At 42.7% G+C, this 57,671-nt stretch carries 50 protein-coding genes, 10 tRNA genes, 1 rRNA gene, 1 pseudogene and 1 riboswitch (1 of these 63 running past the window's edge); of the genes and pseudogenes, 56 read left to right on the top strand and 6 right to left on the bottom strand.

From position 1 onward, the window contains the following. From rrf to C1E58_RS00100, 18 genes and pseudogenes are all read left to right on the top strand, one after another. Positions 1-109, top strand: a 5S ribosomal RNA gene (rrf, locus tag C1E58_RS00005); the annotation flags it as partial. Between the two features lie 5 nt (positions 110-114). Then, positions 115-187, top strand: a tRNA-Asn gene (locus C1E58_RS00010). Positions 188-210: 23 nt separating this feature from the next. After that, a tRNA-Glu gene (locus tag C1E58_RS00015) sits at positions 211-282 on the top strand. 7 nt (positions 283-289) lie between these two features. Then, a tRNA-Ser gene (locus C1E58_RS00020) sits at positions 290-379 on the top strand. A gap of 9 nt (positions 380-388) precedes the next feature. Next, positions 389-462: transfer RNA gene (locus tag C1E58_RS00025), tRNA-Met, on the top strand. A gap of 9 nt (positions 463-471) precedes the next feature. Further along, positions 472-544: transfer RNA gene (locus C1E58_RS00030), tRNA-Phe, on the top strand. Between the two features lie 15 nt (positions 545-559). After that, a tRNA-Tyr gene (locus tag C1E58_RS00035) sits at positions 560-640 on the top strand. 7 nt (positions 641-647) lie between these two features. Beyond that, positions 648-718, top strand: a tRNA-Trp gene (locus C1E58_RS00040). 8 nt (positions 719-726) lie between these two features. Next, a tRNA-His gene (locus C1E58_RS00045) sits at positions 727-799 on the top strand. Positions 800-810: 11 nt separating this feature from the next. After that, positions 811-882 (top strand) — tRNA-Gln (locus C1E58_RS00050). A gap of 11 nt (positions 883-893) precedes the next feature. Next, positions 894-977: transfer RNA gene (locus C1E58_RS00055), tRNA-Leu, on the top strand. 241 nt (positions 978-1,218) lie between these two features. Continuing rightward, a pseudogene (tnpA, locus tag C1E58_RS00065) lies at positions 1,219-1,578 on the top strand (IS200/IS605 family transposase); the annotation flags it as partial. Between the two features lie 330 nt (positions 1,579-1,908). Continuing rightward, the gene (locus C1E58_RS00070) at positions 1,909-2,352 is read left to right on the top strand and encodes a zinc-dependent MarR family transcriptional regulator (RefSeq protein WP_105208947.1); all 444 of its coding nucleotides are present in this window, start codon (positions 1,909-1,911) and stop codon (positions 2,350-2,352) included. After that, on the top strand, positions 2,353-3,057 hold the full coding sequence (locus C1E58_RS00075; protein ID WP_105208948.1) for a metal ABC transporter ATP-binding protein: 705 nt from the start codon (positions 2,353-2,355) through the stop codon (positions 3,055-3,057). Then, positions 3,050-3,862, top strand: coding sequence for a metal ABC transporter permease (locus tag C1E58_RS00080; protein ID WP_105208949.1), 813 nt, complete (start codon positions 3,050-3,052; stop codon positions 3,860-3,862). The genes C1E58_RS00075 and C1E58_RS00080 overlap by 8 nt, the downstream gene beginning before the upstream one ends. 8 nt (positions 3,863-3,870) lie before the next feature. Further along, positions 3,871-5,385, top strand: a complete 1,515-nt coding sequence (locus C1E58_RS00085) for a zinc ABC transporter substrate-binding protein AdcA (protein ID WP_105208950.1) — start codon at positions 3,871-3,873, stop codon at positions 5,383-5,385. A 97-nt stretch (positions 5,386-5,482) separates the two neighbouring features. Next, the gene (locus C1E58_RS00090) at positions 5,483-5,953 is read left to right on the top strand and encodes a CopY/TcrY family copper transport repressor (RefSeq protein ID WP_161951237.1); all 471 of its coding nucleotides are present in this window, start codon (positions 5,483-5,485) and stop codon (positions 5,951-5,953) included. Between the two features lie 233 nt (positions 5,954-6,186). Continuing rightward, positions 6,187-6,396 (top strand): heavy-metal-associated domain-containing protein, encoded by a 210-nt coding sequence (locus C1E58_RS00100; RefSeq protein ID WP_105208952.1) that lies wholly within the window; start codon positions 6,187-6,189, stop codon positions 6,394-6,396. Positions 6,397-6,423: 27 nt separating this feature from the next. Here C1E58_RS00100 and C1E58_RS00105 read toward each other — a convergent pair whose 3' ends face one another. Continuing rightward, positions 6,424-6,801: an HIT family protein gene (locus tag C1E58_RS00105; RefSeq protein WP_105208953.1), complete on the bottom strand. Its 378-nt coding sequence runs from the start codon at positions 6,799-6,801 to the stop codon at positions 6,424-6,426. 56 nt (positions 6,802-6,857) lie between these two features. Continuing rightward, entirely contained in the window at positions 6,858-8,114 is a 1,257-nt protein-coding gene (gene tyrS, locus C1E58_RS00110) for a tyrosine--tRNA ligase (protein WP_105114495.1), read from the bottom strand. Positions 8,115-8,270: 156 nt separating this feature from the next. Between tyrS and pbp1b the strand changes: the two genes are divergently transcribed. From pbp1b to C1E58_RS00130, 4 genes are all read left to right on the top strand, one after another. Then, positions 8,271-10,631, top strand: a complete 2,361-nt coding sequence (gene pbp1b, locus C1E58_RS00115) for a penicillin-binding protein PBP1B (protein WP_105208954.1) — start codon at positions 8,271-8,273, stop codon at positions 10,629-10,631. A 692-nt stretch (positions 10,632-11,323) separates the two neighbouring features. Beyond that, positions 11,324-14,896 carry a DNA-directed RNA polymerase subunit beta gene (gene rpoB / locus C1E58_RS00120; protein WP_105208955.1) on the top strand — a complete coding sequence of 1,191 codons (3,573 nt, stop codon included), beginning with the start codon at positions 11,324-11,326 and terminating at the stop codon, positions 14,894-14,896. A 176-nt stretch (positions 14,897-15,072) separates the two neighbouring features. Continuing rightward, positions 15,073-18,720 carry a DNA-directed RNA polymerase subunit beta' gene (gene rpoC, locus C1E58_RS00125; RefSeq protein ID WP_105208956.1) on the top strand — a complete coding sequence of 1,216 codons (3,648 nt, stop codon included), beginning with the start codon at positions 15,073-15,075 and terminating at the stop codon, positions 18,718-18,720. 153 nt (positions 18,721-18,873) lie between these two features. Beyond that, positions 18,874-19,251, top strand: coding sequence for a DUF1033 family protein (locus C1E58_RS00130; protein ID WP_105208957.1), 378 nt, complete (start codon positions 18,874-18,876; stop codon positions 19,249-19,251). Positions 19,252-19,269: 18 nt separating this feature from the next. Here C1E58_RS00130 and C1E58_RS00135 read toward each other — a convergent pair whose 3' ends face one another. Next, positions 19,270-20,220, bottom strand: a complete 951-nt coding sequence (locus C1E58_RS00135) for a S66 family peptidase (RefSeq protein WP_105208958.1) — start codon at positions 20,218-20,220, stop codon at positions 19,270-19,272. Positions 20,221-20,305: 85 nt separating this feature from the next. On the opposite strand from C1E58_RS00135, the gene comGA reads away from it, so the two are divergent. The 22 genes from comGA to C1E58_RS00245 all read left to right on the top strand — a co-directional run bounded on the left by comGA (position 20,306) and on the right by C1E58_RS00245 (position 44,103). Next, positions 20,306-21,256: a competence type IV pilus ATPase ComGA gene (gene comGA / locus C1E58_RS00140; protein WP_105208959.1), complete on the top strand. Its 951-nt coding sequence runs from the start codon at positions 20,306-20,308 to the stop codon at positions 21,254-21,256. Further along, a complete protein-coding gene (gene comGB, locus C1E58_RS00145) occupies positions 21,168-22,205 on the top strand; it encodes a competence type IV pilus assembly protein ComGB (RefSeq protein WP_269088928.1) in 1,038 nt (345 codons plus the stop codon). The genes comGA and comGB overlap by 89 nt, the downstream gene beginning before the upstream one ends. A gap of 1 nt (position 22,206) precedes the next feature. Continuing rightward, complete coding sequence (comGC, locus tag C1E58_RS00150; protein ID WP_105114502.1) at positions 22,207-22,488, top strand: competence type IV pilus major pilin ComGC; 282 nt, start codon at positions 22,207-22,209, stop codon at positions 22,486-22,488. Then, positions 22,469-22,876 (top strand): competence type IV pilus minor pilin ComGD, encoded by a 408-nt coding sequence (gene comGD / locus C1E58_RS00155; protein ID WP_105208961.1) that lies wholly within the window; start codon positions 22,469-22,471, stop codon positions 22,874-22,876. The genes comGC and comGD overlap by 20 nt, the downstream gene beginning before the upstream one ends. Continuing rightward, positions 22,848-23,141 (top strand): competence type IV pilus minor pilin ComGE, encoded by a 294-nt coding sequence (comGE, locus tag C1E58_RS00160; protein WP_105208962.1) that lies wholly within the window; start codon positions 22,848-22,850, stop codon positions 23,139-23,141. Before comGD ends, comGE begins: the two co-directional genes overlap by 29 nt. Then, on the top strand, positions 23,128-23,562 hold the full coding sequence (gene comGF, locus C1E58_RS00165) for a competence type IV pilus minor pilin ComGF (RefSeq protein ID WP_105208963.1): 435 nt from the start codon (positions 23,128-23,130) through the stop codon (positions 23,560-23,562). Before comGE ends, comGF begins: the two co-directional genes overlap by 14 nt. Next, positions 23,540-24,010: a competence type IV pilus minor pilin ComGG gene (gene comGG / locus C1E58_RS00170; RefSeq protein WP_105208964.1), complete on the top strand. Its 471-nt coding sequence runs from the start codon at positions 23,540-23,542 to the stop codon at positions 24,008-24,010. The genes comGF and comGG overlap by 23 nt, the downstream gene beginning before the upstream one ends. Positions 24,011-24,250: 240 nt before the next feature. Further along, positions 24,251-26,332 carry an autolysin AtlA gene (gene atlA, locus C1E58_RS00175; RefSeq protein WP_105208965.1) on the top strand — a complete coding sequence of 694 codons (2,082 nt, stop codon included), beginning with the start codon at positions 24,251-24,253 and terminating at the stop codon, positions 26,330-26,332. Positions 26,333-26,589: 257 nt separating this feature from the next. After that, positions 26,590-27,393: an ABC transporter permease gene (locus tag C1E58_RS00180; protein WP_105114508.1), complete on the top strand. Its 804-nt coding sequence runs from the start codon at positions 26,590-26,592 to the stop codon at positions 27,391-27,393. After that, positions 27,393-28,631, top strand: a complete 1,239-nt coding sequence (locus tag C1E58_RS00185; RefSeq protein ID WP_105208966.1) for an ABC transporter ATP-binding protein — start codon at positions 27,393-27,395, stop codon at positions 28,629-28,631. Before C1E58_RS00180 ends, C1E58_RS00185 begins: the two co-directional genes overlap by 1 nt. A gap of 14 nt (positions 28,632-28,645) precedes the next feature. Beyond that, positions 28,646-30,052, top strand: a complete 1,407-nt coding sequence (locus C1E58_RS00190) for a glycosyltransferase family 2 protein (RefSeq protein WP_419579950.1) — start codon at positions 28,646-28,648, stop codon at positions 30,050-30,052. After that, entirely contained in the window at positions 30,049-31,791 is a 1,743-nt protein-coding gene (locus C1E58_RS00195) for a rhamnan synthesis F family protein (RefSeq protein ID WP_105208968.1), read from the top strand. The genes C1E58_RS00190 and C1E58_RS00195 overlap by 4 nt, the downstream gene beginning before the upstream one ends. 201 nt (positions 31,792-31,992) lie before the next feature. Beyond that, the gene (locus C1E58_RS00200) at positions 31,993-33,609 is read left to right on the top strand and encodes a hypothetical protein (RefSeq protein ID WP_153055800.1); all 1,617 of its coding nucleotides are present in this window, start codon (positions 31,993-31,995) and stop codon (positions 33,607-33,609) included. Positions 33,610-33,718: 109 nt separating this feature from the next. After that, positions 33,719-35,347 (top strand): LTA synthase family protein, encoded by a 1,629-nt coding sequence (locus tag C1E58_RS00205; RefSeq protein ID WP_105208970.1) that lies wholly within the window; start codon positions 33,719-33,721, stop codon positions 35,345-35,347. 73 nt (positions 35,348-35,420) lie between these two features. Further along, positions 35,421-36,725, top strand: a complete 1,305-nt coding sequence (locus C1E58_RS00210; RefSeq protein WP_105208971.1) for a hypothetical protein — start codon at positions 35,421-35,423, stop codon at positions 36,723-36,725. A gap of 235 nt (positions 36,726-36,960) precedes the next feature. Further along, complete coding sequence (locus C1E58_RS00215) at positions 36,961-37,911, top strand: Rpn family recombination-promoting nuclease/putative transposase (RefSeq protein WP_153055801.1); 951 nt, start codon at positions 36,961-36,963, stop codon at positions 37,909-37,911. Next, a complete protein-coding gene (locus C1E58_RS00220; RefSeq protein WP_105208973.1) occupies positions 37,908-38,138 on the top strand; it encodes a hypothetical protein in 231 nt (76 codons plus the stop codon). The genes C1E58_RS00215 and C1E58_RS00220 overlap by 4 nt, the downstream gene beginning before the upstream one ends. A 304-nt stretch (positions 38,139-38,442) precedes the next feature. After that, positions 38,443-39,663 (top strand): hypothetical protein, encoded by a 1,221-nt coding sequence (locus C1E58_RS00225; protein ID WP_105208974.1) that lies wholly within the window; start codon positions 38,443-38,445, stop codon positions 39,661-39,663. 121 nt (positions 39,664-39,784) lie between these two features. After that, positions 39,785-40,738: a class I SAM-dependent methyltransferase gene (locus C1E58_RS00230; RefSeq protein ID WP_105208975.1), complete on the top strand. Its 954-nt coding sequence runs from the start codon at positions 39,785-39,787 to the stop codon at positions 40,736-40,738. A 49-nt stretch (positions 40,739-40,787) separates the two neighbouring features. Next, entirely contained in the window at positions 40,788-41,975 is a 1,188-nt protein-coding gene (locus tag C1E58_RS00235; RefSeq protein ID WP_105208976.1) for an acetate kinase, read from the top strand. 131 nt (positions 41,976-42,106) lie between these two features. Continuing rightward, a riboswitch (THF riboswitch) is annotated at positions 42,107-42,196 on the top strand. Positions 42,197-42,239: 43 nt separating this feature from the next. Next, positions 42,240-42,791, top strand: a complete 552-nt coding sequence (locus C1E58_RS00240) for a folate family ECF transporter S component (RefSeq protein ID WP_105208977.1) — start codon at positions 42,240-42,242, stop codon at positions 42,789-42,791. A gap of 55 nt (positions 42,792-42,846) precedes the next feature. Continuing rightward, complete coding sequence (locus C1E58_RS00245) at positions 42,847-44,103, top strand: bifunctional folylpolyglutamate synthase/dihydrofolate synthase (protein WP_105208978.1); 1,257 nt, start codon at positions 42,847-42,849, stop codon at positions 44,101-44,103. Positions 44,104-44,147: 44 nt separating this feature from the next. Here the strand turns inward: C1E58_RS00245 and pepA are convergent, their stop codons facing one another. Continuing rightward, the gene (gene pepA, locus C1E58_RS00250; RefSeq protein ID WP_105208979.1) at positions 44,148-45,209 is read right to left on the bottom strand and encodes a glutamyl aminopeptidase; all 1,062 of its coding nucleotides are present in this window, start codon (positions 45,207-45,209) and stop codon (positions 44,148-44,150) included. A 212-nt stretch (positions 45,210-45,421) separates the two neighbouring features. On the opposite strand from pepA, the gene C1E58_RS00255 reads away from it, so the two are divergent. From C1E58_RS00255 to C1E58_RS00275, 5 genes are all read left to right on the top strand, one after another. After that, on the top strand, positions 45,422-45,706 hold the full coding sequence (locus C1E58_RS00255; RefSeq protein WP_105208980.1) for a DUF4651 domain-containing protein: 285 nt from the start codon (positions 45,422-45,424) through the stop codon (positions 45,704-45,706). After that, positions 45,703-46,023: a thioredoxin family protein gene (locus C1E58_RS00260; RefSeq protein ID WP_024388908.1), complete on the top strand. Its 321-nt coding sequence runs from the start codon at positions 45,703-45,705 to the stop codon at positions 46,021-46,023. Before C1E58_RS00255 ends, C1E58_RS00260 begins: the two co-directional genes overlap by 4 nt. Before the next feature lie 44 nt (positions 46,024-46,067). Then, on the top strand, positions 46,068-47,024 hold the full coding sequence (locus tag C1E58_RS00265; RefSeq protein WP_105208981.1) for a DUF1002 domain-containing protein: 957 nt from the start codon (positions 46,068-46,070) through the stop codon (positions 47,022-47,024). Positions 47,025-47,042: 18 nt separating this feature from the next. Next, positions 47,043-47,666 (top strand): YtpR family tRNA-binding protein, encoded by a 624-nt coding sequence (gene ytpR, locus C1E58_RS00270; protein ID WP_105208982.1) that lies wholly within the window; start codon positions 47,043-47,045, stop codon positions 47,664-47,666. 110 nt (positions 47,667-47,776) lie between these two features. Continuing rightward, positions 47,777-48,172, top strand: a complete 396-nt coding sequence (locus tag C1E58_RS00275) for a single-stranded DNA-binding protein (protein ID WP_099811371.1) — start codon at positions 47,777-47,779, stop codon at positions 48,170-48,172. 113 nt (positions 48,173-48,285) lie between these two features. Here the strand turns inward: C1E58_RS00275 and C1E58_RS00280 are convergent, their stop codons facing one another. Next, positions 48,286-48,531, bottom strand: coding sequence for a hypothetical protein (locus tag C1E58_RS00280; protein WP_104929599.1), 246 nt, complete (start codon positions 48,529-48,531; stop codon positions 48,286-48,288). A 197-nt stretch (positions 48,532-48,728) separates the two neighbouring features. Between C1E58_RS00280 and groES the strand changes: the two genes are divergently transcribed. From groES to fusA, 5 genes are all read left to right on the top strand, one after another. Beyond that, on the top strand, positions 48,729-49,010 hold the full coding sequence (groES, locus tag C1E58_RS00285; RefSeq protein WP_014637330.1) for a co-chaperone GroES: 282 nt from the start codon (positions 48,729-48,731) through the stop codon (positions 49,008-49,010). Between the two features lie 10 nt (positions 49,011-49,020). Continuing rightward, complete coding sequence (gene groL, locus C1E58_RS00290; RefSeq protein WP_024393522.1) at positions 49,021-50,643, top strand: chaperonin GroEL; 1,623 nt, start codon at positions 49,021-49,023, stop codon at positions 50,641-50,643. Positions 50,644-50,874: 231 nt separating this feature from the next. Beyond that, positions 50,875-51,288, top strand: a complete 414-nt coding sequence (gene rpsL, locus C1E58_RS00295; RefSeq protein ID WP_002940030.1) for a 30S ribosomal protein S12 — start codon at positions 50,875-50,877, stop codon at positions 51,286-51,288. Positions 51,289-51,304: 16 nt separating this feature from the next. After that, entirely contained in the window at positions 51,305-51,775 is a 471-nt protein-coding gene (gene rpsG, locus C1E58_RS00300; RefSeq protein WP_002940031.1) for a 30S ribosomal protein S7, read from the top strand. A 318-nt stretch (positions 51,776-52,093) separates the two neighbouring features. Next, positions 52,094-54,175, top strand: coding sequence for an elongation factor G (fusA, locus tag C1E58_RS00305; protein ID WP_105143417.1), 2,082 nt, complete (start codon positions 52,094-52,096; stop codon positions 54,173-54,175). Between the two features lie 188 nt (positions 54,176-54,363). On the opposite strand, the gene C1E58_RS00310 is transcribed toward fusA, so the two are convergent. After that, entirely contained in the window at positions 54,364-55,194 is an 831-nt protein-coding gene (locus tag C1E58_RS00310) for a glycerophosphodiester phosphodiesterase family protein (protein ID WP_161951238.1), read from the bottom strand. Positions 55,195-55,798: 604 nt separating this feature from the next. Between C1E58_RS00310 and gap the strand changes: the two genes are divergently transcribed. Next, positions 55,799-56,809, top strand: a complete 1,011-nt coding sequence (gap, locus tag C1E58_RS00315) for a type I glyceraldehyde-3-phosphate dehydrogenase (protein WP_105208984.1) — start codon at positions 55,799-55,801, stop codon at positions 56,807-56,809. A 154-nt stretch (positions 56,810-56,963) separates the two neighbouring features. Then, positions 56,964-57,671, top strand: partial view of a phosphoglycerate kinase gene (locus C1E58_RS00320; RefSeq protein WP_014637337.1) — the 5' portion only. The gene runs 492 nt beyond the window's last position; the window shows 708 of its 1,200 coding nt (coding positions 1-708); it begins with the start codon at positions 56,964-56,966; its stop codon lies off the right edge, out of view.

Raw genomic sequence — 57,671 nt, forward strand, 5'->3', positions numbered from 1 at the left:
ACGATAGCCTAGGAGATACACCTGTACCCATGCCGAACACAGCAGTTAAGCCCTAGAACGCCTGAAGTAGTTGGGGGTTGCCCCCTGTGAGATACGGTAGTCGCTTAGCGCAATTCCGCCATAGCTCAGTTGGTAGAGCGCATGACTGTTAATCATGATGTCACAGGTTCGAGCCCTGTTGGCGGAGTAAAGAGAAATCTTTAGTTATATGGTCCGTTGGTCAAGGGGTTAAGACACCGCCTTTTCACGGCGGTAACACGGGTTCGAATCCCGTACGGACTATATTTTTGGAGGATTACCCAAGTCCGGCTGAAGGGAACGGTCTTGAAAACCGTCAGGCGTGTAAAAGCGTGCGTGGGTTCGAATCCCACATCCTCCTTTTTAATATCGCGGGATGGAGCAGCTAGGTAGCTCGTCGGGCTCATAACCCGAAGGTCGTAGGTTCAAATCCTGCTCCCGCAATAATCTTATGGCTCGGTAGCTCAGTTGGTAGAGCAATGGATTGAAGCTCCATGTGTCGGCGGTTCGATTCCGTCTCGCGCCATTAACTTAATATTTCGGAGAGATAGCGAAGAGGCTAAACGCGGCGGACTGTAAATCCGCTCCTTCGGGTTCGGGGGTTCGAATCCCTCTCTCTCCATACCTTTACGGGCATAGTTTAAAGGTAGAACTAAGGTCTCCAAAACCTTCAGTGTGGGTTCAATTCCTACTGCCCGTGTTTATATGGCGGGTGTGGTGAAGTGGTTAACACATCAGATTGTGGCTCTGACATTCGGGGGTTCGATTCCCCTCACTCGCCTATTTTAATATTGGGGTATCGCCAAGCGGTAAGGCAAGGGACTTTGACTCCCTCATGCGTTGGTTCGAATCCAGCTACCCCAGTTAAACTATATGCCGGCGTGGCGGAATTGGCAGACGCGCTGGACTCAAAATCCAGTGTCCGCAAGGACGTGCCGGTTCGACCCCGGCCGCCGGTATAGTTTGAAAGACAAGGTTTCTAAGCCTTGTCTTTTTAGTTCTGGCTCTTTGTCAACTGTAGTGGTAGATGAAAAGCTAACACCTAGAGAGGACGAACTTCGTTCTCTCTTTCTTTATCTCTTTCCTATTTTCAGGAGATAAGCTGAAAAGGGCTATCCCCAGCCCTTTTCACTGTTCAAAGCAATCAAAATGCGTTTTTTAAAGTTTTTATCTTCCTGAAACCAAAGGCATTTCTCTTTCGGAAAGATTATCCGAGATTTGTGTGAGCGAAAAGTCGTCACTATCCATGAAGCTAATGCTTGCCCTGATCATATCCACATGTTAGTTAGTATTCTACCCAAAATGAGTGTTTCCAGTTTTATGGGCTATTTAAAAGGCAAGAGTAGTTTAATGATTTTCGACAAACATGTCAATCTGAAATATAGGTATGGTAATAGAAAGTTTTGGTGCAGAGGCTACCATGTGGATACGGTAGGACGCAATCAAAAAGTGATAGCCGAATACATACAGAACCAATTACAAGAAGACAGGGGGGTAGCAGACCAGCTCACTTTGTTTGAAACGGTTGACCCATTTACAGGGGAAACCAACAGGAAAAAAACTGATGGTGCTTTAGCACCTGCTTGGGAAAGTGGGGCGCGAGGAAGCTATTTCAGTGGGCCTTTGGCCCTGGCCGGAACAAGCGGCTTATAGCCGCAGAACAAACCACCAGTTCGACTGGTGGTTTTGATTCCATATGAGTTTCGTCGCTTTTCATTATAGGTCATATGGGACTTTTTTTCTACACTCGAAAAGGCTCCATTATCTCCACGGTGTTTTTACCCACTACAGTCTTATAGAGCCTTTTGTAAATACTTTTCATATTTTCCTTGTATTTTCTATTTTTATATGATATACTTAACAGGTTAATTAAAAAGTTAAGGGAATAGTATGGATCATCTCGCTTTACAGATTGAAAAATGTTTACATGAAATTATTTTAAGTTCTGAAAATCAGTTGGAGATTTTAGTCGGAACTTGTCAGAGTTCAGTCAAGTTAACCAATACCCAAGAGCATATCTTGATGTTGATTGAAAAGGCTGCTTATACGAACACTGAGATTGCTAAGGAATTGAATGTCAGCCAGGCTGCCATTACCAAGGCAACGAAAGCCCTGGTGTCGCAGGGGCTTTTGGTTGCTGTAAGGGATAAAAAGGATGCCCGTGTTGTACGCTTTAGTTTGACGGAAGAAGCTAAGCCAATAGCGGCTGAGCATGCCCACCATCATGTTCATACTTTAGAGGCTTATGAGGACTTGTTGTCGCATTATAGTGAGAGTGAGCAAGAAGTAATTGGTCGGTTTATGAATGATTTAGTGGAGAAGATTAGAAGATAGATGAGATATGTTACTGTGGAGGATTTGTCCTTCTATTATGATAAAGAACCTGTTTTGGAACATATTCATTATCACTTGGATAGTGGAGAATTTGTGACCTTAACAGGAGAAAACGGGGCTGCTAAGACAACCTTGATAAAGGCTACTTTGGGTATTTTGAAGCCTAGATTTGGAAAAGTGACCTTTGCAGAGAAAAGTATAAAAGGGAAGAAGTTGCGCATGGCTTATTTGCCCCAGCAGATTGCGAGTTTTAATGCTGGTTTTCCTAGTACTGTTTATGAATTTGTCAAGTCTGGTCGCTATCCGCGACAAGGTTGGTTTCGTAGACTGACTGCACATGACGAGGAGCATATTCGAATTAGTTTGGAAGCAGTTGGTATGTGGGAATACAGGGATAAAAAACTTGGTTCTTTGAGTGGTGGGCAGAAACAACGTGCTGTCATTGCTCGGATGTTCGCTTCGGATCCAGATATTTTTATCTTGGATGAACCGACAACGGGAATGGATGCTGGAACCAAGGATGCCTTTTATCAACTGATGCATCACTCGGCTAAAAAGCATGGGAAGGCTGTTTTGATGATTACCCATGATCCGGATGAGTTAAGTCAGTATGCGGATCGCAATATTCATCTGGTGCGAGATCAGCAATCTCCTTGGCGTTGCTTCAATGTTCATGAGGTAGATGAGGAGGTTGCCAATGATTGATTTATCTATTTTCAATTATGATTTCATGCAACGTGCCTTTCTGGCTATTATTGCTATGAGTTTGTTCTCGCCAATTCTAGGTGTCTTTCTTATCTTGCGTAGGCAAAGTTTGATGTCAGATACCCTCAGTCACGTTTCCTTGGCTGGTGTGGCTTTTGGTCTGGTTTTGGGGATTTCACCGACACTTTCAACTGTACTGATTGTCATCGTGGCGGCTGTATTCCTGGAATACCTGCGGACCATTTACAAGAACTTTATGGAAATCGGGACGGCTATCCTCATGTCGACTGGTTTGGCTATTTCCTTGATTGTCATGAATAAGTCGGGTGGGAAGTCGGGGCTTAGTCTGGAACAGTATCTCTTTGGTTCCATAGTGACAATTAGTCAGGAACAGGTGCTTGCCTTGTTTACCATCGCCTTGATTGTTATTGTCTTGACCTTGCTATTTTTAAGGCCCATGTATATCTTGACCTTTGATGAAGATACAGCTTTTGTAGATGGCTTGCCTGTTCGGGCTATGTCGATTGCTTTTAATGTGGTGACCGGTGTTGCCATTGCTCTCATGATTCCTGCTGCTGGTGCTCTTCTGGTGTCAACCATTATGGTATTGCCGGCCTCTATTGCGCTTCGGCTAGGAAAGAGTTTTAAGGCGGTTATCTTTATTGGTATGGCTGTAGGATTTTTGGGTATGGTGACAGGCTTACTGACATCCTACTATGCTGAAACGCCAGCTAGTGCCAGTATTACCTTAATTTTCATTAGTATTTTCTTACTGGTGAATATGTTTCAGAAATTAAAGAAATAGGAGTATTTATGAAAAAATTTGGTTTATTTTTATTATCTGCTTCAACCCTGCTCTTAGCAGCTTGTGGCAATAGCACAGCTCCTCAGGAAGATGGGAAATTGGATATCGTTACTACTTTTTATCCTGTTTATGAGTTTACCAAACAAGTAGCAGGTGACGAAGCCAATGTTGATTTGTTGGTTAAAGCAGGGACAGAAGTCCATGGTTATGAGCCGTCTGCCAAAGATATTGCTCGTATTCAAGAAGCAGATGCCTTTGTCTATGAAAATGAAAACATGGAAACATGGGTTCATGATATTGAAGATTCGATTGATACGGAAAAGGTTGCGGTTATTAGTGCGACGGAAGGAATGTTGCTTTTGCCAGGTGGGGAAGAGGAACACGAGGGACATGATCATAGTGAGGAAGGGCATAGCCACGCTTACGATCCGCATGTCTGGTTATCTCCAGAACGTGCCATTACCTTGGTTGAAACAATTCGGGATGGGTTGATTGCTCAGTATCCTGAGAAAAAAGCTGTTTTTGAAGAAAATGCGGCAGCCTATATTGAAAAGTTGACTGCCTTGGATGCCAAGTATTTTGAAACTCTATCTGCAGCAAAACAAAAATACTTCGTAACCCAGCACACTGCCTTTGCTTACCTGGCTTTGGACTACGGTTTGAAACAAGTTTCGATCACAGGAGTTTCTGCCGATGAAGACCCAACCCCAACTCGTTTGGCAGAATTGGCGGAATACATCAAAAATTACGGTATCAAGTATATTTATTTCGAAGAAAATGCATCGAAATCAGTAGCTGAAACACTTGCTAAGGAAACGGGAGTTCAACTGGATGTCTTAAATCCGCTTGAAAGTTTGACGGATGAGGCGATGAAAAATGGAGAAGATTATATCTCTGTGATGGAGGACAATTTGACTGCACTTGAGAAGACGACTTCCCAAGCAGGTGTTGAAATCTTGCCAGAAGAGGGAGAGGTAACAACCAAAACAGTCTACAATGGCTACTTTGAAGACAGTGCTGTTAAAGATCGCACTCTATCAGATTATGTTGGTGAGTGGCAGTCAGTTTACCCATATTTGCTTGATGGAACGTTTGATCAGGTTTGGGACTATAAGGCCAAGCTCAAGGGTGGTATGACAGCTGAAGAGTACAAAGCTTACTACGACACAGGCTACAAGACAGATGTGGACCAAATCAACATTACAGACAATACTATGGAGTTTGTGGTGGGTGATAAAAAGCAAACATTCACTTACAAGTATGTTGGTTATAAGATCCTTACTTACAAGAAAGGCAACCGTGGCGTTCGCTTCTTGTTTGAAGCTACGGATGCGAATGCAGGTGAGTATAAGTATGTGCAATTTAGTGACCACAAGATTGCACCAGAAAAAACGGACCACTTCCATATCTACTTTGGTGGAGAGAGCCAAGAAAAACTCTTGGAAGAATTGGAAAACTGGCCGACTTACTATCCAGTTGGTTTGACTGGTTATGAAATTGCTCAGGAAATGTTGGCTCACTAATATGAAAATCGACCGAGTATCTTGCTCGGTCTTTCTTCTTGACATTTTTTGACTACAAATGTAAACTGATTGTAGAAATGTGATTGGAGGTGTGTGTGTGGAGCAGACGATTTCTGCTGCGGAGTGGCAGGTCATGCGGGTCTTGTGGGCCCAGCCTGGTGCGACTTCTCAGGAAATTATTCAGGCCTTGCAGGAGGGATTTAATTGGCAGGCGACGACCATTAAGACACTCTTGGGGCGGTTGCGGAAGAAAAATTATCTGAGAATGGATAAGGAAAACAGCAAGTACCACTATTATCCGCTGATCAGTGAAGAGGAGCATTTGCAGGGGCAGGTGGAGCTCTTACTAGCTACCATATGTTCCACAAAACAGGGACAACTGGTTGAACACTTGCTAGACACAGGGACATTTTCCAAAAAAAGTCTTGAAAACCTAGCCAGCAAAATCTCGCAGCTACAAAAGACCGCACCTAAGCAAATCGCTTGTCGCTGCTTGGTTGGTCAATGTACCTGTGGGCATCATCATCCTCTTCGAAAATCAACCTCAGACCTTGTTGACTTGATTTGATGAGTGTAAAGCTCCGGTGGAGCTTTACAGCCTGCTACCTGAAAATGCGAAAGTAGTAGGGTTCTATCTGCTCAGGGAGAAACGAAGACGTTCGCTCTATTTCCACCCTTCAAAGGTTCCCCGAACCTTTTTGTAGCGAACAGGTTCGCCTAATTTCCAACCTCCAAAGGTTTCCCAAACCTTTGGAGCTAGTCTGAACCTGATTTTCATTGAGTATAAAAAGGAGAAAGAAGATGAAGCAAACTTTGAAATTGAAAAACTTATCGTGTCAGAACTGTGTCAAACACGTGACCAATCACCTCTTGGACTTGGACGGGGTGGAAGAGGTGAACATCCTGCTGGATCAGCAGTTGGCGGAGGTACAAACTTCTGCGGAACATAGCTTGGAGCGTTATAAAGAAGCCTTGGAAGATACTGTCTATGAGGTGGTAGAATTAGTGTAGTAGTAAAAGCAGCCGTCGAGCTGCTTTTTATAATGCTTTGAGAAAGGCGTTTAGGTCTAGTTGCACTTGTGCAAGCGAAATCTGGTCCCAGAAGCCGTCTGATTGCAGGCGTGGAATCAGGTGGACATGGAAATGGGTGCCAGCATCAAACAAGCGATCGTTGCAGGCTATGGTCACGCCGTCAATTGCCAATGCTTGACAGAGTTTCTCAGTCAAAAAGACTTCCAAGTCGGATAATTCATAGCGAATAGTTGAAGGGATTTGGCTGAGCGTGTCATAGTGTCCCTTGCTGATAATCAGAAGATGTCCTGTTTGAATAGGGTCAATATCCCAGACGATCATGAAATGCTCTGTCTGGTAGAGAATATCTTCTTCTTTGAGTTGGTGGCAAAAAATGCAGGTCATGTCTTTTCTCCTAGGTTAGCAGAAAAGGAAATCACATAGGATTTCCTTGGGAGATGTTAATAAGTCAGCACCGAATACTTTTTCTTCCCACGGCGGATAACGGTTAACTCGCCGTCGATCTTGTCGCTGTCAGAAAGAGTGTAGTTCAAGTCCTGCACACGCTCACCGTTGACATAGATGGCACCATTTGCTACGTCTTCACGAGCTTGGCGTTTTGAGTTGACAATACCAGAGGTAACCAAGAGTTCAACGATGTTTAGGTTGTCTTCAGCCTGTACAGCGTAGTTTGGAACGTTGCTGAGGCCCTGCTTGAGCTCTTTTGCGGACAGGTTTTTGATATTGCCAGCGAATAATTGCTCGGTGATGTTAAGGGCTTGGTTATAGGCTTCTTCACCGTGGACCAATGTCACGACTTCCTTAGCCAAAATCTTCTGAGCTAGGCGTTCATGACGGGCAGCGTCAAATTTTTCTTCAATCTCAGCAATCTCATCCAATGACAAGAAAGTAAAGATTTTCAAGAAACGAACGGCATCGTCGTCCATGACATTGAGCCAGAATTGGTACATTTCATAGGGAGAAGTCTTGTTGGCATCCAACCAAACAGCGTTGCCTTCTGATTTACCAAACTTCTTACCAGTAGAGTCAGTGATAAGTGGGACAGTCATGACGTGACCAGACTTGTCAGCCTTGCGGCGAAGCAATTCAGTGCCTGCTGTCATGTTGCCCCACTGGTCAGAGCCGCCGATTTGCAGGGTTACATTGTGCTTGTCATTGAGTTCGTAGAAGTCATAGCCCTGCATGATTTGGTAGGCAAACTCGGTGTAGGAAATCCCTGTCTCAATCCGTTTTTTCACAGAGTCCTTGCTCATCATGTAGTTGACCGTGTAGTATTTGCCGACATCGCGGAGGAAGTCGATAAAGCTGATGTCTGAGAACCAGTCGTAGTTGTTGACCATTTCAGCCTTGTTGTCACCATTTTCAAAATCCAAGAAGCGAGAAAGCTGTCCTTGGATTTTATCAACCCAACCGTCCACGGTGTCTTTGGTCTGCAAGCTGCGCTCCGCATCCTTGAAGGAAGGGTCGCCAATCAGACCAGTAGCTCCACCAACTAGAGCGTAAGGCTTGTGCCCTGCTAATTGCAAGTGACGGCAGACGAGGATTGGTACCAAATGCCCCAAATGCAGGCTGTCGGCAGTTGGGTCGTAGCCAGAATAATAGGATACTTGCCCTTCTGTTAATGCTTTTACTAGGGCTTCTTCATCAGTCGTTTGAAAGACCAAGCCACGTGCTTTTAGTTCTTCAAAAATGTTCATGTGTTTCTCCTTAATAAGATAGGGTGTGTCAAGAAAGAAAATGAAATTCATTTTTCTCTCCAAGACAACTTATTATCATAAAAATTCCTCCCTATTATACCACGAAATTGTGGAAAATAAACAAAATTTGGTATAATGGGAAGATAAGGAGTTACTATGACGACTAAATCAGATAAGCAAAAACATAAAGATAAATCAAATGCTCTAGGGCTGGGAGATACTTTCGGTGTTTTCCTACGCACCCTGAAATTGTTGTTTAATTCTGTGGCAGTATTGCTATTTCTGTTCGTTCTTTTTGGCGCAGGGATAGGGGTTGGTTTTGTTGCGAGTTTGTTTGACAAGGTTGAGGTGCCTCAGACGGAAGAATTGCTGACGCAGGTTTCGGAAGTAAGCCGTATTTCCAAAGTGGTCTATTCTGATGGTAGCCTGGTAGCCGAGGTTAATTCAGACTTGCTCCGCGTTCCAGTTGGTGCGGGTGATGTATCGGAATACCTTAAACAAGCTGTCATTGCAACAGAAGATGAAACCTTTGAAAGTCATAACGGTGTTGTGCCAAAGGCTGTTTTGCGTGCGGCATTGGGCTCGGTTGGTCTTGGGTCATCCAGTGGTGGTTCGACCTTGACTCAGCAGCTCATTAAGCAACAGTTGGTCGGGGATGCACCGACCTTCACTCGAAAGGCCAATGAGATTATTTCAGCTTTGGCTTTGGAACGCAATATGACCAAGGAAGAGATTTTGACCATCTACTTGAACGTTTCTCCATTTGGTCGAAACAATCAAGGTAGAAATATTGCCGGGGCAGAAGCTGCTGCTCAGGGTATCTTTGGTAAACCTGCCAGTGAATTGACAGTTCCTCAGGCTGCTTTTATTGCTGGTCTACCGCAAAGTCCGATTGTCTATTCCCCGTATGCCTCTGACGGTACTCGTAAGGCGGATGAGGACATGGTTTATGGTATCGAACGCTATCAAGATGTCCTATTCAATATGTATCGTGCCTCTTTCTTAACCAAGGAAGAATACGAAACCTACAAGGCTTACGATATTAAGCAGGACTTCATTGCTCCAGCACCGGTGACGGCTGATACTAAGGATTATCTCTATTACGAGGTCATGGAAGAGGCTCAGCAAGTCATGTTTGACTACTTGGTGAAACGTGATAAGGTTTCTGATAATGACTTGAAGAACGATGCAACAAGGAGTTCCTATGAGGAGTTGGCTAAGCAGGAGCTTAGTCAAGGTGGCTATACCATTAAGAGTACAGTTGATAAGGGTATTTATGATACCATGCAGTCAGTTGTTGCCAATTACGGTTCAGTATTGGATAATGGAAATGTGTACGTTGAAACAGGTAGTGTGCTGATTGACAATTCCACAGGAGCTATTCTAGGTTTTGTTGGTGGTCGGGATTATGCGACTAACCAAAACAACCATGCCTTTGATACCCTGCGTTCGCCTGCTTCGACCATTAAACCTTTATTGGCTTATGGGATCGCTATTGACCAAGGTTTAATCGGTTCAGCAAGTATTTTGTCAGATTATCCAACCAATTTCTCAAGTGGCCAACCAATCATGTATGGAACCAGTCGAGGTTCGGGCATGATGAACTTGCAGACGGCAATTGATAGATCTGTAAACATTTCGGCATTCTGGACTTATAAGATGATTCAAAATGCAGGAGTTGATGCCAAAGCCTACATGGAGAAGATGAACTATCATATTCCTATGTATGATATTGAAAGTGTGCCACTCGGTGGTGGCGTTGAAATTTCGGTTTTGACCAATACCAATGCCTATCAGACCTTAGCTAATGGTGGTGTCTATCACAAACACTATATTGTTGAGAATATTACGGCTGCGGATGGAACGGTTGTTTACCAGCATGAGGCAGCTCCTGTTCAAGTCTATTCCAAGGCCACCGCAAGCATCATGAACCAACTCTTGCGCCAAGTAGTGAATTCGGGCTATACAACGACCTTCAAGAATCGGTTGAGTGGCTTAAATCCTCAGGCAGCAGCTTCGGACTTTGTCGGTAAAACGGGAACAAGTAACGAGGTAAATGACGTCTGGCTCATGTTATCAACTCCAAAAGTAACTCTGGGGACTTGGGCTGGAAATGATGATAACTCAGAAATGTATGTTTGGACAGGTTATCATAACAATTCACAATATGTAGCCCACATGGTTGATGCGCTTTACAATGTAAATGCAGATATGTTTGCAGGCCGATTTGAATTGGATAGTAGTGTTATCGCCTCTAATGTTGTAGCTTCTACAGGTCAGCGTGCAGGAGCAACGCAAGTAAATGGTCGTCAGGTAATGGTTGGCGGCGCGACGACGACAAGTTACTGGGCTAAGAATGGCGCTCCTGTTACGAGCTACAACTTTATGGTTGGAGGGACAGACAGTGATCGAGCTCAAGCATGGAATAGTATTTTTGGCTCACAAACAACATCTAATAGTACAAACGGCAGAACAACTCCAAGTTCATCGACCTCAACCTCCAACAATAACCGCTAAAAGTGATAACAAAATGTTGCTGAAAAGCTTGCTTTTTCCAATAAAATATGATAGAATTTTATAAATAATTTGTCGTGTGTCTTGTTTGAAATCTTGTCCAAACAAGACTTGCAGCAGTTAAATCAAACTTTTTAAAGGAAGATTTAGCTGCTCTTTTTGTGTCTATGAGGTTATTTTTTGAGAATTGTTACCCATTCTTAAAGATTCTAAATATTCAGACAAAAGGGCAAGTGTTGGTCATTTGATGACTGTTTTAATTGAACTCGGACTAAATTCGTCGGAAAAAAGATAAATCTCCTAGTGTCTGTTGACACGTCGTCGATTTCCTCTTTTTCTCTCGAATTTTACGTCCTCGTATCTTTTAATTGAACTCGACCTAAAACCTGTGTGAAAAAGAGTACAGAGTATTGGATTTCGTTTATCACTCGTAGCGTCGTAAACGTCTGGCCTTTCTTCGACATTCTGTCTAGAAAGTCCTAGTCGTTCTGACGAGGGTGCGTCAACAAAATCAAAGATTTTGGACTTACCGCTTATTTTCACTTTGGTTTTCACGGTCTCGTATCTTTTAATTGAACTCGGACTAAATTCGTCGGAAAAAAGATAAATCTCCTAGTGTCTGTTGACACGTCGTCGATTTCCTATTTTTCTCTCGAATTTTACGTCCTCGTATCTTATTACAAAGGAGAAAACTTTTGGCAGGACATGAAGTTCAGTACGGTAAGCACCGTACCCGTCGTAGTTTTTCAAGAATCAAGGAAGTTCTTGATTTACCAAATTTGATTGAAATCCAAACGGATTCATTTAAAGATTTTCTTGACTATGGTTTGAAAGAAGTCTTTGAAGATGTACTTCCAGTTTCAAACTTTACAGATACCATGGAATTGGAATTTGTTGGTTATGAGCTAAAGCAACCTAAGTATACCTTGGAAGAGGCGCGTGCACACGATGCCAACTATTCTGCTCCAATTTATGTGACTTTCCGTCTTGTCAATAAGGAAACAGGCGAAATCAAGACTCAGGAAGTCTTCTTTGGTGAGTTTCCAATCATGACTGAAATGGGTACTTTCATCATCAACGGTGCAGAGCGTATCATCGTTTCTCAGTTGGTTCGTTCACCAGGTGTTTATTTCAACGATAAAGTTGATAAGAACGGTAAGGTTGGTTATGGTTCAACGGTAATCCCTAACCGTGGTGCTTGGTTGGAATTGGAAACGGACTCAAAAGATATTGCCTATACTCGTATCGACCGTACGCGTAAAATTCCATTTACAACGCTTGTACGTGCGCTTGGTTTCTCAGGCGATGATGAAATCTTTGATATCTTTGGTGATAGCGAATTGGTTCGCAACACTATTGAGAAAGATATTCATAAAAATCCAGCGGATTCTCGTACAGATGAAGCCCTTAAGGAAATCTATGAGCGTCTTCGTCCAGGTGAACCAAAGACAGCTGAAAGTTCTCGTAGCCTTTTGACAGCTCGTTTCTTTGACCCACGTCGTTACGATTTGGCACCTGTTGGTCGTTACAAGATTAATAAAAAACTCAACCTCCGTACTCGTTTGCTCAACCAAACACTTGCTGAGCATGTCATTAACGGTGAAACAGGCGAAATTGTCTTGGAAGCTGGTACTGTATTGAGCCGTGATGTGCTTGAAAAAGTAGAAGCACAATTCGATGAGCTCAACTTGGTAGAATACATTCCAAATGATAATGCTGTTCTTCTTGAGCCAGTTCTCTTGCAGAAGTTTAAGATTGTTGCACCAAAAGATCCAGACCGTGTTGTAACAGTTATTGGTAATGCTAATCCGGCTGAAAATGTGCGTATTGTTACACCAGCAGATATCTTGGCTGAAATGAGCTACTTCCTCAACTTGGCGGAAGGACTTGGTCGCGTAGACGATATCGACCATTTGGGTAACCGTCGTATTCGTGCCGTTGGTGAATTGCTTGCTAACCAAGTACGTATCGGTTTGACTCGTATGGAACGTAACTTGCGTGAGCGTATGTCTGTTCAAGACAATGAAGTATTGACGCCACAACAAATCATCAACATTCGTCCAGTAACTGCGGCAATCAAAGAATTCTTTGGTTCATCCCAGTTGTCACAGTTCATGGACCAACACAACCCGCTTTCTGAGTTGTCGCACAAACGCCGTTTGTCAGCCTTGGGACCTGGTGGTTTGACCCGTGACCGTGCGGGCTATGAAGTTCGAGATGTTCACTACACTCACTATGGTCGTATGTGTCCGATTGAAACGCCTGAGGGACCAAACATCGGTTTGATTAACAACTTGTCATCTTATGGTCATCTCAACAAGTATGGTTTCATTCAAACACCATACCGCAAGATTGACCGTGCAACTGGTACAGTTACAAATGAGATCGTTTGGTTGACTGCCGATGAAGAAGATGCTTATATCGTGGCTCAATCGACTTCACCACTTGATGAAAACAACCGTTTTGTTGATAAGATCGTTATGGGACGTCACCAAGGTAATAACCAAGAGTTCCCAGCAGATTCAGCAGATTTCATGGATGTTTCACCTAAACAGGTAGTTGCCGTTGCGACAGCATGTATTCCTTTCTTGGAAAACGATGACTCCAACCGTGCCCTCATGGGTGCCAACATGCAACGTCAGGCTGTTCCGTTGATTGATCCAAAAGCACCTTACGTTGGTACTGGTATGGAATACCAGGCTGCCCATGACTCAGGTGCTGCGGTTATTGCTCAACACGGTGGTAAGGTTGTTTACGCGGATGCAGACAAGGTTGAAGTTCGTCGTGAAGATGGCTCTTTGGATGTTTACAGCATTCAGAAATTCCGTCGTTCAAACTCAGGTACAGCCTACAACCAACGTACCCTTGTAAAATTGGGCGATGTTGTTGAAAAAGGTGATTTCATCGCGGATGGTCCTTCTATGGAACGTGGGGAAATGGCTCTTGGTCAAAACCCTATCGTTGCCTACATGACCTGGGAAGGATATAACTTCGAGGATGCGGTTATCATGTCTGAACGCCTTGTGAAAGACGATGTCTATACATCTGTTCACTTGGAAGAATACGAATCAGAAACCCGCGATACCAAGTTAGGCCCTGAAGAAATTACTCGTGAAATTCCAAACGTTGGTGAAGATGCTCTTCGCAACTTGGACGAAATGGGTATTATCCGTATTGGTGCCGAAGTTAAAGAAGGCGATATCCTTGTTGGTAAAGTTACACCAAAAGGTGAAAAAGATCTTTCTGCTGAAGAGCGCCTCTTGCACGCAATCTTTGGTGACAAGTCACGCGAAGTACGTGATACCTCTCTTCGTGTACCTCACGGTGCCGATGGTGTCGTTCGTGATGTGAAAATCTTTACCCGTGCCAACGGTGATGAATTGCAATCAGGTGTTAACATGTTGGTTCGTGTTTACATCGCTCAAAAACGTAAGATCAAGGTCGGAGATAAGATGGCCGGTCGTCACGGTAACAAGGGTGTCGTTTCACGTATTGTACCTGTTGAGGATATGCCATATCTTCCAGACGGAACACCAGTTGACATCATGTTGAACCCACTCGGGGTGCCATCACGTATGAACATCGGTCAGGTTATGGAACTTCACTTGGGTATGGCGGCTCGCAACTTGGGTATCCATATCGCAACACCAGTTTTCGATGGTGCAAGTTCAGAAGACCTCTGGTCAACTGTTAAAGAAGCAGGTATGGACTCAGATGCCAAGACCATTCTTTATGATGGACGTACAGGTGAGCCATTTGACAACCGTGTATCTGTCGGTGTCATGTACATGATCAAGCTTCACCACATGGTTGATGATAAACTTCACGCCCGCTCAGTCGGACCATACTCACTCGTTACCCAACAGCCACTCGGAGGTAAGGCTCAGTTTGGTGGTCAGCGTTTCGGTGAGATGGAGGTTTGGGCCCTTGAAGCCTACGGTGCTTCAAACGTCCTTCAAGAAATCTTGACTTACAAGTCAGATGATGTGACAGGCCGTCTGAAAGCCTATGAAGCCATCACCAAAGGTAAACCAATTCCAAAACCAGGTGTTCCAGAATCATTCCGCGTTCTTGTCAAAGAATTGCAATCACTTGGTTTGGATATGCGTGTCCTTGATGAAGACAACAATGAAGTAGAATTGCGTGACCTTGATGAAGGTGAAGATGATGACATCATCCACGTAGATGATCTTGAAAAAGCACGTGCAAAAGCCGCAGCTGACGCAGCCGCAGCCTTTGCAGCGGAAGAAGCAGAAGGCAAAGAATAATTAGAATGGATGGAAGAAGTTGGTCCAAACCTCAGAACTGAAAGAGATAAGGACCAACGGTCTTCTACCGTCTGATTTATAAAAAATAGCTTACCAGCTATCCATTCTGCTGATTATTGTTCAAGAATTTGAGGTTTGGGAATCCAGCCTCTCACAAGAAAAGAAAGGGATTATTAGTGGTTGACGTAAATCGATTTAAAAGTATGCAAATCACGTTAGCTTCGCCAAACAAAGTCCGTTCATGGTCTTACGGTGAGGTTAAAAAACCTGAAACAATCAACTATCGTACACTCAAACCAGAACGTGATGGACTTTTTGACGAAGTCATCTTTGGTCCAACAAAAGACTGGGAGTGTTCATGTGGTAAATACAAGCGTATCCGTTATAAAGGGATCACTTGTGACCGCTGTGGTGTGGAAGTAACTCGTGCAAAAGTCCGTCGTGAGCGTATGGGACACATTGAGTTGAAAGCACCAATTTCACACATTTGGTATTTCAAAGGCATTCCAAGCCGTATGGGCTTGACCTTGGATATGAGTCCGCGTGCGCTTGAGGAAGTTATCTACTTCGCAGCTTATGTGGTGATTGATCCGAAAGATACTCCGCTTGAGCACAAGTCAATCATGACAGAACGCGAATACCGTGAGCGTTTGCGTGAATATGGATATGGTTCATTCGTTGCCAAAATGGGTGCAGAAGCCATTCAAGACCTCTTGAAGCAAGTGGATCTTCCAAAAGAAATCGCAGCTTTGAAAGAAGAATTGAAAACAGCTTCTGGACAAAAACGTATCAAAGCAGTTCGCCGCTTGGATGTATTGGATGCCTTCTATAAATCTGGTAACAAGCCTGAGTGGATGATTCTCAACATCCTTCCAGTTATTCCACCAGACTTGCGTCCGATGGTTCAGTTGGATGGTGGTCGTTTTGCGGCGTCTGACTTGAACGAACTCTACCGCCGTGTTATCAACCGTAACAACCGTTTGGCTCGTCTCTTGGAACTTAACGCTCCAGGAATTATCGTACAAAACGAAAAACGGATGCTTCAAGAAGCTGTGGATGCTTTGATTGACAACGGTCGCCGTGGTCGTCCAATTACAGGACCAGGTAGCCGTCCACTTAAATCACTCAGCCACATGCTCAAAGGTAAGCAAGGGCGTTTCCGTCAAAACTTGCTTGGTAAGCGTGTTGACTTCTCAGGACGTTCCGTTATCGCCGTTGGTCCAACGCTGAAAATGTACCAATGTGGTGTACCACGTGAAATGGCTATTGAGCTCTTCAAACCGTTTGTCATGCGCGAAATCGTTGCCCGTGAAATTGCTGGTAACGTAAAAGCTGCAAAACGTTTGATTGAACGTGGGGATGATCGTATTTGGGATATCTTGGAAGAAGTGATCAAAGAACACCCAGTTCTTTTGAACCGCGCACCTACCCTTCACCGTTTGGGTATCCAGGCCTTTGAGCCAGTTCTGATCGATGGTAAAGCCCTTCGTTTGCACCCGCTTGTCTGTGAAGCCTATAACGCCGACTTTGACGGTGACCAGATGGCCATTCACGTTCCATTGTCAGAAGAAGCACAAGCAGAAGCACGTATTCTTATGCTTGCTGCAGAACACATCCTTAACCCTAAAGATGGTAAACCAGTCGTAACACCGTCTCAGGATATGGTTTTGGGTAACTACTACTTGACCATGGAAGATGCTGGTCGTGAAGGTGAAGGTATGGTCTTCAAGGATGCGGATGAAGCTGTTATGGCACACCGCAATGGCTATGTTCACTTGCACACCCGTGTAGGTATCGCAACGGACAGCTTGGACAAGCCATGGAAAGACAACCAGAAGCATAAGATTATGATGACAACTGTCGGAAAAATCTTCTTCAACGCTATCATGCCTGAAGGACTTCCTTACTTGCAAGAGCCAAACAACGCTAACTTAACAGAAGGAACTCCTGATAAATACTTCTTGGAACCAGGATCAGATATCAAGGCTGCTATTGCAGAATTGCCAATCAACCCACCATTCAAGAAGAAAAATCTTGGTAACATCATCGCTGAAATTTTCAAGCGTTTCCGTACAACTGAAACATCAGCTCTTCTTGACCGTTTGAAAGACTTGGGTTACTATCACTCAACACTTGCTGGTTTGACAGTGGGTATTGCCGATATCCCAGTTATCGACAACAAGGCTGAAATTATTGAAGAATCTCACGAACGTGTAGAACAAATCAAGAAACAATTCCGTCGTGGTATGATTACAGACGACGAGCGTTATACAGCTGTTACAGATGAGTGGCGTTCAGCTAAGGAAAAATTGGAAAAACGCCTGGTTGAAAAACAAGATCCTAAAAACCCTATCGTTATGATGATGGACTCTGGTGCCCGTGGTAACATTTCCAACTTCTCCCAGTTGGCCGGTATGCGTGGTCTGATGTCAGCTCCGAACGGACGTATCATGGAATTGCCTATCTTGTCTAACTTCCGTGAAGGTCTTTCGGTATTGGAAATGTTCTTCTCAACTCACGGTGCCCGTAAGGGTATGACGGATACGGCCTTGAAGACAGCCGACTCAGGATACTTGACTCGTCGTTTGGTTGACGTTGCCCAAGACGTTATTATCCGTGAAGACGACTGTGGAACAGACCGTGGTCTTGATATCCGTTCAATCACAGATGGCAAAGAAATGATCGAGCCACTTGAAGAGCGTTTACAAGGTCGTTACACTAAGAAAACTGTTAAACATCCTGAAACGGGTACCGTTATCATCGGTCCAAACCAATTGATTACCGAAGACATTGCTCGCGAAATTGTCAATGCCGGTGTTGAACAAGTCACTATCCGTAGCGTATTTACATGTAATACTCGTCACGGTGTCTGCCGTCACTGTTACGGTATCAACTTGGCGACAGGTGATGCGGTTGAAGTTGGTGAAGCAGTTGGTACGATTGCAGCCCAATCTATCGGTGAGCCTGGTACACAGTTGACAATGCGTACCTTCCACACGGGTGGTGTAGCCTCAAACAGCGATATCACGCAGGGTCTTCCTCGTGTCCAAGAGATCTTTGAAGCCCGCAATCCGAAAGGGGAAGCGGTTATCACAGAGGTTAAAGGTGAAGTTATCGCTATTGAAGAAGATGCTTCTACTCGCACTAAGAAAGTCTTTGTTAAAGGTGTGACTGGTGAAGGTGAGTATGTGGTTCCATTTACAGCCCGTATGAAGGTTGAAGTTGGTGACCAAGTTGCGCGTGGTGCAGCCCTTACTGAAGGTTCTATCCAACCAAAACGCTTACTTGAGGTCCGTGATGTTCTGGCAGTTGAAACCTACCTTCTTTCTGAAGTTCAAAAAGTTTACCGTAGCCAGGGTGTAGAAATCGGCGACAAGCATATCGAGGTAATGGTCCGTCAAATGCTTCGTAAGGTTCGTGTCATGGATCCAGGTGATACAGATCTTCTCATGGGCACTCTCATGGATATCACAGACTTTACAGATGCCAATGCGGAAGTAGTTATTGCTGGCGGTATTCCGGCAACAGCTCGTCCAGTTCTTATGGGTATCACGAAGGCTTCCCTTGAAACCAACTCATTCTTGTCTGCTGCATCCTTCCAGGAAACAACTCGTGTCCTTACAGATGCTGCTATTCGTGGTAAACGTGATAACCTTCTTGGTCTGAAAGAGAACGTTATTATCGGTAAGATTATCCCAGCAGGTACAGGTATGGCCCGCTACCGTAATCTTGAACCACAAGCCATCAATGAAATTGAAATTATTGAAGATACTCTAGCTGAAGAGCTTGCAGAAGAAGCAGGTATCGAAGTTGTATCTGAATAAGTTACAAATAACACATCTCTAGATTTCTAGGGATGTGTTTTTGCTATTCGGAAATAAAGCGCATACAGGATTTGATCAGTAATTAACAAGCAGAATACTTTCTATACGATTTTATATTCGATATAATGAGTGTGAAAAAGGAAGTGTGTGCTTATGTATCAGGTAATAAAATTATATGGAGATTATGAACCCTGGTGGTTCTTGGATGGTTGGGAAGAAGACATTGTCAGTAAGGATGTCTTTAGTCGTTATGAGGATGCCTATACTGCCTTTCAAAAAGAATGGGTACGTTTGTCTGAGAATTTTCCCATGAAAAAGACAAAAAATGACACCTTGGCAGCTTTTTGGGATGAACAGGACCAGCATTGGTGCGAGGAATGTGAAGAATATTTGCAACGCTACCATTCGCTTATGTTGGTGGAAGCTAAGGAAAACTTACCTGCTGGTTTTATCAAGTCGCAGACACCCCCTCGTTTGCGTACTTGTAGGCTGAAACAAGACAAATGTATGAACCATGAAGAAAAGGATTGACCAGTGTGTCAATCCTTTTTAGTTGAATCTGATAGAAAATGTTTCCGTATCAAGCTCCACATGCCCACCAATCCGAATGGTAAAGAGTGGCTGGGTATGGGCAAAATCCAAATCGTAGAGAACAGGAACATTTTTTAGAATAGGGTGCTTGTCCAAAATGGCCAACAAAATCTCCTCCGTCATCTTAGTTTCTTTTGGAAAACGACCAAAAACAACCGCCTGCGGATTAGGATAGGCTTGTAGCAGGGCAGTCAAGTGACGAGCAATAATCAGATAATCATCGTCTTCCGCCTCTTCTAAAAATAGAATATACTTGTCCGTATTGGGTGCGAACTCGGTTCCAGTCAGTAGATTTAGAGTTGAGATGTTTCCGCCGATGGCAATACCAGAGGCCCGGCCCGGATTGTAAACCTTCCATTCGGTTGGGTAAAAAATGCGAGGGGCGTCTGGTAGGTACCAAGCGTCGCTAGACCATTCAGGACTCGGGGTCAAGTCAAAGGAGTCTTGTGTTACAGCCTTGAGCCAGGCTTCTGTTTGATACTGTTGCCCCAAATCCATTTTGAAACTTGAATAGGCAGGACCCATGTAGGTTTCCATGCCTGTCTTGGCATAGATAGCATTGAGCAGGGCGGTCGTATCCGAATAACCACAGAAAATTTTCGGATTTTGTGCAATCAAATCGAAATCCAGATAGGGCAAGAGTTCGTTGCAGTTGAAACCGCCAATGGTTGTCAGAATGGCATCGACCGTATCGTCCGCAAAAGCTGCTTCCAAGTCCGCAACACGGCTGGCAATCGGAGCTGAGAAAAAAATATCATTTTCAAGATAATACTCAGAAAAAGAGAGTTTGAAGCCAAGTTCCTCTAGTTTTTCCTTGGCGGCGAGATTGGCCTTGAAGCCACCAATTCTTTCAATAGATGAAGAAGGACTGACTACGCGTATGTGGTCGCCTTTTTTTAATTTTTTCATAGGAACCTCCAAGCTTTTTTATTATTTTAACAAAAAAGTATGGAAAATCAAGTTTCCTTGCGAATAGATAGGGTGAGGAGGTTTTATGATTCAAGAAAAAGCAAGAAAGTTGATTGAAAAGGCGGTGGCGGAAAGGGTCAGTGACATCTATCTGGTTCCTCGTGGTCAGGACTACCAAGTCTACCATCGCATCATGGATGAGCGGGAATTTGTGCAAGACTTGGCTGAGGAGGAAGTAACAGCCATCATCAGCCATTTCAAGTTCTTATCAGGTTTAAATGTCGGTGAAAAACGCCGTAGCCAACAGGGTTCCTGTGACTATGATTATGGGAACGGTGAGATTTCCCTTCGCCTATCAACTGTCGGAGATTATCGTGGTAAGGAAAGTTTGGTTATCCGCCTGCTCTATGACAATGACAAGGAACTCAAGTTCTGGTTTGAGGCGGCCGAGCGACTTGCAGAAGAAATCAAGGGACGAGGGCTCTACCTTTTTTCGGGTCCAGTCGGCTCTGGTAAGACCACACTTATGTACCATCTTGCCAGGCTGAAATTCCCAGACAAGCAGATTTTGACCATTGAAGATCCGGTCGAAATCAAGCAGGAGGATATGCTGCAACTCCAGCTCAATGAAGCCATCGGAGCCACCTACGATAATTTGATAAAATTATCCCTACGTCATCGGCCAGACTTGCTCATCATCGGTGAGATTCGGGATGCGGAAACCGCTCGAGCAGTCATTCGAGCCAGCCTGACGGGAGCTACCGTTTTCTCAACGGTTCACGCAAGGTCTATTTCGGGTGTCTATGCTCGTATGTTGGAATTGGGGGTCAGTCTTGAAGAATTAAATAATGCCCTTCAAGGGATTGCCTATCAACGATTGATTGGGGGAGGAGGTGTAGTGGATTTTGCAAAGGGAAATTACCCAAACCATTCCGCAGACCAGTGGAATGCGCAAATTGATCGCCTTTTTGCAGCAGGACATATCAGTCTTCGGCAGGCAGAAACAGAAAAAATTGCCCTTGGCTCGCCAACGTAAGGTCATTGAACTGTTTAACAATCTCTTTGCCAGTGGTTTTCATCTGGGAGAGATTGTTGATTTTCTCAAACGCAGTCAGCTTTTGGCAGATCCTTACACTCAGGTTTTGTCGGATGGCCTTCTTGCAGGAAAGCCATTTTCAAGCCTATTAGCGGATTTGCGGTTTTCAGATGCGGTGGTCACACAGGTGGCTCTGGCAGAAGTTCATGGTAATACCAGCCTGAGTTTGAGCCATATTCAGTCCTATCTGGAAAATGTCAGCAAGGTTCGTAAGAAATTGGTTGAGGTAGCGACCTATCCAGTTATCTTGCTAGGTTTTCTGCTTTTGATTATGCTTGGCTTGAAAAACTATCTTCTGCCCCAGTTGGAGGAAGGCAATGCAGCGACCGTGCTAATTAACCATCTGCCGACTATCTTCTTGTCCCTTTGTGGACTTAGTTTGGTAGCGGTCTTGGCTGGGATGGTTTGGTTTCGCAAAACTAGCAAAATCAAGGCATTTTCCCGCTTAGCAGCTCTGCCATTTTTCGGAAAACTCATCCAAACCTACCTGACGGCCTATTACGCCAGGGAGTGGGGGAGTTTGATTGGGCAAGGCCTGGACCTGCCGCAGATTGTGGGCTTGATGCAATCGCAGCAATCGCAGCTCTTTCGGGAAATTGGTCAGGACCTGGAGCAGTCGCTTTCAAATGGTCGTAGTTTTGACGAACACATCAAGACCTACGCCTTTTTTAAGCGGGAGCTGAGTTTGATCGTCGAGTATGGTCAGGTCAAGTCCAAGTTGGGTAGCGAGTTGACAGTTTACGCGGCAGAGTGTTGGGAGGATTTTTTCTCTCGGGTCAATAGAGCCATGCAGCTGATTCAACCGCTGGTCTTTCTCTTTGTGGCCCTAATGGTCGTTCTCATCTACGCAGCCATGTTGCTGCCGATTTATCAAAATATGGAGTTATAAAATGAAAAAATTAATGAAATTGAAAAATAAAGCTTTCACATTGGTGGAAATGTTAGTTGTACTTCTCATTGTTAGTGTACTTCTGCTCTTATTTGTGCCTAATTTGAGCAAGCAAAAAGAAGCGATTAAGGAGTCAGGAGGTGCAGCTGTCGTCAAAGTTGTAGAAAGCCAGATGGAGCTCTATGAATTAGAGTATGATAAGGAAGCAACGGTGGCAGACTTACAGGCTGCTGGCTATATTACTGAAAAACAAGCAGAAGAGTATGCTAAGGCGAAAAAATAAGGCTTTTACTCTTCTGGAAAGCCTGCTGACCTTGTTTGTTGTCAGTTTTTTAGCAGTTTCCTTGTCAGGAACGGTGCAAACGGTCTTTCGGTCTGTTCAGGAAGAGATTTTTATCTGGGAGTTTGAAGCTATTTATAAAGACAGCCAGAAATTGGCAGCCAGTTCCCACCAAACAGTGAATCTTGCTATCGGTGGACAGGAAGTGACAAATGGTCATCAAACTGTACAGGTGCCTAAAAAAGTAGAAGTATTGGAAGAAAAGACCATCACATTTGAAGAAAATGGTGGAAATTCTTCTCTGACCAAGATTCGTTTTCGGCTTAGTCGAAAGACAGTCACGTATCAATTATATATAGGGAGTGGTCGCTATAAGAAAACAGAAGAATAAGGCTTATATCTTGCTAGAAAGCCTGGTTGCCCTTGCGACCCTAGTGACCATTTGCAGCTTGATTTTATCAGCGGTAGATGCGGGTCGTAGACGGCAGGCTTGGGAATTGGAACAACAGGAGGTTCTCAATCTAGCGCAGATGGCTGTTCAGACTGAGCAAGATAACCTAGCCTTAAACGGCGTTAGAGTTCAGGTTCAACGAACAGCAGATAAGATGATTGTTTTCCACGAGGGAAAGGAGGTTCTATCGGTTGTTAAAAAGTAAAATTCCTGCTTTTACTCTCTTGGAATGCTTGCTAGCCTTAGTCATCCTTTCAGGTAGCCTTTTGGTCTTTGAAGGCTTGTCAAAACTGCTGGTCCAAGAAGCGCATTATCAAAAACAAACCATTCAAAAGGAGTGGCTGGTCTTTTCTAGCCAGTTGCGGTCGGAGTGGGACCAGGCTGACTTGGTCAAGGTCGAAAATGGCAAGGTCTATGTTGATAAGGGTGGTCAGGCTTTGGCCTTTGGCAAGTCACGGTCGGATGATTTTCGGAAAACAAATGACAGGGGACAGGGCTACCAGCCCATGCTCTATCAGGTGGACAGCGCAGCTATTTCCCAAGAAAACCAGCTGGTGCGCATCGACTTTAGCTTTAAAAATGGGGAGGAGCGGACCTTTATCTATGCTTTTAAAGAAAAGAGTTAAGGCTGGCATCCTGCTCTATGCCCTCTTGATGCTGGCAGTTTTTAGTCTCTTGCTCCAGTTTTATATCCACCGTCAAGAAGCCGAAAGCCGTTTGGTTCAGGTGGCAAGACAAGAAACGACTGCCTACATCATGGCTCAGATGGTCTTGGACCAGGTCGAAGGGGACTTACAAAAGCGTCAAGCAGTTGCCAAGGAGGAGGCTAGCCAAACAGATGAAAAGGAAGAAAAGGAGGTTCAATCAACTAGAGAAAATCAAACGGATGAAAAACCAGCTCAAACAAGTTCTCAAAAAAAGGAGGAAAGTAAACCAATAGAGACCGAAGGAAGCGTCTTGTTTCGAGAGGGGCAGACTAGTTACTATGTCCAAAACCAGCAATTGTCAGTGTTGGTAATATTAAGGGACGGAAGAGAGTATCGCTATCAATTTGGAATGAAAAGCCGAGAGTGATTGGATAAAAAAGTCTATCGCACCTTGCTTTCTCGCAAAAATTAGAAAAAGGATATCCGCAGCCTATCTATACTGTAAGTGGATGATGCGAGGTGTTTTACAACCGTACTTTATCGGTAATTTTCTATTACCGTTAAAAGTGCGGTTTATTTTTAGTAAGATGATTCCAGTGAAAAAGTATTTGAAAACACCTAAGGAAATATGTTATAATGACTTTGAGTTCATAATAGGAGATGACGAATGAGAAGCAAATATATGAAAAGTTTAAGTCTCGGAGCTACTTGCTTGCTAACGATGACTCTACCTGTTGCAGCAAACACTACTGAAACAAGTCAAAGTTCGGCTGTGTCGGAAACACAAGTTTCTACTACAGAGGCGACGAGTTCAGAAGTCTCAATTGTTGCAGAATCGAGTACAAGTTCCTCAACTCAGGCTCAGACTGAGACCAGCACAGTTGCAACAGAAGAACCGAGTATTTCATTCCGATCAGTGCCGGATACTGAAGAGGGTGCTGCAACTGAAGAAAGTTCAACAACAAGCAGTACAACCTCAACAACTGCAACTCAGCAAGAGGCAGCAACAGTTACACAAGCAGAAGCAACTGTTGAGCAAGCTTTGTATCGTCTCTATCAGCCGGATTTGCGTGTCCACCTGTATACGAAGGATGCTAATGAGTATGCTGTTCTAGCCGGTCGTGGTTGGCGACAAGAAGGGGAGGCTTGGAGATTTGTTTCAAATCAAGGAGAGCCGGTTTACCGTCTCTATCAGCCAGACTTACGTGTCCACCTGTATACGAAGGATGCCAATGAGTATGCTGTCCTAGCCGGTCGTGGTTGGCGACAAGAAGGAGAAGCCTTCCGTTCTTATGGCAATATCCCTGTCTATCGTCTTTATCAGCCGGACTTGCGTGTCCATCTGTATACGAAGGATGCCAATGAGTATGCTGTTCTAGCCGGTCGTGGTTGGAAACAGGAAGGGGTTGCCTTCTACGGATTAGGAAGTGCAGGTGGCTCAAACGCCTCAAACACACCAGCAGCTCCACAAGTTGAAAAGAAACCGACAGGAACTGTTAGTATCCAGAATAAGAACTCTCAAAATGGGACTTTTGATATCATTGTATCAAATGTTGATAGCCCTGTAGGTGTTAATGGCGTACTTGTTCCAGTATGGTCAGATGAAAATGGACAGGATGATTTGGTTTGGTATGAAGCAGTAAGACAGGCAGATGGACGCTATAAAGTATCTGTCCAAGCCAAGAATCATGGTTTTAGCACTGGAACCTACCAGATTCACTTATATCTTTTGCAAGCAGACGGTACAAAAGTTGGAGTCTCTCCTTCTACGACAACAACGGTAGAAATAACAGATACGGTACCAAAAGCCGCAGTTAGAATCGAAAATATCGACAGAACTTATGGTTTCTTCGATGTTCGGATAACAGATTTATATGTTCCAAAAGGCATTGAAGCAATTCAAGCAACTGTATGGTCAGATGTTAATGGCAAAAATGACCTTCAACAGTACACAGCTACAAAGCAAGCTGATGGAAGTTATACAGTACCAGTTCGGATCAGTAACCATAAATATGAGCAGGGAAATTACACTGTTTCTCTATCTATCACTAGTCAGGGTCAACAGCATACAGTTGCTCAAACAAGTGCAGCTATTAGCTATACAAAAACAGAGATTCCTAGATTTATCGATGTAAGTAGCCATAATGGGACCTTGTTGGTAGCTGACTACAAAACCTTGGCTGCCAATGGTATTTCAGGTGTTGTCGTTAAACTATCAGAAGCTGTAAGTTATTTAAATCCTTATGCAGAAGGGCAGGTAAAAAATGCCTTAGCTGCAGGTCTCAAGGTTTCTGTTTATCACTATTCGCACTTCACGAGCAAGGAAGAGGCTAAAGCAGAGGCACAATATTTCGTTGCTGCAGCTAAACGACTGGGCTTACCGACCCATACTCTAATGGTTAACGATATCGAAGAGCATGCCACTCGTAAGAATATCAATGAAAACATGAAGGCCTGGGAAGAAGAGATGCGTCGTTTAGGCTATTCAAATCTCATTCACTATACTGGAGCTAGTTGGCTTGATGACAATTCTCTTGGAGTGGTTGGTCCAATCCAAACAAGTCAGTTTGGAATGAGTAATTTCTGGGTTGCGCAATATCCATACTCTACTATGACCCCTGCACAAGCAATGTCTATGTCTCTACACGCACGGACAGCAGCATGGCAGTATACATCTAAGGCGGAATTGTTGCCAGGACGTTCCTTCTTTGATGTGAATTTGGATTATACAAATCGATTTACTAAGTAGGCAGAATTCCAGATTAGAAATATAGGGCTCCACAGTCTTTGTAATGAAGGTTTTCATTAGTAAGACTTGTGGAGTTTTTTGTATCTGATTCCTGTGCTTCCCGCTAGTGACAGTGTTATATTGCAAGCAGCGTTAATTAAGTGTATAATGTAGTGAGTTCGCTTTATAAAAAAACTTATTCTGTAGAGGGAATTGAGAAGCATTTTCCACAGAAGAATAGGATTTTACAGAACTGCTATAATCGAAAGGAAAAAGGTATGGATTTGTTTTCCACAAAAAATCGGATTCTATTAAAAGAATTGATAAAAACAGATTTTAAATTACGCTATCAAGGGTCGGTGATTGGCTATCTTTGGTCAATCTTAAAGCCATTGATGTTGTTTGCTATTATGTATGTCGTCTTCATTCACTTTCTAAGATTAGGTAGCGATGTTCCGCATTTTCCGGTTGCCTTATTGCTGGGGAATGTTATCTGGTCCTTCTTTTCAGAGGCCACTAATATGGGAATGGTTTCCATTGTGACACGCGGAGATTTATTGAGGAAGCTAAACTTTTCTAAGGAGATTATTGTGCTCTCTTCAGTATTTGGTGCGGCAATCAACTTCTCCATCAATTTACTGGTTGTATTGGTTTTTTCTCTATTTAATGGTGTACAGTTCACATGGACGGTTGTGATGGCTCTTCCTCTTTTTGTTGAGCTGTTTTTGTTGGCGACAGGGATTGCTTTGATACTTTCTACCCTCTTTGTTCGTTTCCGTGACTTAGCACAAATTTGGGAGGTGGTGATGCAGGCTGGGATGTATGCAACCCCAATTATCTACTCCCTATCATTTGTGATGGACCAAAGCGTACTGGCAGCTAAGTTGATGATGCTAAATCCGATGGCTCAAATTATTCAAGATATGCGTTACTTTGTCATCGATAAGGCGAATTTGCCTGTTTGGCAGGTCATTAACAATAAGATGATTGTGCTGATACCTTATCTCATCCCTCTAATCGTCTTTGCACTTGGAGTGACTGTGTTTGGAAAATATTCTAAGAAATTTGCGGAGATTCTCTAATGACAGAAAAAAATATTGCAGTAAAGGTTGACCATGTCAGTAAGTTTTTTAAATTGCCGACAGAAGCTAGTCAGAGTTTGCGTACAACCATGGTCAATCGTTTTAAAGGAATCAAAGGCTACAAAGAGCAACATGTATTGAAGGATATTTCTTTTGAGGTTGAAAAAGGAGACTTCTTTGGTATCTTAGGGCGGAATGGCTCAGGTAAGTCAACTCTTTTAAAAATTATTTCACAAATTTACGTTCCAGAACATGGGACGGTGACAGTAAATGGAAAATTGGTTTCTTTTATTGAACTCGGAGTCGGCTTCAATCCCGAACTAACAGGGCGTGAAAATGTCTATTTGAATGGAGCTCTTCTTGGTTTCTCTCGTGAAGAAATTGATGCTATGTATGATGACATTGTCGATTTTGCAGAGTTGCGCGAATTCATGAACCAAAAACTTAAAAACTATTCGAGTGGGATGCAGGTTCGTCTAGCGTTTTCTGTAGCCATCAAGGCGCAAGGAGATGTTCTTATCTTGGATGAAGTATTGGCAGTGGGAGATGAAGCCTTCCAAAGAAAATGCAATGACTATTTCCAAGAACGCAAGAAAAGCGGAAAGACAACTATTCTGGTTACCCATGACATGGGTGCAGTTAAGAAATATTGTAACAAGGCGGTCTTGATTGAACATGGCTTGGTAAAAGCTATTGGAAATCCAGAAAATGTAGCCAACCAATATAGTTTTGATAATACTGTAACAGCGCAACCAGAACCCTTAGCGGAAGGAGATGGCTTAGATTCTGAATCTACAGAAGTAAAAGAAATCCAATTGGTTGAAGATTTCAAGCTTGATTTGCTGAGTCCGAACCAGATTTCTCCGAAAGATACCATTCATTTTAGGATGGAGTATACTGTTTTGCAAGATATTGAGACCTATATGGCCCTATCTCTAACAGACATTGATCGCAATATTTGGATTTATAATGATAATTCAATGAACCAACTACAATCAGGGAAAGGCAAAAAAGTAGTACACTACTCTTGTTCATTGCCTAATGTTAATGATTTGAAACTTAAGTTGGAAGTCACGGTGCGTGATAAAGACGGTAAGATGCTGGCTTTTTCAGATGCGACGCAGACGCCGATTATCATGGTGAATCGAACAGATATTGCACCAGATGATATTTCAGCTTTAGATTCAGCAAGTGGTCTCATTCAACGAAATGGTAACTGGACTTTTGAAAATAACTAGATAGAGGATGAATGATGGGACAACCAATAGTATCAATCATTTGCACGGTTTATAATAAGGCTCCGTGGTTAGAGAGGGTTATCGAAGGCTTTCTAGCACAAGAAACAAACTTTGAAGTTGAAATTATTCTTGTTGATGACTGTTCGACGGATTCGTCCAGAGATATCGTTAGATCGTATCAAAACCAATATCCAGAAAAGATTCAAGCGATTTTCCATGGAGAGAACCAGGGAATCTCACGGACATGGGTATCTGCCTGTCAGCATGCAAAGGGCAAATATATTGCTCGTTGTGATGGAGATGATTTTTGGTTAGACCCACATAAACTTCAAAAGCAGGTGGACTTACTAGAAGAACACCCAGAAGCCAAGTGGTCCAATACAGATTTTGATATCTATGATGAAAATGGACAGCTGGTATCAACAGCAGGCTTTACTAGTGGAAGTATTCCCTTAGCGGATACCTATGCTAAAATGTTAGCGACACGTGGGTTTACCATGGCTTCGACTTGGGTAGTAGAAAGAGAACTCATGTTAGAGGTGAATCAGGAACTAGATTTGACCACCGCTGATGATACCTTTAATTTACAGCTCGATCTATTTCAACGAACACAATTGTTATTTTTACCAGAAGCAACAGTTGCCTATACGATCAATCAAGGATCTGACTCGCGACCGGTAGACTTTTCTAAAATAGAGAATCGTTTCCAAACCTTGTTGGCGACTCAGAAATTCTATCTGGATAAATATCCATCTAGTCATTATCGAGAAATGCTTGATATTCTTTTAGAACGAAATAACACCTACGAAGTTGTCTTGACAAAAAAAGAACGTGGTCTTGCGCAAGTTGGTATTCAAGAAGTCACCATCTATTTCGACACGGATGGATCTGGATTTTGTCAAGAAAATATCTTACGCTATCCGTTGTTGAAGCAGGATGAGATTCGATTTAGCTTGCCTGATAACTGCCAACGAGTGCGCATTGACTTGTCAGAGCAACCAAGTTTTTACCGAAATATCTCATTGGTTAGTCAAAAGGCTCGAACGACTCTTCTACCGGCTTACACCAATGGCGTATTGGTTGGAGACATGGTTTTGTTCCCACAGCAAGATCCGCAATTAATCTACGAAATCTCACCTGTCTATGGTGCAGACTTTATCCTAAAATACACTATCTGTGAATTGGATGACCTGCAGTCCCCAGACTATGTTGCTAAGATTTTGGGAGAGCAGCTAGTTGAATTCCGGAAGAAAGCCATAGAGGGAGAGCGATTAGAGCGGCAGCTTCGTGAAAGTGAAGCCCTTATTAGCCGACAACAAAAAGAGATTGAAAATCTTACTATCTCATACCATGCAGTTGTTGGCTCACGACGTTGGATTATTCCAACAAAGATTATCAATTTTTTTAGGAGAAAAAAATGAAGCGTTTGCTTTTGTATGTCCATTTTAATAAATATGGACAGCTTAGTTCCCATGTCCAATATCAATTAGAAGCCATGCGTTCGCTCTTCTCAAAGGTTGTTTTTATCACGAATAGCCCGCTTTCAGAAGGGGACGAAACTGTTCTCAGACAGTCTTTTTTGGTAGATGAGGTCATCCGCCGAGAAAATATTGGATTTGATTTTGCTGCTTGGCGTGATGGGATGACAAGTATAGGCTTCGAGGAGCTAAAGCACTACGATTCACTGACCCTAATGAATGACACCTGTTTTGGGCCGCTGTGGGATATGTCAGAGCTTTATCAACGGTATGAGGAAGATGAAACGATTGATTTTTGGGGGATGACCAATTTCCGAGAAACCAAACAGTTTCGTGAGCATATTCAGAGCTACTACCTGACTTTTTCAAATAAGGTAGTTCAATCAACAGCCTTTCAAGAATTTTGGAAAAGTGTGCAAAACTTTACAAATGTTCAGGATGTTATTGACCATTATGAAACACAAGTTACGACCAATTTACTAGAAGCAGGCTTTCGTTATCAAACGGTTTTTAACACAGTAGAGGAAGATACTAGCGGGATGCTTCATCCAGATTTTTCTTACTACAATCCGACGGCTATTTTAAAACATAGAGTACCATTCATTAAAGTTAAAACCATTGATGGGAATCAACATATTACACCTTATATTTTACAAGAGATTGCGGATAAATCAGACTACCCAGTTGATTTAATTGTTTCACACATGTCTAAGATCAACTATCCTGATTTTAAATATCTCTTAGCACAGAAATACCTTAAATCAACTCAAAAACCGTATTCTAATGATGGAAGAGTAGCCATCCATCTGCATGTTTTCTATGTAGACCTCTTACAGGAATTTTTAACTGCCTTTGAGTCTTTTGATTTTCATTATGACTTGTTCATAACAACAGACCAAGAGAGCAAGGTGGCTGAGATAGAGGCGACATTGTCTGAATACGGAAGCCAAGCCCAGATTTTTGTTACAGGAAATATTGGTCGCGATGTATTGCCTATGTTGAAGTTGAAAGAGCAGTTGCAGACCTATACCTATGTCGGACATTTCCATACTAAAAAATCCAAAGAAGCAGACTTCTGGGCGGGAGAATCTTGGCGGAAAGAGCTAATAGCTATGTTGGTAGAACCAGCGAATGATATCCTAGCCAACTTGGAACAAAAATCTGATTTGGGGCTAGTTATTGCAGATATTCCAACCTTCTTCCGTTATAATAAAATTGTCGATGCCTATAATGAGAATAGGATTGCCCCAGCCATGAATGAATTGTGGCAAAAAATGGGGATGAAGAAGCAGATTGATTTCAATGCTCTTCATACTTTTGTGATGTCCTATGGAACCTATGTGTGGTTTAAATACGATGCCTTACAGTCACTCTTTGATTTAAACCTAACCGATGCAGATGTGCCAGCAGAGCCCTTGCCACAAAATTCTATTCTCCATGCCATCGAACGCCTATTGGTTTATATTGCCTGGGATAAAAACTATGATTTCCGTATTGTTAAAAATCCCATCGAATTAACAGCCTTTATAGATAATAAATTGCTTAATGAGCGGGCGGATGCTCTGCCTCACACCTATGTAAACTTTGATCACATCGGTGGGATTAGAGGTGCCTTAAAATATATTATCATTGGTCCATTAAGAGCTATTAAGTATATTATTCGACGTTTGATGACCAAATGATAGAGGAAATCAGTTTGCTGTGCAGGATAGTTAAGTGTAAAAAGGTAAGATATGATGAATCGAAACGAATCAAGGTGGGAAAAACTGAATATTTTTTATCAGCACCCTTACGTCACCCTATTTGTTTATGCACTGCTGATAACGCTCATTTCCTATATTTCCATCAATACAAACAGTCAAATCTATGATTATCCATTCCATATGGCCAGGATAGTAGGATTGGCGCAATCTATTGCAAATGGAGATGTGTTGCCGAATCTGAACTTTCTATTTACGCATGGCTCAGGTTATGCGGTTCCCATGTTTTATGGCAATGGTGTTCTCTACATTCCAGCCCTGGTTTATTTATTAACCAAGGTGGCTACACATGCTTTTGCAAGTTATGCCTTTATCATTATTTGGGCTACGGCTACCACATCTTATTTTTGTCTTTACAAGATGACTCAGCATAAATCCAAGTCACTCTTATTTGGTATGACGATGGCAGTAACCTTCCCTTATTTTGGTTTTGGTATGAGTGCGATTCCTCCTTTGATTGCTCCGCTTATCTATTGCATCTACAAGGTGATTTTTCAGGATAAACTCAATCCTATCCCCTTAGGCATCATTATTGCCCTGATGGTGCAGACTCATATCATCTCAACTCTAGTACTAGCCATTTCTTCCGTCATACTGGTCTTGCTATCGATAAACAGATTGACACTGAAGAAAATTCTCTCCTTCTGCTTGTCGGTTGTGATAGCGATTGGCCTTTCTATTGGTTTTGTTTTGCAATTTATAGAGCAAAGGCTATCGCAAACCTTCTTTGTGTCTTGGGGGTTACGTGATTACCCATTTAAGTCAAAAAACATCTTAGATGCAGGTAATCTTTTTGAGGAAATTGTGAACTATTATTTCCCACTGGCTCTAATCTTTCTAATAATAGGGTGGGTAGCCTATAAATCCTTACCCAAGATTGGTCGTCAGTTGCTGGTGACTTCGGGAATCCTACTGATTGCTACTTCAAATATTTTACCTTGGTACTCGGTATTCCGTTATACCTTTTTAACAGTCTTCCAGTATTCGAATAGACTATCTTACTTCATACCAGCTTTTGTGATTACTGCTCTATTTCTAGCAGAGAAAAAACGATTATACAAAGTGATTGCAGTAGTACAGATAGGCTTTTATCTAGTGACAAATCCCTTGAGCTTTTTACCTAATTTTGCCAACTTCAAAGAAGAATACAATCTAACAGCGACAAATGCTGCTGTGATGAAACAGCAAAATGAAATGGCAGACAAGGCCTTTCAAAATCCCTTATTGACCACTTATTGGGCCTCAGGGAGCGAATACTTTAATTTAGATATTAACCATAAGCGTGTTCAGAATGGCACAATCAATCAGTTTATCTATGACACAAATCAGGTTAAGGTAGAGAACGTGCGACAAGGCTATAACCTTCTTATATTCGATGTTCAGTTGAATCAAGAAGCAGAAAGTGTAGAGTTGACCTTGCCAAGGATTTGGTACAAGGGCTATGTTGCAGAATATTCAGCAGGGGCTAAGGGGACGCAGCCTAAAATAGCCTATGTCCCTTTAACAAGCGAAGAGCTCCAGGAATATAAGAAAAAATATAAACCTAATGTTACCCAAAAAGCATTAAATGAAGGGCGTGCAACGATAAGTGTGACGCACAGTGGAACGGTCTCTGTTTTTTATAAAAGAACCCTGATTCAGATACTTGGTTTTACCTTACAAAGTGCAGCCTGGTTACTATTGTTTTACCTATACTTGCACTTGACATTAACAAGGTCTGTACGAGAAAATAGTGTCTGAATGATAAAGTGAAAATTTGCAAATGAGTATAAATTGTGATGAGGAAGGAATGAATAAATAATGTTCAAACATATCAATACTGCGCTAACCGATTGGAGAATAAATTGAAATGATAGCAACTTACAAACGATTGGTGAAAGAGTACGCTCTGTATGTCTTATTGAGTAAGTATCTTTTTGCTGTTCTTCTGTCGATAATGGGTTTTAAAAACCATACAGATTGGACCTATATTCTTGTCACCGTTTTAGAGGTTGTCAGCATTGCGACATTCAGCAACTTATTAATAAAAGAAAAAAAGCTTGCTGCCTACATCGTGAACTGCCTTCTTTTATTGATTGTCAATGTGCAGAATATTGTCCTGTTTTTTGGTGGAAGTTTCACTACTTTGGTGATGGTGACAAACCTTGAATCCTTAGAATCTTTGTCGGGGCATTTTGCTTCCATAGTGTTCGGAACGATTTGTATACTGATCTTCACATTTTTACCTATCACCTATGTTAAAACAAGAAAAATCAATTGGTCAACAGTCTTATCTAGCTCTCTCTTGCTAGAGTTGATCGTCACCTTAATGAGTGGAAACATCTATTCTCCTATTTTTGGAGTATACCAACTAGCAGCGGATTCCTACGAATACCAGCAGGATCTAGCTAAAATTGCCAATGCTCCTAATGTTACGGATTTTTTCTATAGAGGTAGTGTGCAGAATGCTCGTCCTAAACCAACCAATTTATCGGCAACTCCTAATGTGGTTCTGATTTTTGTAGAAGGTTTGTCACAAAATATTGTCGAAGATGAACGTGGTATTATGCCAAATCTGAAGAAGTTACAGGACTCATCACTCGCTTTTGAAAATTATTACAATCACACCTTTGCTACTTATCGAGGATTAATCGGTCAGTTATACTCAGGATACCAATTAGATAATTATGAATCCAATACCTTGACTTCCTTGCAGGGAGTATTGGGAGATAAGGGGTATCAGACAACCTTTATCAATACCGAGCCGAACAATACTCAGTTCACATCTTATCTAGAGTCTTTCAATTTTGATAGTATTGTCAATGAGAACGACCTGGCGAAGGGTCCTAATGGAAGTTTAACAGACCAGGCGGCATTAGAACTTCTATACGACACGATAGAAGAACAGGTTTCTCAGAAGACTCCATTCTTAACAGCAATCTATACTTATGGTACACATATGACCTTTAATTCAGCTGATAAGAAGTTCGAAGATGGGAAAAACATACTTTTAAATCGGTTCTATAATTTTGATTATTATTTCAGTCAGTTTTTGGATAAATTTAATAGCAACCCAGCCTTTGATAATACGATATTGGTCTTTACAACAGACCATGCTACCTTTGCGGATAAGGATTTTATAGCAGCCTATCCGTCTTATAATCGTGAAAACCAAGATGTTGATAGAGTTCCGTTTATAGTCTATCATAAAGGAATTGGGGCAGAGAAAAAGGATGTTGAGGGGAGAAATTCTCTAGATCTTGTGCCGACTCTGTTGGATTATATGGATATTTCTGTTCCTAACTACTTCTTAGGGGAGTCGCTATTCTACTATAAAGAAAATAATAATTCCTACGATACTGTTTTCTTTGACAATACCTATCTGTTGAGTACAGATTTGGGTAATATCCAGCCCTTATCTGACACCAATGAGGAAACGATTAAAGCCTTGTTACAAAAATATTTTGCAGCCAAACAACAAAAACCACAAATTCCATAATCATCGTATAAAAGGGGTATTGACAAAGCCCTTTTTATATATTAAAATGGCGAAAAAAGCAAGGAGTTATCATATGAAAAAGACCCTGTCCGTCGGCGTAGTTACCGCTCTGTCAGCCCTATCTTTGTTTGCCGGTCAATCTGTTCAAGCAGATCAAACAATTTATCGTTTGTACAACAGGCAGAATGGAGAACACCTATACACAACTGATAAAAATGAAAAAGATGTCTTGTATACCCAGCATGGTTGGGGCTATGAAGGCGAAGCATGGTATGCTCCAGATCCAGGCCAAGGTAGTCCTGTCTATCGCCTTTATAATGCTGGCTTGCAAAACCACTTATATACAACCGATACCAACGAAGTCAAGGTATTGACCAGCAAACATGGTTGGACACTTGATAACAACGGACAGCCGGTATTCTATTCTGGGGGAAGTGCGAAAATTTACCGTGTCTATAATCAAGCCTTGCGAGGGCTACATCATTGGACCACTGATGAAAATGAGTACACGGTTCTACCAAGACATGGTTGGCAACAAGAAGGGGTTAAGCTATATGGAAATCGTGTAGGCGTCCCAATACAAACTCAGTATTACAATCAGCCTGCGCAACCGACCAACCCGACTCAATCGACTGGTTCGACCCCGGTAACACCTCCTAAACAAGAGACTAATCAGTTATCTTCATCTGTTCCATCAGGAGGTGCCACGATTGCAAATACAGAATCAAACCATACCATTGAAGCGGACGTGACCTTGACAGGCTCAGGTACTGGCTACCATGCAAAACTTGTTATGGCCGCACCAGATGCAGCAGTAAGTTTTGGTTTGCAATTTGATACTGCGGCAGTTGCACCATATACAGGTAAAACAGCCTTCTTGATTGAAAATATTGGAAGCAATAATGTAGGTGGACAGTCCTACCATAGAGCAAACTATCTTGCAAATCTCAACACTACCTACCGTTTGATGTTGACCTTGCAGAAAGATGGCAGCTACGTTGGATATGTAAATGGGACGGAGGTTGTCCGTGGTCAGAATGCAGTTTTGGCCAATCGTTCTGACATATACCTTCGAGTTGAAGGAGCAGCGCGTAAGACAGGCGATGCTGTAACAGCAAGTTTCAGTTCGATTAAACTGAAGCAAAATGGAACTTACAATGCTTCTAGAAGTTGGGCAGGAACTCCGCAGTTCAATATTTCAAATGGCATAACAACTACTATAGATGGTGCACAGGTTGGTAATAGCCCTAGCGAAGCTCGTACAATTAGCAATACGGTTGTCTTTACAGGAACACTAACAGGCTTACCTCAACATGCCGATTGGGATACTGCTGGCTATTATGACAAGGTGTCAGGTCTTATCCAGTTTATCAATTAGCAGTCTGTATTAGAGATAGTCAATTGGATCTTGCCTTAAAAGCATCACATATTCCAAAGTCTCATTGATAGGCTTTGGAATTTTTTGAACCTGTATTTACAAGTGAAGTGCTGAACTGCCAATACAGGTTCTTATATTCGTGGAAAAAAATACGCGGACATGCTATAATATTACTAGGAACTTCGAATAGATAGTATAGAGACTACTCTCAATTCTATTTATCGGAGGAAAACAATTGACAAGATTTCGACATAGCATTAACCCAATGGCAGATATTGCTGCTAAGAAGATTTTCAGCGACCATGAGATTACCATTGATTTTATTGAAACGTTTTTAGGTTTTCGTCCCAAAGCCGTCCAGATTTTGAATGGTACCCTTGCTGATGTCAAGAAAGAGCGGGAAGGATACTTTAGTACAACGGTGGATATTCTAGCTAGACTGGACGACGGGACTCAGGTTATCATTGAAATCCAGGTGGTTCACCAGCACAGCTTTATCAAACGGCTCTGGACCTATTCCTGTCAGCATTTGGTCAAGGACTTGCCTAATGTTAGGGACAAGGTCAGACGGACCCATGATATGTACGACAAGATTTCGCCTATTTATTCCATCGCCTTGGTTGCTACGCGGTATTTTGACGACAAGCATCCAATTCATTCCTTTGTTTTGATGGCCGAGGAAAATGGACAGGTCTTGGAATTACCTTTTGGAAAAGAAGGTCAGCTGAAAAAGCCATTTGAGATGGTCATTATTGAGTTGAATAAGCTGAGTGAGGGAAGTCTGGGTCGGAACCAGCGCTTATGGATGGAATTTTTTGCCAATCGAGAATTTAGTCAACAACAGACAGACGTCATCAGCAAGGCCGAGCATTTGCTGGATAGAAATACATGGACAGAGGAGGAGAGGAAGATGATTGATCAACTGGCCTACAGTGCCGCCAATCATTTTGGTGAGCTGGAAACTTCTTTCTTACTAGGTAGAAGTCGTGGCAAGGAAGAAGGCTTACAACAAGGTCTGCAACAGGGTCTACAACAAGGTTTGTTAGATGGTCAACTTAAGATTGCTCAGCAGATGTTGGGTAAGAGTTTTTCAGATGATTTGATTTTGGAATTGACAGGACTCAGTCAGGAAGAGTTGGATGGTTTGAAAGCTAGATGGGAGGGTTTGGAAGGTGATAGCCGATGATTGATCAACTGGCCTACAGTGCCGCCAATCATTTTGGTGAGCTGGAAACTTCTTTCTTACTGGGTAGAAAGCGTGGTAAGGAAGAAGGTCTTCAACAAGGTTTGTTATATGGTCAACTCAAGATTGCCCAGCAGATGTTGGGTAAGAGTTTCGCAGATGATTTGATTATGGAATTGACAGGTCTCAGTCAGGAACAACTGGATGGTTTGAAATCAGGGGTAGAGTAGATGGATGTATACGCTTATGTTCCTACAAACTTAATATATAGAGGAAGTAGTCCTCGATAAGCTTGGCGATTCTAGAAGGAGAATTCCGAAGTCTTAGTCTTAAAACTTTTATAATCTTACTACCAACAGTTTGGGGGTGAATAGAGTTGAGACACAAGTAGAGTACTCAATGTTCGGTTTTTCAGCTATTTCAAAAAAAAGTTAAAAAAATCTTAAAAAAAACTTGACAAAATGTGTAAGGGTTAGTATAATGATGGTAACGTTCGGATAGAACGAATATAAATATTTATAGGAGTTTTTTATCATGAAAAAAACACATATCACACTTGCTGCAGCAGCTGCAGCTGCTACATTTGTAGCTGTACCAGCTGTTAAAGCGGACGTTAACGCTAAGCTTGTAGTTGCTCGCGAAGTTGTAATCGACACTCGTAGCGAAGCAGTTAAATTGAACCAAGAATTGGCTTCAGCTGTTCACTACTTGGATAACGGTGAAGCTAAACTTGGTGAAGCAATTATCGTAAACGACAAGGCTCAAAAAGCTCTTGAAGCACAAAAAGTTAAAGCTGCACAAGATAATGCTGCAATCGACAAAGATGCTGCAGACGTTATCCAACAATTTGTAGATGTAGTTACTGCTGCTAAAAACGCTGTAGCCGCTAAACAACAAGAAATCGATCTTGCAAACGGTCAAATCGCTGAAATTGATGCAAAAATCAAAAACTTGAACGCTCAAGCTGGCGTTGCTACTGAGTCTAAAGAAGCACAAATTAGAGTATTTGAAGCTGAACGCGAAGTACACGTTGCTGCTGTTGCTGCTGCTACTGCTCAATTGCCAGAACTTAACAACACAGTTGCTGTAGCTGAAAAACAATTGGAACTTGAAAAAGCTCGTGTAGCAGTTGTTGTTGCAGAACGTAAGAAAGCTGTAGCTGATGAATTGGCTGCTGTTCAAGCTGCTGCTGACAAAGCTGCATTGGATGTTAAAGAGTGGAACGAAGCAGTTGCTATTCTTAAAGCAGACGTAGAAGCTATCCGTGTTAAACTTATCAAGAACGGTTTGACTGAAGATCAATTGCGTGCTATCATCGACCTTGCGCTTACTGAAGCTAAATCTGATAAGAAAGTTGCTGCATCAGCAGTATACCGTCTCTACAACCCAGGTCTTAAAGTACACCTTTACACAACTGACTTCAACGAGTACAATGTTCTTAATGAACGTGGTTGGAACCAAGAAGGTGTTGCATTCCAATCTGCAACAGAAGGTACTCCAGTATACCGTCTTTACAACCCAGGTCTTAAAGTACACCTTTACACAACTGATGCAAACGAGTACGAAGTGCTTGGCGGACGTGGCTGGAATAAAGAAGGTGTTGCCTTCAACTCAGTTAAAGAAGGTAAACCAGTATACCGTCTTTACAACGAAGGTCTTAAGAAACACCTTTACACAACTGACCTCAACGAGTACAATGTACTTGAAGGTCGTGGTTGGAGAAAAGAAGGCGTTGCTTTCAACTCAGCTAACTAATTTAGTTAAATCAGAGAAGGTTCATTTGACCTTCTCTTTTTTGTTGTGATTAAGAGAGAGTAATCGAGTAGATGCTTCCCTTTTTGGTGCAAAGTTGGTGAATTTTTGATAAGATAAGAGTATGAATTTTGAAAAGATCGAACAGGCTTACGACCTGCTATTAGAAAACGTACAGACTGTCCAAAACCAGCTAGGCACCAATATCTATGATGCCATGATTGAGCAAAATGCTGCTTATCTAGCTGGTCAGCATGAAACAGATTTGATTGTCCATAATAACCAAGCCTTAAAAGACTTGAACTTGACCAAGGAAGAATGGCGCCGTGCCTTCCAATTCCTGCTCATCAAGGCCAATCAGACTGAGCCTATGCAGTACAATCACCAGTTTACACCAGACTCTATCGGCTTTATCCTCTCTTTCCTTGTGGACCAACTAGTAGCTACTCCACAAGTAACAGTCTTGGAAATCGGTTCTGGGACAGGTAACCTAGCTCAGACCATTCTCAATGCCAGCCAGAAAGGATTGGATTACTTGGGGATCGAAGTGGATGACCTCTTGATTGATCTGTCAGCCAGTATGGCAGATGTCATGCAGGCAGAGATTTCTTTTGCCCAGGGAGATGCGGTACGTCCGCAGATTTTGAAGGAAAGCAAGGTTATTATCGCGGATTTACCGATTGGCTACTATCCAGATGATCAGATTGCTAGTCGCTATCAGGTCGCTAGCCAGACCGAGCATACCTACGCCCATCATTTGCTCATGGAACAGTCCCTCAAGTATCTGGAAAAGGATGGCTTTGCGATTTTGCTGGCTCCAAATGATTTATTGACTAGTCCACAAAGTGATTTGTTGAAAGGCTGGCTACAGGAAGAGGCCAATATCGTTGCCATGATTGCCCTGCCACCAAGTCTCTTTGGAAAGGCTGCTATGGCCAAGTCTATTTTTGTCTTGCAAAAGAAAGCAGCTAGACCTCTAGCGCCCTTTGTTTATCCCTTACAAAGTCTTCAAGAACCAGAAGCCATTCAGAAGTTCATGGTCAATTTCAAAAATTGGAAGCAAGAGAATGCAATTTAGGTGAAAATCTGTTATACTAATAAGGAAAACGCTTTTAAAGGGGAATATTATGTCAAAAACAATTGCAATTAACGCCGGTAGCTCAAGTTTAAAATGGCAACTCTACCAAATGCCAGAAGAAACTGTCTTGGCAAAGGGTATTGTTGAGCGTATCGGTTTGAAAGATTCAATTGTCACAGTAAAATTTGGTGATCAGAAAGCTGAACAGGTTTTGGATATTGCGGATCATGTGCAAGCAGTAAAAATTTTGTTGGAAGACTTGCTCAAACACAATATTATTGCCGATTTCTCAGAAATCACAGGTGTTGGTCATCGTGTGGTAGCTGGTGGTGAAATCTTCAAGGATTCTGTTGTCATTACGGATGAAGTCTTGAAGCAGATTGAAGACCTTTCTAGCCTTGCACCACTTCACAACCCAGCTAATGCGGCGGGTATTAAGGCCTTCAAGGACATCTTGCCAGAAGTGACTAGTGTGGCTGTGTTTGATACGGCTTTCCATTCAACCATGCCAGAGGTAGCATACCGTTACCCAGTTCCAAACAAGTACTATGAAGAGCACCAAGTTCGTAAGTACGGAGCTCACGGAACATCTCACTACTATGTTTCACGTGAAGCAGCAAAAATGTTGAACAAGCCAATCGAGGAAGTGAAAGTCATCACTGCCCACATCGGAAATGGTATCTCTATTTCAGCTATTGATGGTGGTAAATCTGTCGATACATCAATGGGCTTCACACCACTTGCAGGCCCTATGATGGGAACTCGTTCAGGTGACATTGACCCAGCTATCATTCCTTACTTGATTGAGAATGTGGATGAATTGAAAGATGCTGCAGATGTGATCAATGTTTTGAACAAGCAGTCAGGTATTCTTGGTATCGCAGAAGTTTCTAGCGATATGCGTGAAGTCGAAGCAGGATTTGAAGCTGGCGAAGCAAAATGTACACTTGCTTTCAATATGCTTGTCAACCGTCTGCAAAAATTCATCGGTCAATACTTTGCAGTATTGAATGGTGCAGATGCCCTTGTCTTTACAGCAGGTATCGGTGAGAACTCTACGCTTGTTCGCGAAGCTGTTGTAAATGGCTTGACTTGGTTCGGTATGGAATTGGATCCAGCGAAGAACGTTCGTGGTGCAGAAGGAGATATCTCAACTCCAGAATCACGAGTTAAAGTCTTGGTTGTCCCAACAGATGAAGAATTGGTGATTGCTCGCGACGTAGAGCGTTTGAAATAAGAAAATGTAAAGAAAGGTCGGTACTAGCTACTGACCTTTTGTCGTATAGTTTTTTCACATATCCTGTCATAGTTAGAAGCGATTGGTCAGCCTTTATGAATTATGATACAATAGACTAGCAAAGAAATTTGCACAGAGTAGGTGGTTTGCGTTAAGTGTATGTGGATGGGATGTTGCCACATAACGAAGCGTCAGCGCGGTAAACCATTGCATCCGCTGTCGAATACAGACGACAGCTCCATTTTTTAATAAAGGAGCGTTTTTATGGAAAAGAAAATTCCAAAACTAACGGTGCAGCTATTGGCTGCTATTGCTGTGACTTTGGCCTTGGTTATGGTTGTGGAGAACTATTTCTCCATTCGGATTTCAGAAACCTTGCAGGTCCAGTTCACCTTTATTCCCAATACTATTTTGGGAGCTATTGCGGGTCCGGTTTGGGCTGCTGTCTTTTCGGCGATTTCAGACCCAGTCTTTGTCTTATTTAGTGGGCAAACTGTTCTCTTTACGTGGATATTGATAGAGGCGGTATCGGCTTTTATCTACGGTTGGTTCTTCTATCGGAAGCCGCTAGATACTAAAAACAAGGCTGACTGGTTCTATGTGGCTGGGGTTGTTGTTTTAATTCAACTTGTGATTTCCTTTATCATGACACCGATTGCCCTCCATTTCCATTTCGGAACACCTTGGATTGCCTTGTATAGTAGTCGTTTCATAAAAGCTATTTTTGAAATTCCATTGCGCCTTGTCGTGACCATGCTTGTCTTGCCAAGTTTACAAAAAATACCTGAATTGGCTAAGTTAATGGGTATTAAATAAAACAGTATCGAGCAACAGGTCATCCCCCTGTTGCTGCTTTTGTAGAGAGGGAAGTATGAAGTATCAAGAAATTAGGCAGTGGCTATCGAATCGCCCTGCATCAGATTTAGAACATGGGGTTGCGCGTGTCAACTGGCTCTTGGAGCGCTTGGACAATCCCCAGCATCGTGTACCAACGGTTCACTTTGTGGGAACAAATGGTAAGGGATCGACCCTTAATGCCCTGCAGTTTATCATGCAGGCTTCTGGGTATACCGTCGGCCGTTTTACCTCACCGTCTATCATTGATTTTCGAGAACAGATTGTCTTTGGGCAAGAGATGATTTCGGAGGAAGATTTTGCGAGGATTGTGACAGACTTGCAGCCCTTGATTGAGGACTTGGACCAGACAGCTGGACTGGATGCCATCTCGGAGTTTGAGATTGTAGTAGTGGCTATGTTCGTCTACTTTGCCTACTACCAGCGTCCCGACATTCTCTTGGTGGAGGCGGGCATGGGCGGTTTGCAGGATGCGACCAATGTCCTTAATCCTCTAGCGGTAGTGTGTCCTTCTATTGGTCTAGATCATCAATCCTTTTTAGGAGAGACCCACGCTGCTATAGCCCGTCACAAGGTTGCTGTCTTGCGTGAGCGGGTTCCCCTCCTCTATGCGACCGACCAGACAGAAGTGCTGGCAGTATTTGAGGAGCAGGCCCGTCAGCTTCAGAGTTCGACCTATGCGGTGGGGCGGGAGATTATTTTGGAAAATAGCAGAGCAGGCTTTGCGGTTGCAAGTCCTCTCGGTCATATTGAGGATTTAAGGCTACAGATGCAGGGTCGTCACCAGGAGGTCAATGCAGCCTTGGCAGTGACCACAGCTCAGCTCATCAGCCCTGATTTTCCAAAGATTACCAATGAAACCATCAGCCAGGGCTTGTCCCAAGCCATCTGGCCAGGCCGCTTAGAATTGATCAAGCCTATGCTTATGATTGACGGAGCCCACAATAATGAAAGCATCGCCGTCCTGACCCAGCTCCTAGAGGAAAACTATGCGGACAGGGATATTGAAATCCTCTTTGCAGCCATCAATACCAAGCCTGTGGATCGGATGTTGTCCCAACTTAGCCAATTTGGACCTGTTAGCGTGACGACTTTTGACGATTTCCGTGCGGTACAGCTGAATGATTATCCGTCAGGCTATGAACGAGTTCAGACCTATCAGGAGTGGTTGGAACAGGCGGACTTGGACAATCCCAAAAAACTTTACCTGGTCACAGGTTCGCTTTATTTCATTACCCATGTGAGAAAGTATATTTTAGAAGAACTTATATAGAAAAAAGGCCTTGCCGGGCATTCTACCTAGCAAAGTCTTTTGTTTTAATAGTTTTTAATCAAATCAACCGTTGAGCGGTCTAGCTTTTTAACGATAGCTTGCAAGAAGGCTTGGGCCTCTAAGAAGTCATCCATGCTGTAGAGAGTTTGATGGGAATGGATGTAGCGAGCGCAGACACCGATAGTTGTTGATGGAACACCATGATTTTTCAAGTGGGCTGCACCAGCATCTGTTCCACCTTTACCACAGTAGTATTGGAATTTGACACCTGCTTCTTCGGCAGTTGTGAGGAGGAAGTCTTTCATGTTTTTCAACAAGATATGACCTGGATCGTAGAAACGAAGCAGAGTACCGTCACCAATTTTTCCTTGGTCGCCATAAATATCACCTGCAGGGGAGCAATCAACAGCAAGGAAAATATCTGGATTGAACTTGGTTGTAGAAGCATGGGCTCCACGTAGGCCAACCTCTTCTTGCACATTTGCCCCAGCAATCAACTGATTTGGCAAAGATTGACCCGATAGGCTTTCCAGCAATTCCGTCACCATCAGAACACCGAAGCGGTTGTCCCAAGCCTTAGAAATAACATTTTTTCCGTTAGCTGTCAGAATGGTTTCATTTTTTGGAACCAGGACATCCCCAGGACGAACGCCGAACGCCCAAGCTTCGTCATAATTGGCAAAACCAGCATCGAAAATAATATCAGCGATGGCAGGCATACCAGGAGCGTTAGCCCCACGAGAAAGATGGGGAGGCACTGAACCTGAAATGGCAGGAATGGTCCGACCGTCCTGTAGTTGAAGCGTGAAGGCTTGACTGGATATGACCAGAGGATTCCATCCTCCCAGCTCGACAACACGGAAAGTACCGTCTGGCTTGATTTGACTAATCATAAAGCCGACTTCATCCATATGTGCAGCCACTAGGATACGAGGAGCATTTTCAACAGCCGTATCCTTGATACCAAAAATGCCACCTAGTCCATCTGTTTCGATACGGTCCACATGTGGTGTGATTTTCTGGCGAATGTGGTTGCGAACCTGTCCTTCAAATCCCGGTAGACTTTGTAATTCTGTAACTTCTTTAATTTTTTCAAAAAGAGTCATTCTTCTTCCTCCATGACATGATTACTACTATTTTATCACGAAGAGGCAGACTTGTCTTGAAAATATAGAAAAATAAACAATAAACACATGCTGAAATCATGCTTTCTAAAAACTGAATCTTTTTCATATGTTTGTGGAGAGTTTGTCTCAGCTGTCACAAGTCCAATGGCATTTTTGGGAAAAATCTGCGGAAATATGATAAAATAGTCAACATGAAAAAGAAAAAGACAGCCTTACTAGCAGGCTTATTGGGGGCAGGTGTGCTCACCGCTAGTGCTCAATTTTACCGTAAAATCCAAGAAGACCGTAAAAAAGCACAGGCCTTACAGGAGGTGCGTGACTTTTTCGCTGATTTAGGAGAGATTGCCACGGTCTATGTGGATGAAACAGCCTCAACGCAAGACTCTCTCGTTGGAGGAGTTGTGATGGAGGCAGGACAGGTATTTCTATTTGAAAATACCCAAGGTTCTATTCAATACAGGGAGGAAGAAAGATGATTTTTCCAACAAATCTTGAAGAAGTAGCTGCCTTGATTGAAGATGGCAAGCCAACTGTTTTTCTATTTGTGACGACTTGGTGTGGAGATTGCCACTATATCAAACCGCATGTGCCAGCTATCGAAGAAGCTTTTCCAGATTTCCGTTTTGTGCAACTGGATCGAGATGACTTTATGCCTTTGGCACAGGAATGGGCTATTTTAGGTATTCCAAGTCTGGTTGTTTTAGAAAATGGTAAGGAAATCGGTCGTTTTGTTGATAAGAATCGCAAGACCAAGGAAGAAATCATGAACTTCTTATCTGGATTGGGTAGGTAAATCAGCAGAGAAGCTCTGCCATTTCCCAAAAGAAAGGAAAAAACATGAAGAAATCACTAGGAAAAATCCTTCTGGCACCTGTGGTGCTGGGATTGAGTTTAAGTTTGGCCCCGCTGGCTCAAGCTGAAATTCAGACGGATGTTATCAATGAAAAATGGGGCAAGCCAACACTGGTCTATGGTGGCGGTTTGTCAGATGCGCAGGCGACAGAGGTTAACAATCTATTTGGTATTTCGGATGTTAATCATGTCAGCCGTCAGGTAGTTATTGGCACGGATATGGACCAATATTTAGGTACATCTGGAGCGGACACAGCCTCCCTCTATTCATCTGTCTTGGTGCAAAAGCAGGATGCTGGAAAAGGGGTTGTGGTGGATATTAAGACGCCACAGAACATCACCTTGATTACTGGAACGCAGTATGCCAATGCGGCTATTACAGCTGGTGCGACGGATGTCTTGATTGATGTGGCAGCACCGATTCAGGTGACTGGAGAATCTGCCTTGACAGGTGTTTACAAGGCTCTCGCGGCCAATGGTGAAACAGTTGACCCGGCTCGAACAGAGGTGGCCCAACAAGAATTAACGACTGTTAACGAAGTGGCGACAGCCCATACAGGTGACGCCAATTTTGATAGTTCAGCCTTGGATAAGGCGGTAGCGGAAATCAAGACTGCTCTTGCCGACTACAAACAATCAAACGGTCAAGTGGCTTCTGAGGCTAATATCAATACTATTATTAACGATGTCTTGGCCAATAACGGTTTGGAAAATGTCATCACAGCAGATGAAGTTTCAAAATTGGTTACCTTTGCTAAAGCCTATCAGGAAACCTCTGCTATTGATTCGGCTGAGGTAGCTGCCCAGCTCAACCAGTTCAAGCAACAGGCGGAGCAACAAATTTCAGAAGCCTATAAGAATTTACAAGATTCAGGGATTTTAGAAAAAATCGGTGCCTTCTTTGAAAATCTATGGAAAGGCTTGACCGGTCTATTTGCATAAAGGAGAAATGAAAAAGAAATGATTTTTACATATAATAAGGAACACGTTGGCGATGTTCTGATGGTGATTGTGGCTGAGGACAAGGGACAGGCTGTTCAGTTTGAACGCAAGGGTCAAGTGGCGCGTGTTTTCTTAGAGGAAACAGGAAAAACAGTTGCCTGGAATATTTTTGAAGCATCAAGTTTGGTTGAGCTTGCTGGAAATGGTCAAGTATTCTTGACAGACGAGCAAGTTGCGACCTTGAATGCCGAATTAGCAAAAGAAGGCTTTATTGAAAGCTTGGTCAACGACAATGCTCCAAAGTTCGTAGTCGGTCAGATTGCGGATTTGGTTCCTCATCCAGACAGCGACCATCTCAATATCTGCCAGGTCAATGTCGGTGACAAAACGGTGCAAATCGTAGCTGGTGCGCCAAATGCTGCCCAAGGCTTGAAAACCATTGTGGCTCTTCCGGGGGCAATGATGCCGAGCGGTAGCCTGATTTTCCCAGGGAAATTGCGTGGTGAAGATAGCTTTGGTATGATGTGCAGTCCGCGTGAATTGGCTCTGCCAAACGCACCACAAGTCCGTGGTATTATTGAATTAGACGACTCTGCAGTGGTCGGAGAAGCCTTTGATCCAGTAAAACACTGGAAGGGATAAAAAAGAAGAATTGGTCAGATGGCCAATTCTTTTAAGTTAGGAAATATTTTTAAAAAAATGAGATGACATTTTTCTATGATTCTACGAATAAATAAGTAGGAGGATATAAAATGTATAATAAAGTTATTCTAATCGGTCGCTTGACGGCCCAACCCGAACTCACTCAAACCCCTAACGGTAAAAATTTGACTCGTGTAACTGTCGCGGTCAACCGCCGTTTTAAGACAGAAAATGGCGAACGTGAAGCGGATTTTCTCAATGTTATTTTCTGGGGCAAACTGGCGGAAACACTTGTCTCCTATGGCAGCAAGGGTAGTCTGATTTCTATTGATGGTGAGTTGCGGACCCGTAAATATGAAAAAGACGGCAGCAATCACTATGTGACTGAAATCTTGGGCAATACTTTCCAGTTACTCGAAAGCCGTGCCCAACGTGCCATGCGAGAAAATAATACTGGCGATGACCTAGCTGACTTGGTTCTGGAAGAGGAGGAATTACCGTTTTAATATCGGTCCCAAGACCGATGGAGAATGTTGAAAAGTAGGCTATACTACAGTTAATCCTAAATATTTTTCATATCTCCTTAAAAACGCTGACGAAAGTTGGCGTTTTTTGCTGTTCATTTTCTATATTTCCACCATTCTACTAGCATAACAATCAGTGACAATAGGATAACGCCATAAAAGAAAAAGATGATGTAATGAGGGTGGCTAAAGAAAAATATCCAGACTAGCCAGAGCAGGTATGCAAATATCATTTTCCCCCAAAAGCCTAATTTACGTTTTAAAAACCATTCTGCAAAACTTTCGTAGGCTGAAAATCGGCTTTCAAGGTAATCTGTTTTTAAATCTCTAAAAAATTTCATGAATACCCCTTAACTTTTTAAAAATAGTATAACATAGTTTGCCAATAATGAATAGGTAAATTCTGCCTCATACTTAAGAAGGATTTTCACGAAAAAGGAATAGAATTTTCTTGACTATTTTTGACCAAGTGATACAATAGGAAATGTGAGTTAGCACTCGCAAACATAGAGTGCTAAAAATACCAGGAGGTAATACCATGTTGAAACCATTGGGCGATCGTATCGTCGTAAAAATTGAAGAAAAAGAACAAACAGTTGGTGGTTTTGTCCTTGCAGGTGCAAGCCAAGAAAAGACAAAAGAAGCAAGTGTCCTAGCGATTGGACAAGGAATTCGTACCTTGAACGGTGACTTGGTTGCCCCAGCGGTGGCAGTTGGAGATACAGTTTTGATTGATGCTCACGCAGGATTGGAAGTTAAAGATGGGGACCAGACCGTTCACATCATCCGTGAAGCAGATATTTTGGCAATTGTAGAATAGAGGTAAAATGATGGCAAAAGAAATTAAATTTGCAGCAGATGCACGCGAGAGCATGGTCCGTGGTGTCGATATTTTGGCTGATACAGTCAAAGTAACCTTGGGTCCAAAAGGTCGCAATGTTGTCTTGGAAAAAGCTTACGGTTCACCACTTATTACAAACGACGGTGTGACCATTGCTAAAGAAATCGAGTTGGAAGACCATTTTGAAAATATGGGTGCTAAGTTGGTATCCGAAGTGGCTTCAAAAACCAATGACATTGCTGGTGACGGTACAACAACTGCCACTGTTTTGACTCAGGCTATTGTTCGTGAAGGTTTGAAAAACGTAACTGCAGGAGCCAATCCAATCGGTATCCGTCGCGGGATTGAAGCAGCAGTTGCAACAGCGGTTGAGGCTTTGAAAGCACAAGCAAGTCCTGTGTCAAATAAAGCTGAAATTGCTCAAGTCGCAGCGGTATCTTCACGTTCTGAAAAAGTTGGTGAGTACATTTCAGAAGCTATGGAGCGCGTGGGAACAGACGGCGTTATTACCATTGAAGAGTCACGTGGTATGGAAACTGAGCTTGATGTGGTTGAAGGTATGCAATTCGACCGTGGTTATCTGTCACAATACATGGTAACAGATAATGAAAAAATGGTAGCTGAGCTTGAAAATCCATTCATCTTGATTACCGATAAGAAAATTTCTCATATCCAGGATATTTTGCCACTTTTGGAAAGCATTCTCCAAACTAATCGTCCATTGTTGATTATTGCTGACGATGTGGATGGTGAAGCTCTTCCTACCCTTGTTCTCAACAAGATTCGTGGTACCTTCAACGTTGTTGCCGTTAAGGCGCCAGGATTTGGTGACCGTCGTAAAGCTATGTTGGAAGACATCGCTATCTTGACAGGCGGTACAGTGATTACAGAAGACCTTGGTTTGGACTTGAAAGATGCGACCATTGAAGCACTTGGTCAGGCTGCCAAAGTTGTGGTTGACAAGGATGGTACAACCATTGTTGAAGGTGCTGGAAATCCAGAAGCCATTGCCAACCGTGTCGCTGTTATCAAGTCACAAATTGAGGGAACAACTTCAGAATTTGACCGTGAAAAATTGCAAGAGCGTTTGGCTAAATTGTCAGGCGGTGTTGCAGTTATCAAAGTCGGTGCCGCTACTGAGACTGAGTTGAAAGAAATGAAACTCCGTATCGAAGATGCCCTCAACGCAACACGTGCTGCAGTTGAAGAAGGAATCGTTGCCGGTGGTGGTACAGCCCTTGTCAATGTTATCGATAGCGTAGCGAAATTGGAGTTGAAAGGCGACGATGAAACAGGACGCAATATTGTCCTTCGTGCCTTGGAAGAACCAGTTCGTCAGATTGCCTATAACGCAGGTTATGAAGGTTCAGTTATCATTGATAAACTGAAGAATTCAGAACTAGGCACTGGCTTTAACGCAGCGACAGGCGAATGGGTCAACATGATGGATGCAGGTATCATTGACCCTGTTAAAGTAACACGTTCAGCTCTTCAAAATGCGGCTTCCGTAGCCAGCTTGATTTTGACAACTGAAGCAGTCGTTGCCAACAAACCAGAACCAGCCGCTCCAGCTATGCCACAAGGTATGGATGGAATGGGTATGGGCTACTAAGAAATAGCAAAATGACACAGCTGATTGGCTGTGTTTTTTTCTTGAAAATTTCAAACATATCTATTTGACAATGGGTTTGGGATGTGGTACTATATTAGACGGTACTTTTTACTTTTGGTCTCTCAAGAGTGTACAGGGACGTGCTGACAAATGTTGCAAAAGTACACACAGATAGGGGTTGTCACCAATGCCCTATCACCAAAAATAAAAAATATATACAGGAGAATGTAGATGCCTACAATTAACCAGTTGGTACGTAAACCACGTAAGTCTAAAGTAGAAAAATCTAAATCACCAGCTTTGAACGTTGGTTACAACAGCCGTAAAAAAGTTCAAACAAACGTTTCATCACCACAAAAACGTGGTGTTGCAACTCGTGTCGGAACAATGACACCTAAAAAACCTAACTCAGCCCTTCGTAAATTTGCTCGTGTACGTTTGAGCAACCTTATCGAGGTTACTGCTTACATCCCAGGTATCGGTCACAACTTGCAAGAGCACAGCGTTGTTCTTCTTCGTGGTGGACGTGTAAAAGACCTTCCAGGGGTACGTTACCATATCGTTCGTGGTGCACTTGATACTGCAGGTGTTAACGATCGTAAGCAAGGCCGTTCTAAATACGGTACTAAACGTCCAAAAGGCTAAGAAAGGGGAAATATAAATGAGTCGTAAAAATCAAGCGCCTAAGCGCGAAGTATTGCCAGATCCATTGTATAACTCAAAATTGGTAACTCGTTTGATTAACCGTGTTATGTTGGACGGTAAACGTGGTACTGCTGCATCAATCGTTTACGGTGCTTTTGATCAAATCAAAGAAGCAACTGGTAACGATGCACTTGAAGTATTTGAAACAGCAATGGAAAACATCATGCCTGTACTTGAAGTACGTGCACGTCGTGTCGGTGGTTCTAACTACCAAGTCCCAGTTGAAGTTCGTCCAGAGCGTCGTACAACACTTGGTCTTCGTTGGTTGGTAACAATCGCTCGTAACCGTGGTGAGCATACTATGATCGATCGCCTTGCGAAAGAAATCATGGATGCAGCAAACAACACTGGTGCAGCTGTTAAGAAACGTGAAGATACTCACAAAATGGCAGAAGCAAACCGCGCATTCGCACACTTCCGCTGGTAAGAATAAGATACGAGGGCGTCAAGCAACTCCTAGACAAAATAGGGAAGCGATTGCTGTGCAATCAATGAGGTTCATCTTTTTGTCAGTGAGTTGTAGCCCGAGTTCAATTAGGATGTGAGGACGTTAAGTCAGTTCTATATAAATCGATTGAGATTATGGTACCAACTTATCGTTCAACCATCACAAATCGGATTGAGGCTTGCCTCAACCACTTCACACCATTAGTAAGAAATCAAGCGGGTGGGACTTGCCCACTCGCTTTTCTTAAAATATGGTATAATTAAAATATAAAACTAAAAATATAGGAGAACAAACCTCATGGCACGCGAATTTTCATTAGAAAAAACTCGTAATATCGGTATCATGGCGCACGTTGACGCGGGTAAAACAACGACAACTGAGCGTATTCTTTACTACACTGGTAAAATCCACAAAATCGGTGAAACTCACGAAGGTGCATCACAAATGGACTGGATGGAGCAAGAGCAAGAGCGTGGTATCACTATCACATCTGCTGCAACAACAGCTCAATGGAACAACCACCGTGTAAACATCATCGACACACCAGGACACGTGGACTTCACAATCGAAGTACAACGTTCACTTCGCGTTCTTGATGGTGCGGTAACTGTTCTTGACTCACAATCAGGTGTTGAGCCACAAACTGAAACAGTATGGCGTCAAGCAACTGAATACGGTGTTCCACGTATCGTATTCGCGAACAAAATGGATAAAATCGGTGCTGACTTCCTTTACTCAGTAAGCACACTTCATGATCGTCTTCAAGCAAATGCGCATCCAATCCAGTTGCCAATCGGTTCTGAAGATGAATTCCGTGGTATCATCGACTTGATCAAGATGAAGGCTGAAATCTATACTAACGACCTTGGTACAGATATTCTTGAAGAAGATATTCCAGCTGAATACCTTGACCAAGCTCAAGAATACCGTGAAAAATTGGTGGAAGCAGTTGCTGAAACTGATGAAGAATTGATGATGAAATACCTTGAAGGTGAAGAAATCACAAACGAAGAGTTGAAAGCTGCTATCCGTAAAGCAACTATCAACGTTGAATTCTTCCCAGTATTGTGTGGTTCTGCCTTCAAAAACAAAGGTGTTCAGTTGATGCTTGATGCGGTTATCGACTACCTTCCAAGCCCAGTTGATATCCCAGCTATCAAAGGTATCAACCCAGATACAGATGCTGAAGAAGAGCGTCATGCTTCTGATGAAGAGCCATTTGCAGCTCTTGCCTTCAAGATCATGACTGACCCATTCGTAGGTCGTTTGACATTCTTCCGTGTTTACTCAGGTGTCCTTAATAGCGGTTCATACGTCATGAACACTTCTAAAGGTAAACGTGAGCGTATCGGACGTATCCTTCAAATGCACGCAAACAGCCGTCAAGAAATTGAAACTGTTTACGCTGGTGACATTGCCGCTGCGGTTGGTTTGAAAGATACAACAACTGGTGACTCATTGACAGATGAAAAAGCTAAAGTAATCCTTGAGTCAATCCACGTTCCAGAACCAGTTATCCAATTGATGGTTGAGCCTAAGTCTAAAGCTGACCAAGACAAGATGGGTATCGCCCTTTCTAAATTGGCTGAAGAAGATCCAACATTCCGCGTTGAAACAAACGTTGAAACTGGTGAAACAGTTATCTCTGGTATGGGTGAGTTGCACTTGGATGTCCTTGTTGACCGTATGCGTCGTGAATTCAAGGTTGAAGCAAACGTAGGTGCTCCTCAAGTATCATACCGTGAAACATTCCGCGCTTCTACACAAGCTCGTGGTTTCTTCAAACGCCAGTCTGGTGGTAAAGGTCAGTTCGGTGACGTTTGGATCGAATTCACACCAAACGAAGAAGGTAAAGGTTTCGAGTTCGAGAACGCTATCGTCGGTGGTGTGGTTCCACGTGAATTCATCCCAGCGGTTGAAAAAGGTCTCGTAGAATCTATGGCTAACGGTGTTCTTGCTGGTTACCCAATCGTTGACGTGAAAGCGAAGCTTTACGATGGTTCATACCACGATGTCGACTCATCTGAAACAGCCTTCAAAGTGGCAGCATCTCTTGCCCTTAAAGAAGCAGCTAAATCAGCTCAACCAACTATCCTTGAGCCAATGATGCTTGTAACCATCACTGCACCAGAAGATAACCTTGGTGACGTTATGGGTCACGTGACAGCACGTCGTGGTCGCGTTGATGGTATGGAAGCTCGTGGTAACACACAAATTGTTCGTGCTTATGTGCCACTTGCTGAAATGTTCGGTTACGCAACTGTTCTTCGTTCAGCAACACAAGGTCGCGGTACCTTCATGATGGTATTTGACCACTACGAAGATGTACCAAAATCTGTACAAGATGAAATCATCAAGAAAAACGGTGGCAATGCTTAATTGATTGCCCAAGCCTGCTCAGTCGAGCAGGCTTTTTTATGCCTTCTATTCAGTCTATTTCATTGAGAGCAAGAAGAAAACCACCAGTTTGCTGGTGGTTGAGAAGATGTTATGGTCCACTAATACTCAACAAAAATCAAAAGCAAACCAATCAAGTGGCTATTTCCCCATCCCAATTACACATAAAATCATTGTTCTGGAACTGGAAATATCTTGAAGTATTGTAGTTGTTCTTGATAGAGTTTGGTATACTTGCTGGCTTGTGATAAGTTAGACAGAATTGTTTGTGTGCGACTTGGAAAGTCAGTGATGATCCCATCTACTTCTATGGTGTCTGCTTGTTGGACCCCTTCTTCAGTATTGACTGTCCATACATAGAAGGATTTGCCGGATTGGCGAATATAGTTGAGTAATTCATTCGTGAGTTGATCCAATGGAACACTATAACCTGTCAGGTTGGCTAATTCAATTTCCGGAGGTGCGCTCATCAATAAGTAGGTTTCAAATGCTGGTGAATGTTTTAGGATTGCATTTATGAAATGAGGATCAGCAGACTGAAGTTGGTGTCCATCGCTCTCAAAGACTTGCTGGTATTTCTTCATAAAATTGTCAGCCATCTGGGGACTATCCAGATGGGAAGTTTTAAAATCAATTAAGAGTTTCTGGTTGTGTACTTTTGCTTCAGCTAGAATTTGGTCAAAACTTGCAATTTTGGCAGAATAGCCAGCCGCATCTGTTATAGTGGTTTCTGTTAAGTTTGCCAAAGTAAGATCATGGGGACGATAGTCTATACCAGCCCAATTGATTAAACTTGCATCGTGAAAAGCAATAAACTCTAGGTCAGCTGTTTCCCAAAGGTCGATTTCGATGTAGTCTGGCTGGCTCTTACTTGCTAACTGCAGTGCTTCAACGGTATTTTCAATAGCGTGGTGGTCGTTTAAAGCGCGATGAGAAATAATGAGTGGCGCTTTGGGGGTATGAAAGGAGGCTTCATATCGGGCTAATAAGAAGACCGGCACAACTGGAAGGAAGATGAAAAGGAGAGAAGAGGGCTTCCACCAAGTAAATTTTTCGTTAAAGAGTATTTTCCACCAGAACCACAAGGTAAGTGTGAGCGCAAGGACTAAACTACTGTAAAGAAAAGCGAAAAATAGGCTATAGTTCATTTGCACATGACTGGGAAAAATAGTAGAGATGACTGGCTGGATAGATATGCTGATTGTATTTAATCCATACCATAATCCTAAACTGAATAAAGGAGTGAGAATGCTGAGGATGGATTTTTGAAATTTAGACCGATGTTTTCTTTTGGTTAAGTGTTTCTGGCGAATTTTTGAGTATTTTGTCGGCATAGGAGTAATAACTTTCTAAAACATTACTTATGATTGTATCAAATTTTATAGGTTTTATCCAATTGCATCAGTAAGTTTTCAGAAATTCCATGCAGTTCCGACAATATTAACAATGAAACTATATGAAATTCTTGCTTTTTTATTGAATAAGTTATATAATAAAAACGTTGAAAAGATGCTTGTAGGCTTACAAGTTAATATTTTCACAAAAGGATTAAAAGGCTTGCCTTTTAAAATAAAGAACTCGATTTTCATAAGGAGGAAATCATTCATGGTAGTTAAAGTTGGTATTAACGGTTTCGGACGTATCGGTCGTCTTGCTTTCCGTCGTATCCAAAACGTAGAAGGTGTTGAAGTTACTCGTATCAACGACCTTACAGACCCAGTAATGCTTGCACACTTGTTGAAATACGACACAACTCAAGGTCGTTTCGACGGTACTGTTGAAGTTAAAGACGGTGGTTTCGAAGTTAACGGTAAATTCGTTAAAGTTTCTGCTGAGCGTGAGCCAGGAAAAATTGACTGGGCTGCTGACGGCGTAGAAATCGTTCTGGAAGCAACTGGTTTCTTCACTTCAAAAACTGCTGCTGAGCAACACATCCACGAAAATGGTGCTAAGAAAGTTGTTATCACTGCTCCTGGTGGTAACGATGTTAAGACTATCGTTTTCAACACTAACCACGATATCCTTGATGGTACTGAAACAGTTATCTCAGGTGCTTCATGTACTACAAACTGTTTGGCACCAATGGCTAAAGCTCTTCACGATGCATTTGGCGTTCAAAAAGGTTTGATGACTACAATCCACGGTTACACTGGTGACCAAATGGTTCTTGACGGCCCACACCGTGGTGGCGACCTTCGTCGTGCTCGTGCTGCTGCTGCAAACATCGTTCCTAACTCAACTGGTGCTGCTAAAGCTATCGGCTTGGTAATCCCAGAATTGAACGGTAAACTTGACGGTGCTGCACAACGTGTTCCAGTTCCAACAGGTTCTGTAACTGAATTGGTTGCAACTCTTGACAAGAAAGTAACTGCTGAAGAAGTAAACGCTGCTATGAAAGCTGCTGCTACTGAATCATACGGTTACACTGAAGACCAAATCGTTTCTTCAGATATCGTAGGTATCTCATTCGGTTCATTGTTCGATGCAACTCAAACTAAAGTTCTTGATGTTGATGGCGAACAATTGGTTAAAGTTGTTTCATGGTATGACAACGAAATGTCTTACACTGCACAACTTGTTCGTACTCTTGAGTACTTCGCAAAAATCGCTAAATAATCCTTAGTGAAAATCAAAGAGGCTTCGGCCTCTTTTTTCTATTATTCGTTCTTTTTGTATTGTAGATTTGTGAAAAAACTATCTTTATACAAGAAAAAATACAGAAAATATGGTACAATGGTAGGGTAAATATAAATTAAGGAGTTCTTATCTAATGGCAAAATTGACTGTTAAAGATGTAGAATTGAAAGGCAAAAAAGTTCTTGTCCGCGTGGACTTCAACGTGCCTTTGAAAGATGGCGTTATCACTAACGATAACCGTATTACAGCAGCTCTTCCAACTATCAAGTATATTCTTGAGCAAGGTGGACGTGCAATTCTTTTCTCTCACCTTGGTCGTGTGAAAGAAGAAGCTGACAAAGAAGGTAAATCATTGGCTCCTGTAGCAGCTGACTTGGCAGCTAAATTGGGTCAAGACGTTGCTTTCATTGCAGGTGCTACTCGTGGTGCTGAATTGGAAGCAGCTATCAATGCTTTGGAAGATGGACAAGTTCTCCTTGTTGAAAACACTCGTTTCGAAGATGTTGATGGTAAGAAAGAATCTAAAAACGACGAAGAACTTGGTAAATACTGGGCTTCACTTGGTGACGGTATCTTCGTTAACGATGCATTTGGTACTGCACACCGTGCACACGCATCAAACGTTGGTATCTCAGCAAACGTAGAAAAAGCAGTAGCTGGTTTCCTTTTGGAAAACGAAATTGCATACATCCAAGAAGCTGTTGAAACTCCAGAGCGTCCATTCGTGGCAATCCTTGGTGGTTCAAAAGTATCTGATAAGATCGGTGTTATCGAGAACCTTCTTGAAAAAGCGGACAAAGTTCTTATCGGTGGTGGTATGACTTACACATTCTACAAGGCT

The organism is Streptococcus suis, from assembly GCF_002964575.1.
Lineage (GTDB): Bacteria > Bacillota > Bacilli > Lactobacillales > Streptococcaceae > Streptococcus > Streptococcus suis_R.

Excerpts from the sequence above, each read along its gene's own strand:
- rpsG (WP_002940031.1), top strand. The coding sequence starts at position 51,305 with ATGAGTCGTAAAAATCAAGCGCCTAAGCGCGAAGTATTGCCAGATCCA.
- tyrS (WP_105114495.1), bottom strand. The coding sequence starts at position 8,114 with ATGAACATTTTTGAAGAACTAAAAGCACGTGGCTTGGTCTTTCAAACG.
- groL (WP_024393522.1), top strand. The coding sequence starts at position 49,021 with ATGGCAAAAGAAATTAAATTTGCAGCAGATGCACGCGAGAGCATGGTC.
- rpsL (WP_002940030.1), top strand. The coding sequence starts at position 50,875 with ATGCCTACAATTAACCAGTTGGTACGTAAACCACGTAAGTCTAAAGTA.
- C1E58_RS00245 (WP_105208978.1), top strand. The coding sequence starts at position 42,847 with ATGAAGTATCAAGAAATTAGGCAGTGGCTATCGAATCGCCCTGCATCA.
- C1E58_RS00185 (WP_105208966.1), top strand. The coding sequence starts at position 27,393 with ATGACAGAAAAAAATATTGCAGTAAAGGTTGACCATGTCAGTAAGTTT.
- C1E58_RS00130 (WP_105208957.1), top strand. The coding sequence starts at position 18,874 with ATGTATCAGGTAATAAAATTATATGGAGATTATGAACCCTGGTGGTTC.
- C1E58_RS00075 (WP_105208948.1), top strand. The coding sequence starts at position 2,353 with ATGAGATATGTTACTGTGGAGGATTTGTCCTTCTATTATGATAAAGAA.
- C1E58_RS00255 (WP_105208980.1), top strand. The coding sequence starts at position 45,422 with ATGAAAAAGAAAAAGACAGCCTTACTAGCAGGCTTATTGGGGGCAGGT.
- C1E58_RS00280 (WP_104929599.1), bottom strand. The coding sequence starts at position 48,531 with ATGAAATTTTTTAGAGATTTAAAAACAGATTACCTTGAAAGCCGATTT.
- fusA (WP_105143417.1), top strand. The coding sequence starts at position 52,094 with ATGGCACGCGAATTTTCATTAGAAAAAACTCGTAATATCGGTATCATG.
- C1E58_RS00240 (WP_105208977.1), top strand. The coding sequence starts at position 42,240 with ATGGAAAAGAAAATTCCAAAACTAACGGTGCAGCTATTGGCTGCTATT.
- ytpR (WP_105208982.1), top strand. The coding sequence starts at position 47,043 with ATGATTTTTACATATAATAAGGAACACGTTGGCGATGTTCTGATGGTG.
- pepA (WP_105208979.1), bottom strand. The coding sequence starts at position 45,209 with ATGACTCTTTTTGAAAAAATTAAAGAAGTTACAGAATTACAAAGTCTA.
- C1E58_RS00195 (WP_105208968.1), top strand. The coding sequence starts at position 30,049 with ATGAAGCGTTTGCTTTTGTATGTCCATTTTAATAAATATGGACAGCTT.
- C1E58_RS00180 (WP_105114508.1), top strand. The coding sequence starts at position 26,590 with ATGGATTTGTTTTCCACAAAAAATCGGATTCTATTAAAAGAATTGATA.
- C1E58_RS00085 (WP_105208950.1), top strand. The coding sequence starts at position 3,871 with ATGAAAAAATTTGGTTTATTTTTATTATCTGCTTCAACCCTGCTCTTA.
- comGG (WP_105208964.1), top strand. The coding sequence starts at position 23,540 with ATGCTTTTAAAGAAAAGAGTTAAGGCTGGCATCCTGCTCTATGCCCTC.
- C1E58_RS00105 (WP_105208953.1), bottom strand. The coding sequence starts at position 6,801 with ATGACCTGCATTTTTTGCCACCAACTCAAAGAAGAAGATATTCTCTAC.
- C1E58_RS00225 (WP_105208974.1), top strand. The coding sequence starts at position 38,443 with ATGAAAAAAACACATATCACACTTGCTGCAGCAGCTGCAGCTGCTACA.
- comGC (WP_105114502.1), top strand. The coding sequence starts at position 22,207 with ATGAAAAAATTAATGAAATTGAAAAATAAAGCTTTCACATTGGTGGAA.
- comGA (WP_105208959.1), top strand. The coding sequence starts at position 20,306 with ATGATTCAAGAAAAAGCAAGAAAGTTGATTGAAAAGGCGGTGGCGGAA.
- groES (WP_014637330.1), top strand. The coding sequence starts at position 48,729 with ATGTTGAAACCATTGGGCGATCGTATCGTCGTAAAAATTGAAGAAAAA.
- C1E58_RS00190 (WP_419579950.1), top strand. The coding sequence starts at position 28,646 with ATGGGACAACCAATAGTATCAATCATTTGCACGGTTTATAATAAGGCT.
- C1E58_RS00100 (WP_105208952.1), top strand. The coding sequence starts at position 6,187 with ATGAAGCAAACTTTGAAATTGAAAAACTTATCGTGTCAGAACTGTGTC.
- C1E58_RS00220 (WP_105208973.1), top strand. The coding sequence starts at position 37,908 with ATGATTGATCAACTGGCCTACAGTGCCGCCAATCATTTTGGTGAGCTG.
- C1E58_RS00070 (WP_105208947.1), top strand. The coding sequence starts at position 1,909 with ATGGATCATCTCGCTTTACAGATTGAAAAATGTTTACATGAAATTATT.
- comGD (WP_105208961.1), top strand. The coding sequence starts at position 22,469 with ATGCTAAGGCGAAAAAATAAGGCTTTTACTCTTCTGGAAAGCCTGCTG.
- gap (WP_105208984.1), top strand. The coding sequence starts at position 55,799 with ATGGTAGTTAAAGTTGGTATTAACGGTTTCGGACGTATCGGTCGTCTT.
- C1E58_RS00235 (WP_105208976.1), top strand. The coding sequence starts at position 40,788 with ATGTCAAAAACAATTGCAATTAACGCCGGTAGCTCAAGTTTAAAATGG.
- C1E58_RS00205 (WP_105208970.1), top strand. The coding sequence starts at position 33,719 with ATGATAGCAACTTACAAACGATTGGTGAAAGAGTACGCTCTGTATGTC.
- C1E58_RS00210 (WP_105208971.1), top strand. The coding sequence starts at position 35,421 with ATGAAAAAGACCCTGTCCGTCGGCGTAGTTACCGCTCTGTCAGCCCTA.
- C1E58_RS00265 (WP_105208981.1), top strand. The coding sequence starts at position 46,068 with ATGAAGAAATCACTAGGAAAAATCCTTCTGGCACCTGTGGTGCTGGGA.
- C1E58_RS00200 (WP_153055800.1), top strand. The coding sequence starts at position 31,993 with ATGGCCAGGATAGTAGGATTGGCGCAATCTATTGCAAATGGAGATGTG.
- C1E58_RS00080 (WP_105208949.1), top strand. The coding sequence starts at position 3,050 with ATGATTGATTTATCTATTTTCAATTATGATTTCATGCAACGTGCCTTT.
- C1E58_RS00230 (WP_105208975.1), top strand. The coding sequence starts at position 39,785 with ATGAATTTTGAAAAGATCGAACAGGCTTACGACCTGCTATTAGAAAAC.
- atlA (WP_105208965.1), top strand. The coding sequence starts at position 24,251 with ATGAGAAGCAAATATATGAAAAGTTTAAGTCTCGGAGCTACTTGCTTG.
- C1E58_RS00260 (WP_024388908.1), top strand. The coding sequence starts at position 45,703 with ATGATTTTTCCAACAAATCTTGAAGAAGTAGCTGCCTTGATTGAAGAT.
- C1E58_RS00135 (WP_105208958.1), bottom strand. The coding sequence starts at position 20,220 with ATGAAAAAATTAAAAAAAGGCGACCACATACGCGTAGTCAGTCCTTCT.
- C1E58_RS00275 (WP_099811371.1), top strand. The coding sequence starts at position 47,777 with ATGTATAATAAAGTTATTCTAATCGGTCGCTTGACGGCCCAACCCGAA.
- pbp1b (WP_105208954.1), top strand. The coding sequence starts at position 8,271 with ATGACGACTAAATCAGATAAGCAAAAACATAAAGATAAATCAAATGCT.
- comGB (WP_269088928.1), top strand. The coding sequence starts at position 21,168 with ATGCGCAAATTGATCGCCTTTTTGCAGCAGGACATATCAGTCTTCGGC.